This is a genomic window from Methanothermus sociabilis (genome assembly GCF_055392295.1).
Map to the genome: position 1 here is coordinate 920,220 of NZ_AP042467.1, position 57,671 is coordinate 977,890.

The following is a 57,671-nucleotide window of genomic DNA, read 5'->3' on the forward strand; positions in this document are numbered from 1 at the left end:
TGATGTAGCATTGATGGCAGATTCAACATCAAGATGGGCAGAGGCCATGAGGGAAATATCAGGCAGGCTAGAGGAAATGCCTGGTGAAGAAGGTTATCCTGCTTATTTAGCTTCAAGATTAGCACAATTTTATGAAAGGGCTGGTAGAGTTATCACACTTGGAAGTGAGGATAAAGTTGCATCAGTTTCTGTTATTGGTGCAGTGTCTCCACCTGGTGGAGATTTCTCAGAACCTGTGACACAGAATACTTTGAGAATATGTAAAGTATTTTGGGCATTAGATTCTTCATTAGCTGATAGAAGACATTTCCCAGCTATAGATTGGCTACAAAGTTATTCATTATATGTGGATAGTGTAAAAGATTGGTGGAAAAAGAAAATTGGAAAAGATTGGAAAGCTGTGAGAGATGAAGCGATGGCATTATTACAGAAAGAAGCAGAATTGCAAGAAATCGTACAACTAGTTGGTCCAGATGCATTGCCTGATATAGAAAGATTGACATTAGAGACAGCTAGAATGATACGAGAAGATTTCCTCCAACAAAATGCATACCATGAGATAGATACTTATTGTCCACCTGAAAAGCAATTTAAGATGTTAGAAACAATACTATTATTCCATAGAGAAACTAAGAAGGCATTGAAAAAAGGAGCACCTATTGATAAATTAACACAACTCCCTGTCAAAGAAGATATTGCAAGAATGAAATACATACCTCCAGATGAATTTGAAGAAAAAGTCAAAGAAATACAAGATAAAATTATTAAACAATGCGAAGAGGTGCTAAAATGAGTGCTGATATTAAAACTCGGGAATATACTAGTGTAAGTGAAGTATCTGGTCCTCTTCTAATAGTTGAAGGAGTAGAAGATGCAGCATATGGTGAAATAGTAGAGATAGAGACTCCTGGTGGAGAAACTAGGAAGGGCCAGGTATTGGAGATTTATAGGAATAGAGCAGTAGTGCAAGTATTTGAGGGAACTGGGGATTTAAATACACAAACAACCAAGGTCAGATTCACTGGTGAGACTGCAAAATTGGGCGTATCTATGGACATGATGGGACGTATTTTTGATGGAACAGGGAAACCAATAGATGGTGGTCCTGAAGTAATTCCTGAGGAAGAATTAGATATTACTGGAAGTCCTATGAACCCTTCTGCAAGAAAATATCCAGCAGAATTTATACAAACGGGAATATCTACAATTGATGGAATGAATACATTAGTTAGAGGTCAAAAGCTACCAATTTTTTCAGGATCTGGTCTTCCACACAACGAGTTGGCAGCACAGATTGCAAGACAGGCAAAAGTTTTAACAGAGGAAAGTGAGTTTGCAGTTATATTTACAGCTATGGGAATTACACATGAAGAAGCAAACTTCTTTATGAAAGAATTTGAAAGAACTGGGGCATTAGAACGTGTTACAGTATTTATGAATCTTGCAGATGATCCAGCGATAGAAAGAATAATGACTCCTAGAATGGCTTTAACAACAGCAGAATATTTTGCATTTGAATATGATATGCATGTATTAGTAATACTAACAGACATGACTAATTATTGTGAAGCATTAAGAGAGATTTCAGCTGCAAGAGAAGAAGTGCCAGGTAGAAGAGGTTATCCTGGTTACATGTACACAGATTTAGCTAGTATATATGAAAGAGCTGGACGTGTCCATGGAAAAAAAGGATCTATTACTCAAATGCCAATATTGGTGATGCCTCAGGATGATATAACACATCCAATTCCAGACCTCACAGGTTATATAACAGAAGGCCAAATAGTTTTAAGTCGAGAACTCCATCGTAAAGGAATTTATCCTCCAGTAGACGTGTTACCATCACTATCAAGATTAATGAGTGGTGGAATTGGACCAGGTAGAACAAGAGAAGACCATGCCGATGTTTCTGACCAATTATATTCTGCTTATGCTGAAGGTCGTGATTTAAGAGACTTAGTTGCAGTAGTTGGTGAAGAAGCTTTAACAGACCGTGACAGGAAATTCTTAGAATTTGCAGATGAATTTGAGAAGAGATTTGTGTCACAAGGTAGAGACGAAGATAGATCAATTGATGAAACACTTGACCTAGCATGGGACTTACTAAGTATATTACCTACTTCAGAACTTAAGAGAGTGTCAGACGAATACATCGAAAAATACCTGCCTAAATAATATTTTTTATTTTTTTAGGGGGATAAAATGCCACAGGAAATTATGGAAGGTATTAATCCAACCAGAATGGAACTCCTAAAACTTAAACAAAGAGAAAAACTAGCTGTTAAGGGTCACAATCTTTTAAAAGAGAAAAGAAATGCATTAATAATGGAATTCTTCAATTTACTTGACAGAATAAAAGGGATGAGGAAAGAAATTGAAGAAGAATTGCAAGATGCATTTAAGGATTTAATGGAGGCATATATTCATACTGGAGATGCAAAAGTAAAAAAAGCAGCGATGGCTGTACAAGAATCAGTTAGTGTTGATATAGATTCACGTAGTATTATGGGTGTTGTAGTACCTTTAGTGGATGCTGAATCAAAAGAAAGAAGCATGGTTGAGAGAGGTTATGGTTTGTTTGATACCTCAGCAAAAATAGATGAGGTTGCAAAAAAATTTGAAAAATTGATTCCTAAGATAATTGAGTTAGGGGAAGTTGAAAAATCTATTAGACTTTTAGCTGGTGAAATAGAATCAACAAAAAGAAGAGTAAATGCATTGGAACATATAATAATACCTAAACTTAAAAACACAATAAAATATATTGAAATGCGGTTAGAAGAAATGGAAAGAGAGAATTTTGTAAGATTAAAAATGATTAAGAGGTCTATGGAGAGTGAATAATGGTCAAATTAATGACACGTTTTCGTGAAATAGTGAAGGAATTTGAGAAGAAAGTACATGCTGACAAAGATTTTAGAATTGACAGTCATTATGGTTTAATGAGGGCAATAGTTGCCAATGAAAACATAGAAGTTAAAAGTGGAGATGTAAAGTCTTTAAAAATTAAAAAAATTACAATTCCAAAGAACCATATTATATGGATTTGTGGATATGGTGTCCATCCATTAGGGCATATTATTGCCGTGGGTGAGGAAGTTCCACTTCCAATCACTATGGAACGTTCTGCAGACCATGCAACCTTTGTAGCAGCGAAAAGTGGTGAGATAAGAAAAAACGATTTTCTAGGTGTTTCAATACTACTACCTGTCAAGTTATTGAAATAATTACTTAGTATTTTTATTTTTTTATGATAATTTAATTCCCTTTACAAGAGGATTTTTCCTTAGCCATTCTATATTGCTTCTATATAACATTCTGATATCATCTATACCTAATTTTATCATTGCTAATCTTTCAATTCCCAATCCAAATGCAGCCACTGGTGTCTTAATACCTAATGGTTCAAGAACTTCTGGACGAAACATGCCTGCTCCACCAAGTTCTATCCAAGAGCCTTTCTCTGGTAAATAAATTTCACATTCAGTTGAAAGATAAGTGTATGGGAAATAAGCAGGTCTAAATCTCACTTCAAAACCTAATTTTTTATAAAATTCCCTTAATGTTCCAAGGAGATCTCTAAATGTAACATCCTTTGATGCTATAATCCCTTCCACCTGATGAAATTCTGGCAAATGCTTATAAGTTATAGTTTCTCTTCTAAAAACTCTACCAATTGAAAACATTTTTACTGGAGGTTTGTTCTCAAATAAAAATCTTGCAGATATACATGTTGTATGTGTTCTTAAAACAGGTTTTTTTGCTATAGATATGTCCCATTTATAGCCCCAACCTTCAGAACCTGTTGATCCACCATGCTCATGAACATCTTTAACCTTTTTAACCAATTTTTCATCTGGGAGATCACATATTTTAGGATTTTTTAAATAAAATGTATCCTGCATCTCTCTTGCAGCATGGTCTTGAGGTTGGAATAAACTATCAAAATTCCAAAAAGCTGATTCAACGATAGGACCTCTTGATTCTTTAAATCCCATGCTAATAAATATTTTTCTTATCTCTTCTATTATGTCACGTAGTGGATGTGTTTTACCCGGATAAATTTTTGGATATTCAACGAAAATGTCATAAGGTCTATACTTAAGTCTTTTCCACCTGCCACTTTTCAAATCTTCGTGTGTTACTTGTGTAGCTTCTTCAATTATTTCTAATCCTTCGTCCAATAATTTTTTACCTTCTTCTGTTATTTCTAAAACATGTGTTGTTTTTTCTTTTATATCGAGAAGTCCTCTATTTTTTAACAATTCATACCCTTTTTTGAGGTCTTTGGTAAGTGAAGAATACCATATTTCCTCCTTTTTCAATAACTCTTTTAACAATTTTTCATCTTCAAAATCTTTATCTATAAATTTTTCACATTTTTTTGTTACTTCAAGTACGCCTTTTTTTATTTTAATACAATTTTTCTTTTTTAACCATCCAATACCTATATTTATATCTTTTTTTTCGAAAGGAGATTCTCTAAAAAGATCTTTCATTTTTATACTTTTTTTTTCCAATAAATAATTGAGCAGGCGTCTTTCAGGTAAGCCTTCTTTAGCATATTTTAATCCTTCATCATTTAATCTTATTAAATAATCAGTTTTTCTATGTATTTTTACAAGATTTTTTGATTCTAAAGATCCAGCAGCACTCATTACAGCCTTTATATTCATTTTTTGTTTTTTTGCAATTTTTTCTGGCTTTAATGAAAAACCTAATGATTCAAATGCCTTTAATACTTTTTTTTCATAAATGTGCAATTCATCTGTTTTGTAAACCATTTGCGCCCTCCTTCAATATACATTTTGGAGAATTAGAAGTTTTGTCATACATATCTAGTAGTGTGACCATTATAGATGCAGCTGTTAAATCTGCAGTAGTGCCTGGGTTTAGATTTTTTTCTCTTAATTTCTTATCCAAATGTTTTATTTTTTTGTATCCCTCATTGCTTAACATGCCACCAACATCTAATATATCTTTAGCAGCTTCAGATACTTTTACAGCAGTTTTATGTCCATATTTTCTTCTAATTAAAGTATCTGGAAATTTAGATAAAATAACTAAAAATGTTTGGACAGTGGCAATATTTATTCCATATTTTAAATTTTTTTTAAAAGTTGGGAAACCTATATCAAATGTTATTGGCATTGCATTAGTTAATTCATTCGCTATATTATCCCAAGATGAGGAAATTTTTAAAACATCAAACATATTCAAATTATTTTTCAATAATTTACTTTCAGATGATTTATCGGTTACATCAATTTCATGATTTCCCATACCACCTGCGTTTGCCATACGTATTGCTCTATATAAATATACAGAATCTTTAGGTGTTGTATTACGCATAATTTTATCAACATTTTCCCTAATTTCACCAAATCTTTTTGACATTCCAGCAGCAGCTGATAGAGGTGTTAATAACATTATTATTCCTAAATTTGTATTGTTATTTACCCATTTTTTTGTTTCTTTGACAGCTTTATATATTAAATATCCAAGCTCTATAGATTTTAAATCCCTACATTTTTTACTTCTTTTGGCAGCTTCATACATTACATCCCCAATTACAATACCACTTATAAGAAAATCTTCAAAACACATGTCATCAAAATCTTTAGTTCTATGAACATTTCCAGGCTTTGGATATCCACTAACTTCTAATATTGATGCTATTTGCGCTGATTTTGAAACATAATTAGCATTCATAGCTTATATTTCCTCCACAATTTCAGGAGCAAAATGTGTGATTATTAAATCTGCACCTGCACGTTTTATGGAAAGCAATGTTTCTATTATAACTTTATTAGAAAGATAATTTGCATCTATAGCGGCTTTTATCATTGAATATTCACCACTTACATTATATGCGGCAGTAGGTACTCCAAAAGTATCTTTAACAAGTCTAATAATATCAAGATAAGGTAAAGCAGGTTTTACCATTACGATGTCGGCGCCTTCATCAATATCTAATTTGACTTCCCTTAGAGCTTCTAAAGAGTTCGGTGGATCCATTTGGTAAGTACTTCTATCTCCAAATGCTGGAGATGAATATACTGCTGATCTGAATGGTTCATAAAAAGATGACGCGTATTTTGCTGAATATGACATTATTATTACATCATCAAAACCATTTTTTTCTAATTCTTCCCTTATAGCCTTTACACGACCATCCATCATGTCTGATGGTGCAACAACATCTGCACCAGCTTCAGCATGTGATAAAGCTACTTTAGATAAATATTTGAGAGTTTCATCGTTTACTATTTTTTTGTTTTTAACTATTCCGCAATGTCCATGTTCAGTATATTGACAAAGACATACATCGGTTATTACTACTAAGTCTGTCTCTTCTTTTAATAATTTTACAGATTTTTGGACAATGCCATTTGGGTCATAAGCGCTGGATCCATATTTATCTTTTTTTTTCGGAATTCCAAAAACTAATATAGCTTTTAATCCTTTTTCTTCTAGCTTTTTAGCCTCATCTATTAATTCATCGACAGAGTACCTATATTGTCCTGGCATTTTAGGAATTTTTTCCTTGGTTTTTATACCTTCTTTTACAAAAACAGGATATATCAAATCATCTTTGGATAAAGTAGTCTCTTTCACTAGAGACCTTATTTTAGAATTTTTTCTTAACCTTCTCATCCGAGTGTATGGAAATTTCATTTTAATACACCTGATGAAGTCGTAGAAATATCACCAAACATCAGCATATCCTTCTTCTTTCCCTGTATATCTAGCTATATACCTAAATTCTCCCCTTGGAGCCATGTATTTACTTATCTCCCTCATCTGTGGATTCAATCCCTCAATTTCATATTTTATTCTTAGATTTAATGGAATTCTATATCTTGATGGATTTTTGACAATCATTGTTCCAGATACTGCATATTTAAATGGATATTTACCTAACTCTATTGTTTTTGTTTCATTTGGCTTTAGAGTTATTGTTAATTCTCTATAGCTGACTTTAGTTCCATTAACTGGATTTGTGTAGATTGAGATGTAATATTTTATGGTTATTGTTGATTTTCCTAAGTTTGTTAGGGTTATTGTGAAGGTTTTGTTTTGGATTGATGCTTGACTTACATTCACTGTAACTGGTGTTAAGTTTCCTATTGTAACGTTGTAGGTTCCTGGTTGTGTTAAGGTGTAAGTGAAGTTTATGTTTATAGTAGTATGTGCTGGCACGAAAACAATTTTATTTGCCACAGCTTGTTTATTTATATATAAAATTGCTGTATAGTTACTATCTACGTTAGAAGGATTATTCACTGCTGCATTCACAAATATTGTCAGTGGTACAGTGCCATGTTCTGGAGTAACTGTCAAATTGCTTAGTTTAAATTCTAAGCCTACAATTTTTCTTACTATATTGTTATTTATATTTGCATCTTTAATGCTTGTACCTATTAAATATTGGTTTTGAGTAGGAATTTCTACAACTATCTCTGATCCAGGATTTACATCCCTTTGCCATATGATGGATTGAACTTCAGAAGGAGACAAAGGTCCTATTTCACCTACATATGTTTCATTGTTGTGTGTAATTTTAATCAAAACTTTGGCGTTAGGATCTATTTTTTTCATGTCGGCCTTTCCATTGTTTTTGACCATTGCCTTTATTTTTCCATCACATATTTCAATATCTTCAATTGTTAAATCAACAATTAATGGTTTGTAATCTAAATTAACTTTATTATATGTGTAGGGGATATCTCCAATTCCATCTCCATCGCTATCGTTCCCAAAATAATCTAACCAGTAATTACCTTCGTTAGTAGTGTTCCAATAGTTATTTAATAACTCACCATCTACAGCAATCGAATTATTTAAGAAATAATTTTTGTATACATAATTTTTTATTCCCTGGATGGAGAGCCCATATTCACAATTTGTAATAGTATTTAAGCAAATTATATTGTTTGTACAGCCGGTTTTGAGTGATATTCCTTTATTGCACCCAGCTATATAATTATCAGAAATAGTACAGTTTCTTGCCCCTCCTGTTGCACCGAGATATATACCATTGAAGCTACATAAGAGAACAACATTTTTTTGGATAATACAGTTATTTGCACAATCAAGGGCAATTCCACATTTACATGATCTAATTATATTTTCAGATATTTCACAAGAATCAGTGGATCCACCTAATGTTCCTAAATGTATTCCCGCATATTTACATTTCATAATATTATTTCCAATTATCTTGTAATTTTTTGAAAATCCATAAGTAAATATTCCTCCAATGATGGTATTATTTTCTATTTTCCAATCCCTTGTGGTTCCATTGATACATATACCATTTCCTGGTTCCTCAGCAGATGTATAAATTATGTTGTTCCGTATTACACAATTACTTGCATTTAACGCCATTATGGCATAAATACCATTCGTATTAATAATGAAACCTTCTATTGTTATATTATCTGTATTTATGTAAATAGTGGGAATTGATGGATCCTTAGATATTATTTTTGCTTTCCCATCGCCTTCCAATGTTATAGATTTGTTAATAACAATGTTTTCACAATATTCTCCAGGCTTAACAAAAATAATATGCCCATCTTTTGTATCATAATCATCTATTGCAGACTGAATTGACGTAAATGTTTTGTTGTTATTTAGATTTACAACTTCTGCATGAGCTATAGAAGTTCCTAAAAAACAGATTAAAGCAATAATTAACATTATTTTTTTAATAGTTTCACCTCCAAATAAGTTTTGTTTAAATTTATACAAGAAAACTTTATATATAACTTTCTTAAGATATATTCAAATAGTTTTGAAAATAGATAAATGGTGAGAAAATGAAGGCAAAATCATTTTTAATAATACTTACATTGATTATAGCTTTCATCATTAATATTTCACCAGTTTTAGGAATAGAAGTCAAAGGATCTGTGAAGGAAATTTATAATGAAACATCGGACACATACGTAACTTTAGAAAATGCAATACCTGTCAAAGATGCTAATATAACTTTAATAAAAGACAATGTTGTCCTAAATAAAACTACAACTGATAACAATGGGAAATATTTAATAACAGCAAATGCTACTCCGCCCTTAATACTAAAAATAGAATATTCAACATATAAACCAGCGATATTTACTGTAAATAAAGATTGTGAAATAAATCATGTTTTTATTCCAGATATTGTAATAATAGGTTGTCCAAAACCATTTGGAGTAGAATTAAGTAAGAGATTAATGTTTTATGATCCTTGGATGCCTGGAGCTGAAAAAGATTGTTGGATTTTAGAACATGCAAATTTTGCTTTTTTATACATGCAAACACCAGGTACCGGTCAGAAAGACTTTTGGATTCAATATCTTGGTAATAGTCCTGCTAATAAAACAGGACATATAGCTGCATATGCTGGAATGGGAGAAGAAAGGTATTTCAACATAATTGGGGGTAGTAAAAATTCACTAGAAAATACATATCTTGCCAGTTATTATGTTTTGGCATCTGGAAATGCTACAAAGATTAATTATGATAGAATGGTCAAATACATAAGTTATTTATTAAATGAAACAACTTACAATCCAATAGAGCACGATGAAGTTCCCATATTTGCTGGTGGAGGTACAGCAGGCAGTTGGGGATTATATCATCCTGATCTTGGAACAAGAACAGTGTTAGGATATAATTTAACACAACCTAGCCCTAAACAAATAAAACAATGGATAGAGGAGAATCCTGGGTTAGCAATTTCTGGTAACTTAAAATGGCTAGCAAAATTAAATATGTATCTTGTTTCATCTGGTTTTGCAAAACTTTGTGAAGATTTTGAGAACTGGTATAATAATAATAAACCAAATCTTAAAGGGCCTTTTATAGTGGTTGTAAGTTATTGGCCAGGTGGTCAAAAAGACCCTACTATAGACATGCTGATTAGAGAATTGGAAAAAAGAGGTAGGCCTGCATTTGATTTATATCAGATTGAAACACAGCCACCAGCTAGTAAACTACTGGAATTGATGGTTAAAGGCATTAATGGAACTGGTTTCATAAAAAGAGGAATATCTGCTGTTATATCTTTAGTAAGCTGGTCTTTAAACTATGATAATTTACCAGAAGGTGCTGTAAAGGAATATTTAAACATGAATATTCCTATAATTAAAGGAATGGAGTTGTGGACAAATAATGGTTTAGAAAATCCATTAGGAACGCAGTTTGAATTAACATGGCAAATGGGACTACCATATCGTGAAGGTGTATTTGGTCCTACGCCAGTGAGTTATAGAGATGAAAGAAGTGGAAGATATATACCAATTGAGACTGGCATTAAGAAAATTGTTGACAATGCAATAAAATGGGCAAAACTAAGAGAAATTCCAAATAAAGACAAAAGAATAGCTATAATTATTTACAATTATCCTCCAGGAAAAGATAATTTTGTTGCTTCTTACTTAGACGTGTTCAAAAGTATCCATGATCTACTCACAAGACTAAAGGAACTTGGTTATAGTGTTAGTGAAATACCTACACCTGAAGAATTATACAATATGGTGGCTGAAGGTGGAAACAAAGGTACATGGGCTCAACCTGCACTTGAGAAGTATGTAGATAAAAATTGGAAAAGATTAATGGAAAATAATCAATTAATACCCTTGAATAAATATTTAGAATGGTTTAATCAATTACCAGATCCAATGAAAAGGAATATAACAGGAAAATGGGGAGAACCTCCTGGAAATATAATGACTGTCACAAGAAATGGCACTAAATACATAGTAATTCCAGGCGTAAAACTTGGAAATATATTCATTGCAATACAACCAAGTAGAGGTTGGGAAGAAGTTAAAGATTATCATGATCCTTATTTACCACCACATCATCAATATGTTGCATTCTACAAATGGTTGGAAGAAAACTTCGATGCAATGATACATCTTGGTACTCATGGAACATTAGAGTGGCTACCTGGAAGAACAACAGGAGTTATAGATTCTGATTATCCATTCCAACTTACATGCTTACCAAACATTTATCCATACATAGTTTCAAATCCAGGAGAAGGTCTTGTTGCTAAAGATAGAAGTTTTGCAGTAATAATTGATCACATGACGCCTGCTATGGTAGAAAGTGGTTTATATGGAAATCTTTCTGAATTACATGATCTAATACATAGATATAATGCAGCATTAGAAGCAGGTGCTTCACAACTATTACCAGAATTAGAAAAAGAAATAATAGAGAAGGCTGCTTCATTAGGATTCAAAAAAGAAGGTAATTTCACAGATTGGCTTAGAGAATTACATATTCAACTGCATGAAATAGAGAATGATGTTATACCTTTAGGATTACATAGCCTAGGAAAAATACTGGAAGGAGATGAACTTGTTGAAGAACTATATACAATAGCATCTTCAAGAAGCGACTTAATGGAAAATATAAAGAGAATGATGTATCCAGAAATAAAAGAGAGCTACTACGACATAATGTATGATCCAAAATATGAAGACAAAGTCGAAAAAATTAAAGAAAAAGCGAAAGAATGGATAAGAAATATCATAAATGGCAATATACCTCCAGAAATTAAACCTGATGATTTAAAATTCATAAATGAAACTTTAACAAAAATTAGAGCCAATGAAGAATGGCAAAACCTACTAAATGCATTATCAGGTGGTTATGTACCTCCCGGACTTGCAGGAGATCCTGCAAGGAGCGATGTTTTACCAACTGGAAGAAACTTTTATCCTTATGATGTTAAAAAAATGCCAACAAAAGCTGCATGGGAGTCTGCAAAAAAAATTGTTGATGACATGTTAAGAAAATATTATAAAGAACATGGAAAATTCCCAGAATTAGTTGGAATGGTAATGTGGGGTACAGAATTACTAAGAACTGAAGCACTTGCAATAGCTGAATTTATGTATCTTTTAGGTGTAAAACCAGATTGGGCACCAAATGGAGACGTTAAAGGTGTAGTTTTAATGGATCCATCAGAATTTGCAATTGAAATTGATGGTAAAAAAATAATTAGGCCAAGAATAGATGTTTTTACAACTGCTGTGACATATAATCAAGCATGGATTGATCTGATGAATAAAGCTGTTGAACTAGCTAGCGAAGCTAAAGATGTTGAAAATTATGTTGCTAAACATTATAAAGAATGTAATTCTCTTGATAGAGTTTTCGGTTTAAGAGGTTATGTATTAGAAGGAACTGGTGTTTGTGATTTGGTTCCACAAACAGGAAAATGGAACACAACTAAAGAGTTGGCAGATGTTTATCTTTCTAGAGTTTCTTATGCATGGAAATCTGTTAATGGCGTAATGCAAATGAAACAAAATAAGGACGTATTCCAATATCTATTAAAGAAAATGGATATCGCAACACAAACAATCGATAGTACTTGGAGACTTTTTGACACAGACGACTATTATGACTGGTATGGTGGATTAATATTGGCATCAAAGACTTTAGGTGGAAATCCAGAAACCATGCTCCAAGACATTAGGAATTTAAAATTTACTCAAATAAGATCTCTAAAGGAAGAAGTAGAATTAGAAATAAGATCACAGGTGTTAAATCCAAAATACATGGAATCATTGCTTAAAACTCCTAGTGGTTGGATGGAATATGCAAAAAGATATGAATACACGGTTGGTATCCATGTAACAACAAATTCAGTAAGCAATGAATTATGGAACAAACTAGGAGAAAACTTAATAATGAATTTAAACCCTAAAACAAATTATGAAGCATTTGCAACACAATCAATGATTGCATGGGTTCTAGAAATGGAAAGAAGGTCATTAGCATCTCTAAGACCTGAATTAAAAGTTGCCCTTGCTAATAAATATATAACTTTAGCCGTTAAATATGGACCAGTATGTTGTCACCATACATGTGCAAATATAAACTTTAATCTTTGGGTAATTCAAACATCTAACTTACCTCTATCATACCTCCAAAAATTCGCAGCCGCATTTGCAGAAACTACTGGAGTTAAGTTATCAATTCCAGGAGCTCCAACAACACCACAACCTTCAGTACCTGGAATTCCAACATCCATTCCAGGAGCACCATCACAACTAGGAGCTCCAACTGCATTAGGAAGAGTAGGAATTGGAACTGCAACAACAAGGGGAGTTTCACCAGGAATTTCAGGTCCTTCAGGTAGAGTTGGTGGTGAAATTGGTACAAGAGGAGCAGCTCAAGCTGCTGGAGCAGCAGGTAAAGCAGGAATTACAGGTGCTGCAGCAGGAAAAGCATATGAGATTACACCAGTATCTAAAGGAATTGGAAGTCCATCATCAGTGCCATTCGCAGGAATAATCGGAGTTATAATATTGATTGCATTAATAGCAGCAGGATATCTATTGAGAAGGCCTAAATATTAGTTCATTTTTATTTTTATCTCCCTATTAATTCAAAAAGTTCCAAAAATTTTGTGATAATAATTTACAGCTTTCATTGGACAGGTTATCACACAACATCCACATCCAACACATTTTTCATCGTCTATTTCAACTGTCCAGTCATCTTTTATACTTATAGCTCCAACAGGACAAATTGAAACACATGCTCCACAATCAATACACTTTTCTTTGTCTTTCCTCACAACGTCCTTTGCAATCTCAACAATTATTCCCCTACTTTTTAGGTATTCTATACTTTCCTTTTTTCTTTTACCTAATATTTCAGCTAAAATTTTACCGCCACTTGATGTAATATGGGCATGCAAAATATTAAAATCTATGTCATATTTTTTTATTGCGTCGGATATAACAGGTTTTTTTATTATTTCTTTTGAAAAATATAACCATACTCTCATTTCTTTTCCCTACCAATTATACGTGATATATCTTCAGCAGTAACTATTCCTATTACTCTATTATCTTTATCGACAACTGGAAGTCCTGAAATGTTATATTTATCCATACGACGTGCAGCGACATCTATTGGCTCATTTTCTTTAGCAGTTATTACCCTTTTTGTCATGATTTCTTCTAATTTTTTAGTACCTTCAGCAACAGCATTTGCTATATCCCATGATGTAACTATTCCCCTAAGTTTATTATTTTTGTCAACTATTGGAACATGATTTATATTATTTTCCACAATTTTCTTTGCCACACTTTCCACACTTTCTGAAATACTAGCTACAATGGCAGGCTTGGTCTCAACATCTTTAACCAGTATTAATGGTTTTTTAATTTTCAGTGGTTTTAATTCCTTAGGTTTTTTAGGTAGAGGTTTTACATATTCTGACAGTGTAAATTCTCCTTTTTCTATCAATTTTTTTAATTCTTCAGCAACTTCCATCGCCATCTTATAAGATGATAAAGGTGATGTTGGTACTTCCTTATCATCTATAATTACTTTTCCAGATTTTAATTCCTCATAATTTGTTTCAGCAACTACAGGTCTATCTCTACTTGGCACGCCATAGTCAATTATCTTACACTTTATATCTTTATCACTTACTCCAGTTCTTAAGGCAATTTTTTCATTTAAGACAGGAATTGGTATTCCAACTCCTAAATAAATTGTTGGTCCATACTTATGTATAGTAGCTCCTCTTACAAACTTAGGATCCATGTCTTTCATGTCCGCTTTTAGCATTAATGTTCCTGCAGGAGAAACTGGGATATCTTTGTGTCTTTCTACGCCAACTCTATGTTGTGTTCCCTCTCCAACAACATATCCTTGAGCACCTGCAAGAAATACTTTTGTTCCTATTCCTATACATTCAAAATATGGATCATTGAGCAGTGGACTTAATTCACCTGCGCTTGAGTAGGTTACATTGCCGAAATTGGGAAGTAAGGTACCCATATAGGTATATAGTGTTTCATTGCTAGAATTAGTTGCGGCAGCATAATTTTGGTAACAATTTCTTGGGTTTACCATTATTGCTTGGTTTATTTCAGATAAAGAAATTGCAGTCTCTATTTTTTTTAATGGATAACAATCTGTTCCAAAACCTTCTGCCACAAGTTCAACTTCTTTGCCTTTTATAAGGTCCTCTATTACGTGGCCTCCACCATAATCAAATTTTTTTTCAGGATCAATATTAGGTTGTGCAGCACCTATATAAATATCTACAGCAGCTATACCAGCGTAAGCCTCTACTCCATTCAAATAAGCCCTTTTAATTTTTATTGGAGGTTCTGCATGGCCTAAATTTAAAAATGCTCCTGAAGAACACATTGCACCAAAAGTTCCAGTAGTAACTACATCAATTTCTTTAGCAGCTTTTTTTGCGCCATCATCTCTTACAATTTCAACCATTTCAGATGCTGTAACTACTACTGCATCTCCATTTTTTATTTTTTGGTTTATTTCTTCTAATGATTTCAAATGTAATCCCCTTCTATGTAATTATCCAGAAAATAAATTTGTTACTTCTTGTATTGCATCTGATTTTGCTAAAACCAATAATCTATCGTTTTCTTTAATTTTTGTATTAGGTTGAGGAATTTTTATTTCATCGTTACTATAAATTGCAGCTATGATGTAATCTTTTGTTGGCGATAACTCCTCTACATTTTTTCCTACAACTTCTTTGTTTTTTACAACTAGTTCTAATATTTCTGCTTCACCCCTACCTAATACAATGAGATCAACTACTTTTGGACGTGTTATATATTTTTCAAGATATCCTGCTGCACTTCTTTCAGGACTTATAACGTGATCTATACCTACATCTCGGAATGTATCTTCATTTTCTGGATTGTTTACTCGTGCAATAGTTTTTGGAACATTGTATTTTTTTGCAAGGATACATCCCATAAGATTTGCTTCATCACTACCAGTTGCTGCAACAAAAACATCAGCATTTTCAATGCCAGCACTTTCTAAAATATTTCTTTCTGTTCCTTTACCACAAATTACTGGAATGTTTAATTCAGATTCTAATTTCTTACATCTCTCTTTGTCTCTTTCTATAACAGTTACTTCATGTCCATCGGATGTTAAAAGGTCTGCAAGTGTTGAACCTACTCTACCTCCACCCATTATCACAACATACATTTTTTCACCTTTCTTTTTTACTAAAAAATCTGGTAAAATAAATTTATCAAAATGAAAAATCTTCTTTTTTAACTGTATTAGTGATTTTGAAGTGAAAAAATTATTTAAGTTTTTTCATTGAAAATAATAATTCTCTACACAAATAGACTAAAAAATCATTGACAAATAAATTACACATTGAGGGGTATGATGGACATTGGAAAATTAGAAAAATTAACTTTGGAGTTAGAGAAAAAAGTTGAATATGTTGATGTTAGTGCAACTCAAATATCTACAAATTCCATTGTTATGAAGGATGGAAACATTCAAGAAATAAAATCAGGGATTGAAAGTGGTATAAGAGTGAGAGTAATTAAAAATGGAATGTGGAAGATAGGATTTTTTAGGGGCACTGATGATATAGATTATATGTATAAAAGAATGGTTAAGGTAGTTGGTTCAGGCAGTGTTGCATTAGCAAAATGTGATCCAATAGTCGGCAATTTTAAATCACCAATGAAAATAAATCCTTCTGATGTACCGATAGATGAAAAAAAGGAAATGGTAGTGGAGGTTGAAAAAGCTGCAAATATTAAAAAGGTTGTAAGCACTGCAGTAAATTATGTAGATGTAAATGTAAAAAATGTATTCTTAAGTTCTGAAGGTGCAAACGCTAGTAAAAATGAATCTAAAGTTGCATTATTTATCAATGCAGTTGCATCTGATGGTAAAACCTTACAATTTAGCAGTGATAGAATTGGAAATGTTGGTGGATTTGAAATTATTAAACAAGCTGATTTAGAAAAACTTGGCAGAAAAGTTGGAAAAAATGCTGTAGAGCTGTTATCTGCTGAATCACCGCCTTCAGGTAGATTTACAATTGTAACAGATTGTGAACTCACAGGAGTTTTTATACATGAAGCTGTTGGACATGCATCAGAAGCAGACATTGTCCTTAAAAATGATTCTATTTTAAAAAACAAAATTGGGAAGAAAATAGGATCTGAATTAGTTACAATAATTGATGATCCAACTACTAATGGATTTGGATATTATGTATATGATTCTGAAGGTGTGAAGGCATCTCCAACAACAATTATGAAAAATGGTATTTTAAAATCCTTTATAAATTCCAGAGAGACTGCTTATCAATTAAATATGAATCCTACTGGAAATGCAAGAGCAGCTTTTGGCCACGAACCTCTTGTTAGAATGAGTAATACTTATTTGAAGCCCCGAGATCAAAGCTTCGATGAATTAATTGAAGATGTTAAAGAAGGAGTATATCTAAAAGGTTCAAGAGGAGGACAAGTAGATACTACTCGAGGTACATTCCAATTTAATGCTGAGAGATCATTTAAAATTGAAAATGGGAGGATAACTACTCCATTAAGAGATGTATCGATGTCTGGTAATATACTAGAAGTTCTTAAAAACGTCGATGCTGTTGGCTCAGATTTTAAAATTAATGCTGGTTTTTGTGGAAAATATGGACAGACAGTAGCCGTAGGTGATGGGGGCCCACACATAAGAATTAAAAATGTGTTGATAGGTGGAAAAAATGTTATCTGAAGAAGAAGGTGAATTTTTAATAAAATTAGCAAGAAAAAGTATAGAAGAATATGTAAAGAATGGTAAAAAAATAGATCCTCCAAAAGAACTTCCTAAATCACTAACAGAGAAGAGAGGAGTATTTGTAACATTGAAAAAAAATGGTGAGTTGAGAGGTTGTATTGGATATCCAGAGCCAATAAAACCTTTGGCAGAGGCAACAATTGATTCTGCAATATCTTCTGCGACATCTGACCCAAGATTTCCACCACTTAAGCCTGCAGAATTAAAAGAGATATCTATTGAGGTAAGTGTTTTAACAAAACCAAAACTTGTGGAAGTAGAAAATCCACAAGAATATCTCAAAAAAATAAAAATAGGTAAGGATGGTATAATTGTTGAAAAAGGCTTTAACAAGGGTTTATTACTACCACAAGTTCCAGTAGAACAGAATTGGGATGTAGAAGAATTTTTATGCAATGCATGCATGAAAGCAGGATTGCCACCTGATTGTTGGTTTGATTCTGAAACTCGGATATATAAGTTTCAAGCACAGATATTTGAGGAGAAATAAATGTGATAATACCGGACATACCTACCTACAAAGAAATTTTAGATAAAGCATTTAGTAGAGCTAGGAAATCTGGAGAAAAATTAAGGACGCTTAGAATACCAAGAAATGTGAAATATAGGCGTATAGAAGAGACTAAAATTCAAACTGCATGTGATGTAATGATTTCTACCCTTAAACGTATTTTGGATAAGACACCAATAATTGATGAACTTCCAGAATTTTATCAAGATTATATTGATGTTACTGTAGGCATTGATGAATTAAAGAAATCTCTAGGTGCTATAAATCGAGCAATTAAAATAATATCACAATTAAAAAGAGAATACACAAAGCGTATAAAATTTTCAAGTCCTAAAGAAGCATATAAATTAAGAAGGGAAATATATGGGAGAATATCTTCCGTTATAAAAGAAATAAAAGATGATCTTGATTTTTTAGATTTTGCAAAAAATAGGTTAAAAAACATGCCTACTATAGATTTTGATGCAGTAACTGTTGTAATTGCAGGTTATCCAAATGTAGGTAAATCAACTTTGTTAAGAAAACTTACTGGAGCAAATCCTGAAGTTGCTGAATATCCTTTCACAACGAAAGGTATACAGATAGGGTATAGAAAAATTGGGTGGGGAAAACTACAGGTTGTGGATACTCCAGGATTGTTGGATAGACCTGTAGATGAAATGAATGAAATAGAATTACAAGCGTTAGTAGCTCTTGAAAACCTTGCAGATCTTATGATTTTCATTTTTGATCCCTCTGAAACTTGTGGATACCCATTAGAAAAACAATTTGCATTATATAAAAATTTAAGGAAAGTTTTTAATGTTCCTATAATTTCTGTTTTTAATAAAATAGATTTGGTAGAAAATCTTAAATATTTGAAAAAATATATTAACAAAGTAGAAAATCCAATTTTAGTATCTGCTACAGAAGGAAAAGGACTAAAAAAATTAATAGCTAAGTTGGAGGAATTGTATGAAAGATTGGAAAGAAAAATTTGGAAAACCTGAAGAGTTCTTCAGGAGGAGAGGCTTTATGATAGATAAAATGATGGAAGACATGATAAACACAATGAAAAAGATGCATGAAGAGTTTGAAAGAAGATTGTCAGAATATACAGAATTTTTACCTGCTAAACCTTCTGTTGACGTTATTGACGCTGAAGACAAGATAATAGTTAAAACTGATCTTCCTGGTGTAAAAAAGGAAGATTTAGATGTAAAGGTTTCAGAAGATACTGTAACAATTAGTGCTAATGTTAGGGAAGAATTAGAAGTTGAAAAAGGAAACTACCTTAAAAAAGAGAGAAGATATGGAGAAGCTCACAGGGAAGTAAAATTACCAGCAAAAGTTAAACCAAAAGAAGCTAAAGCAAAATTTGAAAATGGAGTATTAACAATAGAAATTCCTAAAAAAGAAGTAAAGGAAAAAGTTAGTGTTAAAATCGAGTAACTTGCTGCATTATATACTTCATAACCTCTTTATCTTTTTTTGTTCCAACTTTTTTAACGAGTTTTTTCATTTCTTTTATACGTTCTATATACCTTTCTCTAGTCTTTTTATCAGCAATTTTAAACCTACTTGAATATATTAAAGATTCAATTATTGCATAAGTTGCGCGATTCAATGGTTTAATGCAATTTTTCATGATAATTTCTTTAACTTTTGCATTTACTAAGTATAGAGTAGATTTTCCCAATGAATCTTTTTTATTTATTTTTCTTGTTTTATAAACAACGTTTGTGAAAAATGCATCTGCATCTTTTAAAACGACGTATCCTTTATATTTTTTAAAATAATTAAGTTTTAAATCTGTAAATGTTGACAATGCAAAAATGCATGGATCATCTAAAATGTTAACTGCAAATTTTCCTTCTCTTAATATATTATTGAGAGTGTGTGTGCCTTCATAGAGGTATAAGGTTATTTCTTTTTCATTTCTACATAATACACCAATTGGCGCTGCATTACCACTTCCATCTTCATTTACTGTTGTAATTATTGTTTCATAAAGTGCTCCCCGCTCCATTTTTAATTTACTTAGTCCTAAATTTTGCATTATTTAAGCACCGAACCTTTAATTACAGCATCAATAATACAATCAAAATTTATTTCTTTATGCCAGCCAGCTTTTCTAAATACATCCATGAAACAAGCCCCTATAATTTTACCTTCCTCTGTCAAAACATTGTTTATTAACTTTTTAACTTCTTCAACATCTACACCAATTTTCGGCATTGCAAGACCGCCAAGCAACACTAAAGCATCTGCTTTTGCTTCAACCTTCTCACCTAATTCTACACCATAAGAAGTCAAAATTAATTTCCTTGCCTTTTTTACATCAGTATTGGGGATAAATATATTATCTTTATCCCTTAATGCATATGCAAACAATTGTGCAAATGGTGTACAAACTCCTGGAACACCAGCATAAGCAATTTTTTTACAACCCCCCACTGCCTCTTTCAATGCATTAAGATTTCCTTTTATGCCTTTAAATTCACTTATCTTCTTCAATTCTCTCACCAAAAAATATTTTTTATTATTTATAAAAAAACGGTATTGATAAATTTTAGGATTGGTTCATATGAAAGAAATTGTCATGCTTAAAAAAGCATTAAAAATATTAACATACTCTAAAGCTTTTGCTTTTCTTATACCTGAAACAGGGACAAATATTGTAATGTCAAAGAAAAATCCAAAAAATAAGGAAGATATAGCAGGGATTCCAGGAAGAATAAGAAAATTTAAGGATAAAGCTATAGTATGTGAAGATCCAAAATTTGGCGCCTCCTCACATCTCGCAAATTTGATTTTGACATTGCAAAAATACGATCCTGAAAAAAGAAGTGCTATAAACATTAAATATGATAAAAAAATTATTAAAATAGCTAAGGATATAAACTTAACAATATCAAGTTATGATAGAAGAGAGGAGCCAAAGAAAATTAAGGAAAAGGAAGGAAGTACGATATCTTGGGGTGCCAAAGCAGCTATAGACAAAATTGGCCAAATTCCAGATTTAATATATCACAAAGGAGATTGGGGAAAAGAACCAATGATAAATATTGTTGGGACTGATCCAATCAATTTAGCTAAGTTAACAGTAAAAATTGCCAAAATTTATGTTGGTGAAAAGATATGAAATATAAGATGTATAATGAACTTCAAGACCAACCAAAATCTATTGTAAATACTTTAAAACATGAAAAGTCCCATATGAAGGAAATTTCTGAAAAATTTAAAGATTTTGACAAAATATATCTTGTTGGATGTGGTAGTTCCTTGTCAACTTGTTATTCTGTCAGAGATGCATTGTCAATGCTCTATGACACAAATATCGAAGTATTTACAGGATATGAGTTTTTTTATCATAAAAAAATTTCAAATAAAAATGCAGGAGTAATTTTTACCTCACAATCTGGGGAAACTGTAGATACAATAGCTGCTCTCAGAAAATCACAAAAAATAGGAATTGAAAATGTGGTAATAACAAACGAAAAAAATAGTACGATGGCTAAAGAGTGCAATGATGTCATATTAACAAGATGTGGTCGTGAAAGTGCAATTGTGGCAACCAAAACATATGTAACACAACTTTTCTCACTTTATTATATATTGTTTGGAATGAAAGAAAATAAAAAAATAATAAAGGAGTTAGAAGCTCTGCCAAAAATTCTTAGGAAGATTATTGATGAGAGTGAGGAAAAAAACAAAATATTAGCTAAAAAATACAAAGATAAAGAAATATTTTATTGTATTGGCAGTGGACCAAATTATGGTCTTGCATATAAATTGGCAATGACAATGTTAATGGAAGGTGCCCACAAACATGCATGCCCTCTATATTCTGGTGAATTTAAACATAGCTTAGTTGAAAGAATTGAGAATGGAATTCCAGTAATAATATTAAATGCAGATTTTCCAGGCGATAAATTAACAATTCAGGCACTGGAATTCTGTAAAAAAGTAGGTGCTGACGTATTATTATATGATATGAAGGATTATTGCGACATAGATAAATTACTTTCGCCATTTGTTTTAGTTTGTCCTTTAGAGTGGTTTGTATATTATTTGGCACACTATAATGGTAAAGATCCAGGTAGTACGCGCCATATAGATAAAATAAGAAATAATGATGATTTATAAGGGGATGTGGAAATATGGGTAACCTTAGGTATTTAGTTATTTTAATTCTTTTTATAGCGGTTATTGCCTTTATTTGTGGTTCAGTAGTTGGAATTGTTATCGGAATTTCTGAAAACTTCAAAAATTATGGAACCATGAAAATAAACCAATACAATATAACATTTCCATTTCATCTAACTAAAGTTATGGAAAATCCTTTCTGCTTAGAAAAATAGGAAGGGATAAATTGCAAAGGGTAAATGGTGGGGTATGCACAGTCAAAAACATTGAAGCATCAGGATGTAAAAATGGAAAATATGGTGTTGGAATTTTATTAACAAAAAATTGTGAGGCTGCAGGGGTTTTTACAAAAAATAAAATAAAAGCAGCCCCTGTTAGATTAACAAAAAAAGTATTAAGGGATGGGAAACTTTCTGCAATAGTTGCCAATAGTGGCAATGCAAATTGTTTTACAGGTAAAAAAGGCATGGAAGATGCTATAAAAATGCAGGAAATAACTGCTGAGAAACTAAATTTAGATCCAAATGAGGTTGCAGTTGCATCAACAGGTATAATTGGTTTAAGAATGCCAATGGAAAAAATAATTCCTCTTATAAATAAAGCATCTTTAAAATTAAATAATTCTCCAAAAGCTTCAAGAAAATTTGCAAAAGCAATAATGACAACAGATACATTTCCAAAAGAGTTCGCTGTTGAATTCAGGCTTAAAAATGGTGAAAAATGTAGAATTGGTGGAGTAGCTAAAGGTGCTGGTATGATATCTCCAAATATGGCTACTATGTTATCCTTTATAACCACAGATATAGATGCTAGCGCAGATGAATTATATGAGTCTCTAAAGATTGCTGTAGATCGTAGTTTTAATATGGTGGTTGTTGATGGCGATCAAAGCACTAATGACATGGTATTAATTTCTTCAACTAGAGAATCTGGAGAAATTGATGAAAAGTTTCAAACAGCTTTAAATTTTCTTTGTGAAGAGTTAGCTAAGATGATAGCAAAGGATGGAGAAGGTGCAACAAAATTCATAGAAGTTATAGTTAAAAATGCAAAATCGTCTGAAGATGCAAAGAAAATTGCCAAATCCATTGTGTCTTCCCCACTTGTTAAGACAGCTGTTTTTGGATCTGATCCAAATATAGGTAGAATAATAGCGGCTATAGGATCAACAAATTGCGATGTTAAGGAAGAAAAAATAAATATAAGATTAAAATCTGTTACAGATGTTAACATTGTTAAAAATGGTGAAATAATAAAAAGTAAAATACCCTATGCAAGAAAAGTAATGAATGAAAAAGAAATTAAAATTATTGTGGATTTAAAGTTTGGAAATTCCTCAGCAAAGGCATATGGTTGTGATTTAACATATGATTATGTTAAAATAAATTCAGAATACAGTACGTGATAAAATGGCAAAAAAAATAGAAGTTCTTATTGAAGCATTGCCATACATCAAGAAATTTCATAAGAAAAAAATGCTAATAAAATACGGTGGACATGCAATGATAGATGAAGATATAATGAATTCAACTGCAAGAGACATTGTTTTACTTAAATATGTAGGAATAGAGCCTGTTGTTGTGCATGGTGGAGGTCCAGAGATATCTAGGGCTATGAAAAAAATGGGTAAAAAACCTAAATTTATAGACGGATTACGAATCACTGATGAAGAAACAATGGATATTGTTAAAATGGTCTTGGTTGGAAAAATAAATACTGCAATAGTTGGTACTATATGTTTCCATGGAGGCAAGGCCGTAGGATTATCAGGAAAAGATGGCCAATTGTTAATTGCAAGAAAAAAAGCTCCTCAAGTAATTACAGATAAGAGTGGTAAAAAAAGAAAAATAGACCTTGGCTTAGTTGGTGAAATCGAAGAAATAAGACCATCTATAATAAATTTACTTACAGAAAATGATTATATTCCTGTTATATCCCCCGTGGGCGTAGATAGAAATGCTAACACTTTAAATTTAAATGCAGATACAGTAGCTGGTGAAATTGCAAGTAAAATAAATGCAGAAAAATTGATAATTTTAACTGACGTGCCTGGGATATTGGAAGATCCTAAAGATCCAGAAACACTCATTAAAAAACTTACAGTAGAAGAATTACAAGAATTGATTAAAAATGGAACTATAAGAGGAGGAATGGTTCCAAAGGCGTTGACATGTATTGAAGCTTTGAATTCTGGAGTATCTTCAGCTCATATAATTGATGGACGCATTAAACATTCATTGTTGTTGGAGATATTTACTGATGAAGGAATTGGAACTATGATAGTTCCATAATTTTCTTTTTTATTTCCTCAGCCATCTCCATAGTCTTAAGATTTCCACCAAGATCAGGAGTTACCTTTCCCTCCCTAAGGACCTCAATCAAAGCATTCTCAACCAAATCACCTTCTCTCTCAAATCCAAGATGCCTCAACATCATAACTGAGGATAGGATCATTGCAGTTGGATTTGCAATCCCTTTACCTGCAATATCTGGAGCAGATCCATGTACAGGTTCGAAAAGCGAATTTTTTTCACCTATATTTGCAGATGGTGCCAATCCAAGACCACCAACTAAACCAGCAGCCTCATCAGAAAGTATGTCCCCATATAGATTTGTTGTGACCAAAACATCAAAATCTTGTGGTTTTGTTATTAGGTAGAGGGCCATTGCATCAACATAAACATCCTCAGCTTCAATCTCTGGATATCTTTCAGCAACCTCATAAAATACTTCCCTAAACAACCCATCTGTCTTCTTAAGGACATTTGCTTTATGTACAGCAGTAACTTTTTCATTTGCAATTTTGAATGCAAACTCACAAATCCTTTCACATGCTTTCCTAGTTATAACTCTAACAGCTTCAGCTCCTTCATCTGTATATCTCTCTATTCCAGAATATAGGCACTCTGTATTCTCTCTCACTATTGTTAAGTCTATATCTTTCCTAATACATTCTATTCCAGGATAGCATTTAACTGGTCTTACATTTGCGAAGAGGTCTAGTTCTTTTCTTAAAGTTATTATTGCACTTTTTTGTCCAGGAACTGTAGTGACAGCTCCAAATAAAATAGCATCGGATTTTTTTGCCTTTTTTAAGGTTTCATCAGGTAAAGTATCTCCATATTTTCTAAAACATTCATAACCAGCATATGCTTCTATAAATTTTATGTTGAGGTCTAGCATGGAAAGCACTGATAATGCGGCATCCATGACTTCCTTCCCTATTCCATCTCCTTTAATAACTACAACCTTTTTCTTTCCCATATTCTCAACCAAATTTTTTATTCATAACTAAATTTAAGGTCAGTTGTGAAAATAAGTATATAGTAACTTATGTGAAGTGGTAATGTAATGGATGGAAGTAGGTGAGTCACATGAAAGTTCATTTACAAATTTTTGTTGAGATAGAAAATTTGGGACGTGTAATAAATATACTTTCTAAGGAAGGAGTTACAGGATTTTATTTAATTGAATATAGGGGAGTATCTCCACAGGAATGGGAAGGTTTTACAATTCAAGAAGATCCAAAATCTGTTGTATCATTTATTAAAGATGTTGCACAAAATGCTATACTGGTATCTTGTGTAGTTGATAAAGAAAAGGCATATGATATTAGAAAAGAAATAAACAGGAAATTAAGCGATGTAAAATATACAATAATGGAAATTCCAATAAAAAGCATTGTTGTAAATTTTGCTGATTAGGTGATAAGTATGAAAGCTGTGATACCTGCGGCGGGATTAGGTACTAGACTTTTACCAATTACTAAAGCGCAGCCAAAGGAAATGTTACCTGTTTTTGATAAACCGGCTATTCAATATGTTGTAGAGGAGGCTGTGGCAGCAGGAATTGATGATATACTTATAATAACTGGTAAAGGTAAAAGATCAATAGAAGATCATTTTGATAGATCTTTTGAATTAGAATATTTTTTAAAAAAGAATAATAAAAATGAGATGCTTAATGAAATTGAAGAAATTTCAGAATTAGCTGATATTTATTATGTAAGACAAAGAGAACAAAAAGGATTAGGGGATGCTATATATTGTGCGCGTAAGCATGTTGATGGAGAAACATTTGCTGTATTGTTGGGAGATACAATAACATATTCTAAGACACCATGCATTAAAAAATTAATGGAGATGTATAAGATATACAAATCCAGTATTGTAGCTGTTGAAGAGGTTCCAAGAAAAAAAGTAAGTAGGTATGGAATAATAAAGGGAAAAGAATTGAAAAAAAATATTTATTTGGTTGAAGACATGGTTGAAAAACCTAAAATTGAGGAAGCACCGTCAAACCTGGCCATAATTGGTAGATATATCCTTGAACCAGAAATATTTGATTGTATAAAAGAAACAGGTCCAGGAGTTGGTGGTGAAATACAACTAACAGATGCAATGAGATTGCTAGATAGAGTATATGCTTACAAGTTTTCTGGGAAAACATATGATATTGGAAATAAAATAGATTGGCTAAAAACTTCTATAGAATTTGCACTTAGAGAAAAAGATATTAAAGAAAAACTAAAACCTTGGCTTTCAAAAATTATTAAACAAAACTAATAAAAATCCCGGCTGCCGGATTTGAACCGGCGACCCGCGGATCTACAGTCCGCCGCTCTACCAGACTGAGCTAAGCCGGGATATCTTTACTCACAAGATATTATAAAAAAGTTCTTATATATAAATTTTTCTGTTCATGTAATCAATGCATAAATCAATGACAATATTATTGCTATAACACCTAATTCCCATCTTCCAATTTGCCATCCAATAAAAGTCATTAAAAAGACAAAAATAAAAATCAAAATTCCTTCTCCCTTCCTATTCAATGCAAAATTTATTAAAGTTCTAGTGAAATCTGAAGGAATAAAATAAGCGTAAGTACCATTTGCAAGATTAAAAACTACTGTAGAGCTTGGATGCCAAAACTTTACATCATCAGATAAATATGCATTTTCACCAGCTTCTTTCCTAGTTTTACCTACTCCAGCCCTTATTTTAACATCGTTTGCTTGACTTTCCCAAATTGCTTCTAATATTGCTTGTAATGCTAAATCTTTTGTTGGCATACTTGCAACCAAATCATCGCCACCTTTACGATAACCTTCTATTTTTCCTTCTCGTTCTTCGATTCTTTTCTTTATTTTTTCCATCACTAAACTTAAAAAGTCTCTACCATATTTCTCAATAAATTTTGTGGAATTTATTACATCAAGAAAAAGATAATTGCCATGAGTAGAATATGTTTCACCAATTTTTGAAATTTTTGATGGAAAGAGAAGTGCAAATTCCCCACCAAATTTTGTAAAAGCCACTCCTGGTATTTCACCGACTTCATTAGTTAACTTTATAGCTCTTTCTACAGCTGCTGCAGCGGTCATTCCTACGGCAGCCCGCACATTTAAATTTTTCTCACCGCCCAATGCTATAAGCTTTATTGCTATTTTTATTGCTTCATTTTTTGATATTAATCTTGCTAATATTTCATTAGGACCTTTTTCTACAATTTCTCCTCCTTCATTTTTGATTGTATCAATAAATTCATTCACATCAGCTTTTTCTGGAAGTTCAACATATAGATATCTATCACTGCCAACAATTATATCACTTAAAAGTGCACGTTCATTTATATCTTTCTCAGGTTTTTTTAATTCAACAAATCTACCATTTTGAGGCAAAGCAAAATTTAGTTCTTCAACTAAACTTTCAAATATGCTATTAGAATCAATTTTTGCCTTTTTAAGTTCTATCAACATAGTTTTTGTATCGTTCATCATTTTAACATATTTTTCTTCGTCTTCTGTAGTTGGACGATAATCAGTCCCAATACTAATAATCCTTTTTCCAATAAAAAAACTTAAAATAAAGCGTAGGATCCTACCCATCTACTTTTGTCCTCCTTTTTCCAATGTAACCTCAAATTCACCAGGATTTTCAAGTAATACACTAGGTCTCACAGCAACTATTGGAAATCTCCAACTACCAATTCTTGCGGCAATTGTACTTGCTATATTCCTGGAATTCCTTTTTACCAAAGCATAATCATGATTATTAACTGTTATATTGACATTGTATGGTGATTCTTCCATTACATCTTCTGAAGGCAACACATTTAATTCAAAATGGTTTTTCCGCATGAAAATATCATTTCTAACAGCTACAAGTGGACTATATTCTAATTCTAAATTATCTCTGACAGTTACAGCTATGTTGCCAGCATATTTAACAACTTTTTTATAATCTTGTGGATTAACAAGAACAAATATTATATAGTTTCCTTCTTCAATATTTTCAACCATCTCTAGAACATTTTTTAAGACAGGAATTTTCATGAACACTTCTTCAACTTTTGACTCTAATCCTTCCTCATAAACCTTAATTCTACTTATAGCTTCTTTAGCTACTGCTATGCCACTAAGCTTTTTCCCATGTCTTACATTATAGTAATCAAAACCTTTGTCTTTAAATTTGTTTAAAGCATCTAAAGTGATTTCTTTTATTATGTCTTTGACCTTCCTTACTTTTGGAATCTTTCCAATTACTATTTTATTATTTTCAAATGTGTAGGGAACTCTTCTACTATCAATATTTTTAAATTCATCTCTAAACTCTCTAAAATTGTCATTTGACAATATTTTTGCATCTTCTTCTTCTGCCAACTTTAAAATATAATGATCTGCATTTGTACCTGCAGGTACTTCCTTAATTACCCCTCTTTTTATGTATTCCTTATATTTCTCTTCATCATCAATCTTATGTTTCAAAGAAGCGTCAGCAACGACTATCGGTTTAAAACCAAGTTTTTTTACAGCCTTTATAGCTTCGATAATTCTTTTCATTATCGCCTTATTCTGATGGTGGGCAATATTTGATGCATCTATAATCATTTTCAATGGATCACCCATTTTTTCTTTTATATTTACCTAATATTTTCATTTTTCCTTCTACTTCACATAATTTTACTTTTATTTCTTTCTCATTCACCAAATACACATTATAACTATTTGGATTTTTTGCTCTAAGTGATGGAGATGAAACTGTACCTGCAGTTGCAAAAACACAACCTTCTAAATTCCATGAATATGGTACATGTCTATGTCCACAAACAACAAGATCCACATCGTATTTAACTAAAGATTCTAGAATATCACCAGCGTCAAGAAGTACATTTCTTTCTCGTCCTGTTTTTGGAACGGGGATGATATGATGATGCAAGGCTACAATTTTGAATTTATTTTTTGCTTTTTTCAATTCTTTTTCAAGCCATTTTTGCTGTTCTCTTCCTATCTTTCCACAATCTAAATCAGGTTCACTACTGTCAAGTCCAATAACAACAAACTTTTTATTCTTATTTTTAAGAACACCTGATCTTGGACCAATAACTTCTTCAAATACTTCATAACCTACGTGTCTAGCATCATGATTTCCTGGTACAGTTATAGTAGGTATAATCTCTGAAATTTCATCTAAATATTTTTTTGCTTCTATAAATTCCTGATAATAACCATTGTTTGTTATATCTCCACTTACAATAACTACATCAGGGCGGATGTTTTTAACCTGGTTCAGAGCTTTTTTTAATAATTTTTCCTTAAATTTGAATTCACCCACATGAAAATCTGAAAGGTGGGCAATTATCAATTAACTCAGCCTCATAATTGCTTCTGCGATGTCACCATTACTTTCTTTTAAGGCTTTTTCAGCCTCATCCCTACTAACTCCTGTTTGTTCCATAACAAGCTTAATATCTTCTTCAGGTATTTTTTCCTCAACTTTTCTTTCTTCAACTTTACCAGTCACTTGATATGTCTTTTGACCCATTAGATCCATCAAAGTTACACTGGGATTCTTTATAACAAGCTCTTTGTCATTCATTTTAATAATAACTTCATTAACACCTTTTAATTCTTCCATTTTCATTCCCATTTGCTTCATAACTTTTTGCATACGTCTCAACTGTCTTGGATCCATACCAGGTATCATTCACTCCACTCCTTTCTATTTTTTACAGCCACTCCTCTCTCAAACTCCATCATTTCATAGCTAGATAATACAGCTTTACCAAATGCGATTAATTCATCATCCTTATTAACAACTAAAACTTCGTCATTTGCTCTTATCTTTTTATCACAATCTATAATAAATTTGGCAAATACATTTCTACCAGCTTTTACGAATGGTTCTGCTTCCTCATTAACAACGACTCTATTTAATGGATATTCTCTATTTTCATGTAATTTTTTTGCTCCATCCCAAGTTAGTATTATAAACCCATCTGGTGGTCGTATAGTAGCTAAAAGAACATCGTCTTCATAAATATACCTTATTCTCCCAGTTTTTCTACTTCTCAACACTCTAATATTTCCATTAAATAAGGCTTCTCCACTTCCTTCACCAAATTGATAATCAGCCATTAATTTTACTATTTCTAGATCTTCAATTTTTGTTTCTATTTCTATATCATCTCTGTATTTATTTGATAAACCAAGATCAAATCTTTCATTTACAAGTTCATTGACAAGAACTTCTTCATATTCTTCAAACAAATCCTCAATTTTTTTAATTAAAAATTCTTTCATCTCTAAATCATAATTTTTTGGAACTTCGCATTGAGCAAGAGGATATAATTCATCTACGCCTAGAGGAATTATACAAAATGGAACATCCACAACAAAAAATTGGGATTCTTCTATAGGTTTACTAGAATTTCCTATACGATAGAATCCTTTAATTTTCTTAGGAATATTTCTATTGTATGGTTTACCATAAGAAGGTAACAATATTGCCCTACTCCTTTTTGGTAATTGTTTAATTTTTTTAAAATGACGATATATTTCCACACGTCTTAAACTTTCAGGGCCTAAGTAAAAGAATGCTGAAGGTTTTGTTACAGGATCATATTTTTCTATAAATTTTTTATATTTAAGAAGTTCTCTATAAGCATCTAAAAGTGTTGGATGAGATCTACATCTTTTTTCAACAAGTTCCATCAATGATCCATCATATATTGCCTGCCTAACTCTTCTCATCTCACTAAAACTTACATAAAGATTATGTTGAGATATCAATTTATATCTTTCATCTTTTTCCATTCTCCTCAATTCCTCAGGCGTATATTCTAGACATATTGGACATGTGCATGGCATTTCTTGTAAATCTTGGAGTTTATAAGTTCCATGTGGACTTAAAAATCTATCATCTTGTGCATATAACATATAAGCGGCTGAATCAAATAAATCACAGCCCATAGCTACCATCAATGCAAATAACATTGGATGCCCAGCACCCATAAGATGTATAGGACGAGAACGTGGTAAATGTTGAACTGAAGACATGACTATATTTACTATTGTTCTGTAATCATAAGATTCAAGTAGTGGAACAACAGCGCCTATTGGATGCACATCAAAAGAATATTTACTTAATTCCTTTGCACAACGGGCTCTAAGGTCAGGATATGTTGATCCTTGTACTACAGCATTAAGTAGCATATCTTTCCTATAATCTAAAGATTCTATAGCTCTTTTAATTGTTATGTCTAATTCTTCTTCTGCCCTTTTTCTACTAACATATGGTGGTGTGGGTATATCTAATGAAGTTCCAATATCTGAACCTATTTTTTCTTGGAACTCAATTATTTCTTTATTACTAACATCAATATCTCCATATTTAGAAAGTTGGAAAGAACCTGAATCAGTCATTACAACTCCATCAAAATCTATTAATTTATGTACACCTTTTTTAATTGCTTCTTCTCTAAGTTCTTCATCTCTGTAGATTATATATGCGTTAGTAATGACTATCTCTTTGTTAAATTTTTTTATGTCAAATTCTTGTTTTTTTGGATGAATAACTGGCATTAAGGTAGGGGTTTGAACTTTTTTATTTTTCACTGTAAATATGCCAATTCTTCCAAGTCCATCTTTTCTTTTTATTTCAAACATATAAATGTCACCTATTGAATGGTTTCTTTAATTTTTTTCAAGCGCTTACGCATCATCAATATTCTTTCCCTAGAATTCTTTGGACGTGGTTCATTACAACCACAGATACATTTATCAAACTGTGGACATACAATATACTTGGCCTCATAACTATTTATCTCAATCCCAAATTTCTGTGCATTTTTAATAGCCCTTGTATTTGCCTCAGCTTTCCCTAAATACAATGGAGTTCTAGCTGAGGAGGATAAATATTCCTTATGTCTTGCCTTCTTTCTTTCAATTTTTCTTCTCTTTAAAATTTTTTCTGCAGGATCATTTAAATTTGGATCTCTAAATGGTATTCCCACATCACTTAAGGCTATCATTCTTTCATCATCAACATTAAGTTGTTTTTTTATGAGGGAAGGATTTGGGGATGCTATAGTCCCTCCACGTTTTCTACCAAATATAGGACCTTCCCCTATATAAAATCCCACTTCAATCATCCCAGATCTTACTGGAGCAGCAGATGTATAAGTTGTTAAAATACTATTTTTATTCATAACCCTAATAACTTCATTGAAAAATTCAACAGTGTATAATTCTGGAGATCTTAAAGGACTATAAGCATCTAAAAATACCACATCATAATAATCAGATTTTAAATTTCTTATAACATCTCTTGCATCATTACAGAATACATTAATTTTTATGTTTTTTCTCTTGTCTTTTGTTTTGTTGTCAATTTTTTTCAATACTCCCTCTTCATAAAGTTTCTCTTTATATACAGTTTTAATAAGCTTGTGAGAATCTATGGGACTTGGTATTAACGTTGCTAACAATAATACTTCTTTTGATATTTCAATCATGTCTATTTTTAAATTATTTTTCTTTTTATGAATTAATGCAGCAGAATTATAACCCAATCCTGAACATATGTCCAAAACTTTGAGTTTTTCTTTTTTTAATACTTCAATAGGTTTAACAAATTTTTCAAATGATTCTGTAATTGCACCATGGATTGTATGCATCGTTTCATTAAAATTAGATTTAACTGTATATGAACCATCTTTAGTCTTAATTAAATATTTCATTAATTTACCTTTGACGTTGTAACCTTCTAGATACTTCTTCAGTAATTTGGAGACTCTACTGTCTAATTTCATATTTGTACCATAATTTTGTTAAAATTAGAGATTAATCAGTATTTCTTTTTCATCATCAAAATTCAGATAGCGAAATGTTCATCATGCTATTATAGTTTATATTAGTGAATTAATAATATTTTTTCAAATAAAACTTTTTTGGGGATTATAGTGATAATTTCTCATTTTTCAGTAAGTGACAAGATAACAATTTTAGTTGCTAGATGTAATTTTAAATGTAAATATTGTTTTTTCAAACCTTTTAGAGAGATAGATATAGATGTAGAAAAATTAATAAAAATCACTAAAAAATTAAGAAAGCAATTTAAATTAAATAAAATCATGATTGCAGGTGGAGAACCTACTTTGGAAAAGGACCTGCCCGAATTTGTAAAATTATTAAAAGAGAATAATTTTTATGTTATAATTTCAACTAACGGATATTATTTATGTGAAATGTTGCATAAACTAGAGGCAGATGAAATTCATATTGATTTAAAAGCATTGGATAACAAGATTCATAAAAAGTTAACAGGCTCATCAAACAAAAAAATTTTGAAATGCATTGAATACATAGGACTAAGAAAAAATAGGCTACCTTTTAGAGTAGAAGTATGTACTGTGTATATTCCTGGAATTGTTGAAATCAATGAAATAAGAAATATAGCTAAATTTCTTAGTAAGTGGGATTTACACTATAGGATAACTGGTCATGTGCCAGTTACTTTAAATGTTCGTAGGCCTACTAGAGATGAATTATTATTTGCTAAAAAGGAAGCTTGTAAATACCTATCTAATGTTACGTCTTCACTAGATTTTAAAAGACATAAACCTTCACAAATCAAGATTAATCCTGAGGAGTTGTGACTCTTTCAATAATTCTTTTACCTGCCACTACTTCGTCTACACTTTGAATTGATGCACCATATTCACTTATTGCATTTGTTATTTTTTTGTAGTTTAAATCATTTCCCTGTATTGTTACTTTTATTGTTTCTGTGTCTTTATCAACTTCCATAAGGCTTATATTTACGCCTTCTACTCCTTCAACCTTACTGAGATGTTTTGCAAAAACAGGGAGGGCTGGTTCATGGGGCTTAAGAACATCTAAAACTATCCGTATTAGACCTTTACTCACTTTCGGATTACCTCCCATAGAAGATTCTTTTTGGATATTATACTTTGTAACTATTGTCTATTATCGTTTTCCAATATATAAATATTTTTTGTTTTTAGATTTGTTAGTGAGGAAATTTATGATCTCAAAAATTCAATTAATGAATTTTACATATTTAAGAAGATCAATTGCATTTTTAACCTCAGATTCTAAATTTAAAGATAGATATGCTTTTTTACCCAATGAAAAACTTGAGGATAATATCATTTGTTTTTTGCCAATTAATTCAACCCCATTGACTGGTGTATGACCTACAACCATTGCATTACATCCAACTTTCTCTAGAAATCTATCTATATCAGAAAGTGAGTAATCACCATATCTATTCCAAATTAATTCATATAAGATGGGATCATCATAATCTTTAACTTTCATAATATCTTCAATACTTTCTATATATCTAGAAGGACCTGCATGGGAAATAAATACTTTGTTAGAGGTCCTAACAGCTAAATGAAATTTCTTAAAAAATGTTTTAAACTCATCTAATATTTCTTTCCATCCATCTCCAAATTTACTTTTCAATAATCTTTCAAACATTATTGTGAGATTTATACCACCTTTGTAGATGGGAATTCCTGTAATCACAGACCATTCATGATTACCAAGTAGAAGATATATATTTTTTTCGCTCTTAAGTAAGTCTCGAACTTTGTATATAATTTCGACAGATCCATCTTCCTTTAAATCCATTGCATGGATTAGATCACCTGTAAATACAAAATATTCGTGCTCACCACTTTCCCAAATTTTAATATATTTATTAAAATCTTTTAAATTTCCATGAATATCAGTAACTACTAAAAGCTTACCATTATTTGATAATTCAATTAGAGGATCTTTCATCAATACACCTTACTTCAGTTTTTGAAATTTCATCTAAAATTCTTATTGATTTTGATTTAACAATCCAAGCAATAATAACGTCAAAAATTACTGGAAACCACAAAATCTTTGAAATGTTTCGCAACAATGTTTGTTTGTAAGTTAAATCTTTTTCTTTAGATACAACCTCTAAATTTTGTAAATTTTTTCCAATAGTTTTGCCAAAATTTTTTTCAAAATATGTAAAGTATGCTAGCGTTATCGCTATCAATACTACAATCCAATAGTTATATATGGGATAAAGTTTGGATGCTACAATCAATGGGTAAAATATTAGAGCTAGTAGCCATACTATTATTGTAACAAATACTGCATCAATTACAAATGCAATAAATCTTTTTTTATACATTTTTGAACCTCAACAAACTCTTGGTACTGGATCAGCAACAGGAGTTTCCAATATTCTTTTTCCACCCACAGAAGTCTTAAGTATTACATGTTTGTCGTCTGTTACTTCTCCTATTATTTCAGCGTCCTTACCATGTTTTGTTTTTTTCACAGCTTCCAAAACATCCTCTGCTAAATCTGATTCAACTCCTATAATTACTTTTCCTTCATTTGCTACTTCATATGGATCTATACCTAACATTTCTGAGGCTGCAACAACTTCTTCTTTTATAGGTATTTTGTTTTCATATATTAACATTCCAACTCCAGATTTGGATGCCATTTCATTCAATGCATTAGCTAATCCACCACGAGTTGGATCTTTCATGGCTTTGACTCCACCAACATTTAAAGCAGCTTCAACCACATCCCATACAGGTGCTACATCAGATTTTAAATTTGTTTCAAATCCAAATCCTTCACGATGAGCCATTATTGCCATGCCATGATCGCCAACAGTTCCACTTAATATAATCTTATCCCCTACTTCTAATCCAGAATCTGGTTTTATTTCACCATTTTTTGCAATTCCGATGCCGGTTGTCGTTATTATTATATCATCAAATTTATTTTTCTCAATAACTTTAGTGTCTCCTGTGATTATTGAAATTCCTACTTCCTTACAAGTTTTATTCATTGATTTTATTATTCTCTTAAGATCTTTTTTTGGAAATCCTTCAGATATAACTAGAGCACTAGCTATGGCAAGAGGTTTTGCACCCATCACAGCAAGATCATTCACAGTACCTGAAACAGCTAATTTACCTATATCACCACCTGGAAAAAATATTGGATCTATTGTATGGCTGTCAGTAGTTACAACTATCTCACTTTTTCCTAATGGAATAGTGGCACCGTCATCTAACTCATCGAGCCCTATACCACCATTAACATTTTTATTTTCTAAATTAGATAGTATTATCTCAGATATCATTTTTTGCATCATTTCTCCGCCTGCGCCCTCTGATAATTTTATTTTTTCCATTTTACATCACCATTTTATTGTAAATAACCTGTTATTATGGAAATTGGATTATTGGCTAACATCATGGTTCCCCTATCTAAAATACGACCTTTGGAAATATTAACTTCGATTATCTCTGTTTTAAAGCCTAAATTTTGTAAGGTGTGCACAGCTTCAACTTTAGTCTCCAAAAGAATCGCAGTTATAACTATCCTACCATTTTCTGTAAGTTTTTTACTGCCAATATTCAAAATTTCCTGTAATTTACCTCCACTTCCGCCTACTATCATTACATCAAAATTTTTTAAATTTTTTAAGACTTCTGTTGCTTCACCATGTATTATGTTTACTCTATCTAATAAACCTTGTTTTTTGAGGTTTTTACGAGTTAGATTTATAGCTTTAATATTTTTGTCTATGGCATCAATTCTACCAGCCTTTTTTGCTAATTCTATGGTTATGGCTCCAGTACCACATCCAACTTCCACAACATAATCATTTTTCTTAATTCGAGCCTTACATAAAACCAAACATCTGATTTCTTCTTTTGTTGGGCCTGGTACATCCTTACTCTTCAATATCTCTTCATCACTTATCAAGCATTACACCTTCCCAACGTTTAAACAAATCATGTTTTATTTCCAAAATATCTAAAATTTTCCCAACAATGAAATTGATAAGCTCATCAATGGTTTTTGGATTATGATAAAATGCTGGGGCTGCTGGAAGAATTATACCTCCTTCCTTACAAATTTTTAACATATTCTCAAGATGAACAAGTCGTAATGGTGTTTCACGAGGTACAAGAATTAGTTTACGCTTTTCTTTCAATGCTACGTCTGCGGCACGTGTTAATGCATTGTCTGTATATCCATGTGCAATGGCTGATAAAGTTTTCATTGTACATGGGATTATTACCATTGATTCAAATAAAAAAGATCCACTGTTTATTGGAGCTGTTAAATCTCTATATTCAAAATAATAATCACTTTTTTCTTTTAAATCATTTACAGACAATCCAAGTTCATATTTCAAAATTTTTTCTCCTATTTCACTTACTATTAAACCTGTTTCTTTACCAACCTTATTAAGCACTTCTAAAAGTTTTACAGCATATATGACCCCACTGGCACCTGTAATACCTACAATTATCATTCAAATCACTCTAAATTGAAATAATCGTTTAATTCAAATTTTTTAAATTTACTAAGCTCTTCCTTAGGAACATATAAACATATTTCTGCATGATCAAATTTGGCGTTTTCTAATGCTTTCACTAATGTAGAAACATCTGATAAATATGCTATGTTATTATACTCATCTACAACTTGTATTTTTGTTTCATCAAGACGTGGATATTCTGGCATGCTTACTATCACATAATCTCTATTTTCAACCTTCATATCCTCTGCAATCTCTTCTTCAATTTTTCTAATCTTTCTATCATCTATTTCAAAAACCTTCTCTGGTTTTGATAAATTTGCTAATTTTATAGAAGATGCAATTTTTAAAAGATTTCTACGATCTAATCTATCTATAATATCTTCTGCTATTCCATTCTTTTGTTTTCTGCAAATTGCAACAATATCAATATCATCATACCTGTATATTTTCTTAGGATCAATAATACCATCAGATACTAACTTTTTTAAAGCTTTACCAAACATCGCATTTGCAATTCTTGTTGTATGATGTTGGTAAACAGTAGGATACATGAAATATCGTGCTAACAATGTTGATTCTGCAGCCTGAACTCCTTTTTTATCAAGAACTATATTTTTTTCAATCCTCATACTCGAAATAAGTCTTTCAATGTCAATTATTCCATATGCAACGCCCGTGTAATAGGAATCTCTAAGAAGATAATCCATTTTATCAACATCTAATTCACTGGATAGCATCTGCCCAAGAATGCCCTTACCTTTAATTACATCGGTTATTTCTTTTACTTGGAATTTTTCACGTAAAATGTCTGCTATAACTGATTTTTTAATTACTTTCACTGTTAAATCCTCATGAGAATATCCTAATATATTTTCTGAAACATGAGAAAATGGACCATGGCCTATATCATGAAGTAAGGCAGCTATACGAACAATTTCTTTTTCTTCTTTACTTAAATTAAGACTTTCAGCTAATGAAGATGCAAGATACAAAGTTCCTATTGAATGTTCAAAACGGGAATGATTTGCTCCAGGATATACTAAGTAAGAAAAACCAAGTTGTTTCACTCTTCTAAGTCTTTGAACAGGGTATGTATCAATTATCTTAATTTCAAAATCATCTAATTTTAAATTTCCATGGATAGAATCTCTAATAAATTTCATTTTATTTATATATCTCTTTTTTTGTAAGGCCTATTTTATTTTTAACGACGTCAATAAGTTCTTTGATCGCATCAAATGCTTCATACCTATGTTTGCTTGCTACAGTAGCCATAAATATACTGTCACTAACTCTTAGTTTGCCAACATGTAATATTGCATTTATCTCTACATTATATTTTTCTTCGATTTCTTCAATGGCTTTAATCAATAATTCTTCACTTTTTTCATTAGTTTCCACAATAAGCTCCTTAACACCATTTCCTCTAACTATTCCATCATAATAGATAAGACAGCCATATTTTTCTATATTAGGACTATTCTTAGCAATTTTTATTAAATCATTTATAGAATAAGTATTTTTTTCAGCTTCAGAAATCTTTACAAACATCGCATTTAGCCCCCTCTTTCTTTGATAGGTGTTTTAACCTTTCAACACCTTTTATTTCTTTTATAACCTTTACAACTGACTTAGGAACTAACGATTCCCAATCTTTTCCCTCTAACATCCTTCTTCTAACCTCTGTACCTGAATATACGTCTCTATAGTAAAGAGGAGGAGAAGAAACTTCATATCCTTCCTCCAAAAATAATCTTTGTACTAGTGGATTTCCACTATATACTTTGTCAAAGGGAGGTGTCAACATTTTTACATAAGATACCCATATAGAATTACATGCAATATCTGGAACTGGAATAATGTAATATTTAGATGCAGGAATATTATTTTCATTCAAGGCTTTGGTAAGCATCATAATCCTTTCACCAGCTGTGAATGGGTTCTTTAAAGTATGACTTAGCTGTGCACTACCAATACAAATGATAATTTCTTCAACTTCCTCTAAAATCTTTTTTATTACTTGTATATGACCTTTGTGCACAGGCTGCAATCTTCCTACCATTAATCCTCGCATACTTAACACCTCATGTAAATTTTTGGAGGGTTGGAATTGATAAAAATAGTGAATCTTTCAAAGACATATCCAAATGGAATAACAGCGTTAAAAAATATTAACTTAGAAGTAAAAAAAGGTGAAATTTTGGGTATAATTGGAAAAAGTGGAGCAGGTAAAACAACACTCTTACGAATTCTTCGTGGCGTTGAACCATTTGATAGTGGAAAAGTCAAAATTGATGATGTTGAAGTCTCACATGATTCTAATGTTCATGAACGTACAAAACTTAAGAGAATTACAGCCATACATTTGCAAAGAACATTCGGATTATGGTCAGAAACTGCAATAGAGAATGTTATTAGGAAGTTATATGCAGCTAAATTTGGTGATGAAACTACAGTTAATATGGATGAAGTATATGATGAATTTAAGGATGAAGCTTTAGAATTGTTAGATGCTGTGGGATTAAAACACAAGGCTGAACATTTTGCTCCAGTTTTAAGTGGTGGAGAAAAACAACGGCTCATAATTGCAAGGCAGTTGGCAAAAAAACCTAAAGTATTACTTCTCGATGAACCAGCTACTATGGCATGTCCAAAAACAAAACAGGAAGTATTAGATGCTATTAAGAGAGTAAATGAAAAATTAGGAATAACAGTTGTTTTAGTTTCTCATTTACCTGAGGTTCATTATTATCTTGCAGATAGGGTTGTGTGGCTTGAAAATGGAAAAATAAAAGATGAGGGAGACCCTGAAACGATAATAAAAAAATTTATGCAAGGTATGGAACCTGCAATTCATATTACACCTAAAATTGGTAAAAAAATCATTGAAGTTAAGGACATTAAGAAAAGATATTTCCTTGTTAGAGGCGGTCTAACTTTACAGATGAAAGACATAAATTTGGACATTAAAAAAGGTGAAATAGTGTCAATTATAGGTCCAAGTGGAGCTGGAAAAACAGTTCTTCTGAGAATTATAGGTGGTTTAGAATTTCCAGATAGTGGACATGTTAAATTTAGATTAAACGATGAATGGGTAGACATGCATAAACTAGGAATTAAAAGGATGGGAATAAGAAGAAAAATGGGATTCATGCATCAAGAATTTGCATTGATACATCATGCAACTATTCGAGATCAAATTGCTGCAAGGTTGGGTGTTAAGGGAGAACATGTAGTTGCAGAAGCAAAAGAAAGAGCAGAAAAACTAGGTATAAGTGATAAGGTACTTGACATGATATATCAGCTAACAGACATGCCAGAAGATGAAGCTAAATATCTCCTTGAAAAAATAGGTCTAAGTCCAGATATTCTTGAGAAACTTTTCCCAAAATTTCCATATAAGGAAGTTTTAAAATATGCAAAACCTGTGTTTAAGGCATTGAAATTACCTTTAGATATTTTAGATATGAAATCTTATGAGTTGTCAGGAGGTCAACAGGTTAGGGCAGCATTAGCTTTAGTTTTAGCATCAAAACCAGATGTTGTAATTTTAGATGAACCTTTTGGAGATTTAGATCCCATAACTTTAAGGTCTGTTTCAAACTCCCTAAAAAGAATCAACAAAAAATTTAATACTACGATTTTGATGGTAAGTCATCATATGGACTTTGTTAAGGAATTAAGTACTCGGGCCATTATGATGGAAGATGGTAGAATAGTGATGGATGATGATCCTGAAGTAGTTTGTGATGAATTAATAAAGAGAAGTCATGCAAAATATTTGGAGAAAGTTAAGGCTTTGGAGGTTTAGTTGTGAAAGAAATAAGTTTAAATCTTGCATATAAACTTTTAGCACCACGACCTACAGTTATTGTTACAACAATAAGTAAAGATGGGATTGTCAATGCAGCACCATTCTCATTTACAATGCCTATATCGATGGATCCACCTATTGTTGCATTCGCTTCAGTTCCAGAGCATGACACAACAAAAAATATAAAGGAAACTAAAGAATTTGTAATGAATCTTGTACATGAAGATATAATTGAGATGATGTGGATCACAGCTAAAAAATTTCCTAGAGATGTAAATGAGTTAGAGAAGACTAATTTGACAGAAATAAAATCAAAAGTCGTCAGTCCTCCAAAAATAAAGGAATCGTTTGGGCATCTGGAATGTAAAGCTATTAAAATTGAAGAAATAGGAGATCATTGTTTAATAGTTGGAAAAGTAGTAAATGCGACTGTCAAGAAAAACTGCATTAAAGATGAATTGCTAAATGTTGAGAAAATTAAACCCGTACTTCATGTTGGTGGTAAGAAGTTTGTAATTGGAGACCATGTGAGGTTTATTCATGACATTTAAAAAAATAATGATTGCAACTGATGGGTCAGAGAATGCTGAAAAAGCTGCAAAAGTAGGTATAGATTTAGCTAAGTCTGTAGGTGGAAAGGTAATAGCAGTATATGTGATGGATGAAAGACTCATGCAACCTTATGATGTGATGGAGGATGAAGGAAAAAATGCACTAAAGAGAATTCAGAAGATTGGTCGTAAGAAAAATGTAGTTGTGGATGAAATACTAATTTTAGGCAATCCTATTGAAGATTTACCTAAGATTGCCAATAAAGTAAATGCTGACATTGTAGTATTGGCATCGCAAAGTAAAGGCAAATTTGAGAGAATAATACTTGGAAGTACAACAAAAAGCATGTTAGAAAATTGTAATGTTCCTCTATTGATCACGCCGCAAAAATATTAACGACTTTTCCTTACGTCCTCTACAGTATATGGAATGTTTTCTTTTTCAAGTTTTTCTAATACTCTTTCGCTCATCCTGCCAACTGCTAATATTAGACTACTTAAACCTCTGTTTGCAGCATGTATCGCACATTCTGGTGCCGCAAACTCAAAATCATATTTTATTCCTAATTTGTTTGCAACTGCCCTTGCTATCGTCCCCATGATTCCAACTCTATCAAAAGATTTTTCCTCAATAATTTTTTTTATTTTTTCAAAATCACAAGCTTTTGATCCACCTTCAAACATAGTGGGAAGAACAAGTATTGTTACTTCTCCTTTTGGAACATTAATTGTACCTTTTATATCCATAACAGCTACATCTTCTCCATCATTAGCATTTGTTATAGCTTTAGCATATGCACCAGCCGCATTTGCTGGAGAATCTATCTTTTTTGCATACAAAACACCATTTTCTAGAAATAATTCAACATAATCTCCTTTTTTTATTTTTCCTTTTGCAATTGCTGGCCATATGGTTTTATATTTTCTCATTACATCAAGTATATCATTTATATATTCTTTCATAGACATTGCATATTTTCTTAATTTTTCAAGTCCTTTTTTTGTGAGTCTATATTCAGATCTTCTATGGCCATATTCTACATATCCTTCTTTAACCAAACTTTTAATATTTTCAGACACTGCTTGTACGGTTATTCCAATCTTTTTTGCTATGTCGCGTTGTCTCAAATGTGGTTGGCTTCTCGCTATTTCAGCAAGTATTTGAAAACGTGTTAATTCTCCTTTTCCTTTAAAAATTTTCATATAGGCACTCCTAATTTGTTATCTAAAATTTGATCAAACAAATCTATGAAATCTGCTTCCCTATCTTGAGGTATATATGCACCACAAGCTACGGCATGTCCTCCTCCATTTCCTCCAACTTTTTCAGATATTTTCTTTATGAGTTTACCAAAATGTATATTTTTAAAGTAAAATAATCTAGAGCAACGTAAAGACACTTTTACATAATTTTCATCTACATATGTAAGACCAAGTATTGGTTTCCTCCAATCACCATAAGACAATGCCAAATTAGCAACCGAACCAATTGCCTCAGGTTTTATATCATCTATGAAATATTGTAAATTTTTTTCTTGTGATATAGCATATCTCACAGATTTAACACTCTTTGCTAAATACCTTCTATGTTCTCTTAATATCTTTTCCAATTTCTTTAAAGTGTTCCCTCTTTCACCTTTTAAAATTTTAAGCGCTATATCAAACTTTTTATTTCTACTACATGCATTTATGGCAGTTGAAAATTCTGTTAGATCTCTTAACAATGAATATCTTTCTTCAGGTAAAAAATCATATACTTCTCCACTAATAAGTTTTGGAAGATATTTTGAATATTTTCGTGGAACCTCTTTATTAAGCATTTTTATTAGTTCTATAAAAAGTTTTTTCTTTTCTTCTCCATTAAGATCAGATAGAGTCCTCCACTTTTCACCATCTTTACGAGGTATTTTCAATTTTTTAAGTAATAAAATACATTCTGTCTTATTATTAGTTATTGGCAGCTTAACATCATTAAAATAAGATAATGCAATATGTATAGGCCTAGTTTGCCTACCATATATTGTAAGATCTTTAGAAACTTTTAATAACTTTAAACTGATACTATCATTCAATATGTACCTATTTAATCCTCTAAGCTGACCAATGCTATTTTGCATATCTCCAATTGCAGATAATACCCCAATCCAGCTCAATTCCTTTAAATTAAAAGTTTTAGATAATAGATATGCTAAACCTCCCCCAGAAATTTCTGTTGACCCATCTATTCCATAAAACATGGGGTTTATTTCTATAAAATTTTTATCATCTTTTGGCTTACGAATCGGCGGATGATGATCTAGAATTAATATTTTACCTTTTTCTTCTAATTCTTGCCCAGAGCCCAAATCAGAAAAAATCGTGAGATCAGAATCCATGTCCACTCCATCAATTTCATCAATGTTAATAAATTCTATTTCATAATCTTTGCCTAATTCTTCCATTAAATAAGATAATATTGCACCTGCGCATATTCCATCACAATCTATATGTGTGTATATGTTTACATTTTCTGCTTCTTCAATAACTTTTTTTGCATGTAGAAATTTATGAAGTAACTCAGATTTCATCTCATCGCCTTAATCAACCTACTAATTTTTTTCATTATTTCTATTTTACTTTTAGTTTTTTTAATGCGCAACCTACCTTTTCTTTCCCACCAGCTTCTTGGATAATATTTATTTTTTTCTATTTCTGGTTCAAGACCAAGTTTTTTGGCAGCTTCATACATTTCCTTAATTGTTGGATCCTTTACTGCGTCTTTTTTTGGAATTTTACGACCTTCTTTACGTGTCTTCTTAGAATCTATGTTTGCTGGCCATATGACGGCTTCAATCTTCCATCCTCCTGAATTCCCTAAATATTTCTAATATCATTTCACGCACTGTATATTTATGAGGAATTATAGGTACTATCCCATATTCAAATAATGTATTAGCTGTTATGGGTCCTATTGCAGCAGCTAAAACCTTTTTACTAGATAAAACTTTTATGACTTCATCTTTTTTATTTCCTGCAACTTTAAATAAGTTTTTAACTGTTAATGGACTTGTAAAAGTTATTGCATCTATTTCATTGTTTATTATTTTATTTATTAACTTTTTTATCTTGGAAACATCTTTAGGTAGAGTTGATTTATAAGCTTCTGCAACATAAACATTTGCTCCCATTTCTTCCAATGATTTAATCAATGTTTTTCTTGCTGCTTTAGTGCGCGGTATAGCAACGTTTTTATCTTTCATATCATAATTTTTGAGAGTTTCTATAAGACTTTCAGTAACATATTCTGGTGGTTCAACATCTACTTTTAAGCCTTTTTCAATAACTGTTTTTTTTGTTTTTGGACCTATAACCGCTATTTTTGCATTTTTATTTAATTTTTTAGGGAATTGAGGACAACATTCCAGAAGTGCATCCACTGCAAAAGGAGAAGTGAAAATTACCCAATCAAGTTTATCAGCAATTTTACAAATTTTCATGAGTGATTCTGTACAAAGCTTTTTTAATTCTAAAGTAGGCACAACTAATGCCTTGCCACCATGCTTTTCAATAATATCAACAGCTTCCTGAGCTCTATCTTTAGGTCTAGTGACGGCAATAATTTTATTCTTCATCTCCATCCCATTCCTCCAAAATTATGTCCTCAAACATTTTAATAACTTCACCTACTATTATTATTGCGGGAGGTTTAATATTATCTTTTTTGTAGATATTATCTATTGTACCTAGGATTATTCTTTGTTTAGGAGTTAATCCTTTCTCTATTACACAAACTGGAGTCTTTGGATCTCTATATTTCATTAATTTTTTCATGTTTTCTTTTAATTTTCCAACACCCATAAGTATAACTAATGTATCTGCTTTATAATCCCATTTAACATGTTTTTCATCTTTTTTAGGGTCTTCATGGCCTGTTACAACCGTAAAAGAACTTGAAACTTTACGATGTGTCAATGGTAATCCTATGGATGTAGGTACTCCTATGGCAGAGGTTATGCCAGGTATGATTTTAAAAGGAATATTTTCTTTCTTTAATTCAAGTATTTCTTCACCGCCTCTACCAAATACGAAAGGATCACCGCCTTTAAGCCTTACAACAACCTTTTTTTTCTTACCTTCTTCCACTAATATCCTATTTATCTCTTCTTGTGTTTTATAGTGTTTCCCAGATTTTTTACCCACGTAAATTAGTTTTGCATCTTTTTTTGCATAATTAAGTATTTTTTTATTGACTAAACGGTCATAGATGATAACATCTGCCTTTTTTAGAATTTCCAATGCTTTTAATGTTATAAGTTTTGGATCTCCAGGACCAGCTCCAACTAAATAAACAACCATGAAATCACCATAATTTTTAAGTTAATAAATTTAGCTATATTAAAAAACTTTAAATCTTTAGTAAACTTTAATTTAGAGAATTATTTAATGATTCAAGAGTAAAACTTATATATCAGAAAAAAAACAAATTATCACAGTTATATTTTTCATTTGGTGGTATAATGCATTGGAAAAAATTATTATTGATTATCGCGGTTTTTTCATTATTAATATCAATAAAAGGTACACATGCTCAAAATGTTACATTGTCACATGTAGTCATTGAAGGCGAAGTTAGGGATTGTAAAAATTCAAGTTATTTATTGAAAGATGTGAATATAAGTGCAAAATATCTAAATGGTTTGGTTATTAATTCTACAGTTACAAATGACCAAGGTAAATATAAATTAGAATTAAAAAATTTAAATACAAGTACTATCAGGTTAGAAGCTTGGAAATTAGGCCATGCTACAACATGGAAAATCATAAATATTACAAATAATTGGATGAAAATAGATTTTTCATTAGGTTCAGCATGGCCTAACATGACTGTTATTACTCCTGGAGATGTTTTCATAGGTGAAAATTTCCAAATTCATTTATTATTTAAAAATACTGGAAATAACACAGGTTTTCAACCATGTGTTGGAATTCTTTTGCCTCCGGAAATAGAATTTATTAATGCAACTTTTTTAGGTTATCCAGTACATTATGATACAACCTGGGAAAGGCCTTATTGGGCACCTCAAGATTATAAATGGATAGTATTATATTATCCTTTAGGTAGCTTTACTCCAAATCAGCCAGTTGCAGATATGACTGTAAATTTAAAATTGTCATCAAATGCAGCGCTTGGCTCACTTTTTAACATTACAGCCCAGCCTTTCTTCTATTACGGCAATGATCCACTTTGGAATCCATCTATTGATCCTATAATTTGGGGTGATTTGTCAGTAGGAACTATAAAGGCAGTTGCATTAAAAATTAATAAAACTGTTGAGTTACATGAAAACGAAACTGCAACTGGGCCTAATTATCATTTTAATTTTAAAATTTCAGTTGATGTTGCAAATGGAATTACTTTAAATAATGTAACAATCCAGGATGAATTACCTGGCAACTTACAGTTTGTCAAGGTTTTAGATGCTGGTGGAGGAGTAATTGTAAGTCAACCATCAAATTCTACACCAGGAGGTATTTTAACAATTCATTTTGATTCAATAACAGGACAACAAGGAATTGACAAAATAATAGAATATGAAGTTTATGCTCCAAAATTTGATAATAATTCAAATTATGTACTTGATCCAACAACAGGTTCGCCAGTATTATCTCAAAACAATTGCACTGCCACAGCATTATATGGAAATTATGTGGTGACGTCTACATCCAGCTCATTGGTTTACCTAAAATCATTGGCAATACAAAAAATTGTACAAGATTTAAATGGTACCAACCCAAAACCAGGTGATACTTTAGAATATTACATTAATTTTCAGATCTCTGATTTCTTTAGAATTTCTAATTTTACAGTAAATGATACAATTAGCGATGGTCAGTCATTTGACGACAGTTTTACACCTCTTCTAAACCTAACCATAGGTAATATAACCATAACTAATCAGCAATTTTCACCAGGAACTTACAACGTAACTCATAATAATGATGGTACTTGGACTGTTATATTTAATGTTACACAACTCTTAATATCTTTAGGATTTTCCGGGGTTTTAGTGGGAGGTTTAAATGAAACTAGTAATAATGCTGGACCTACATATGGAAGTATAACATTTAGAACAAAAATTGATACTTATTGGGAAAATCCAGCGAATTATGTAAATACTTCTAATTTAAAATCTGGTGATATCATACATAATTATGCTGTAGGTAGTGGTGTATTAGATAGTGGTAATTTAGTTAAGGATGATACAAAAACAGATTTATTAATTCAAGGTCCAGTAGTTGAAAAAAGTGTATATGCAATAAATGGAAATACATCTGTATCATTTCCATATCCTGTAAGACCCGGCGATAATGTAACCTATTCATTAAAGTTGATAGTACCAACGTCAAATGTTGAAAATTTAACAATTTATGATTATCTTCCAATACCATTTTTCAATGCAACACAAATTACTTCTTATCAAAATAAGACACTTCCTGACCCAGGTTATTGGACCTTAGGACCTGAAGATAATATGACAGCATTTATTGGTAGATTGCCTACATTAGAAGTTCTTAGCAGTGACAATGCATTGAAGTTTAGCTATGGTACTATTAACAGCACAGATCAACTGTTAAGAGTTATACATATTCTTTTTACAGTTACAGCAACAAATGAATCTTTTGGAGATAAGTTATATCTTAGTAATTTAGCTTATATACAATTTTCAAATTCTACTCTTTATACTTCATCATTAAATGCTATTACTCAAGTTCTCACCCAGGAGCCATATTTAATTTTAGCTAAAGGAATATTTGATATTGCACATAACTGGCAATGGTTAGAAAATACAACCGCTGATGCAAATGATACTATTGATTTTGCAATAGTGATAAAAAATTATGGACATGCTGATGCATATAATGTCACTATAAAGGATATCATTCCATCAGTTTTTACTAATGTAACGATAGTGGAAGTATATAATTGGTGTAGCCAAAATAATACTTTAATTTATGGTCAAAACTACACAGGTAATTTAACAGATGGTTTAGTAATATTTAAAATACCTACAGCTTTCCCTATCTGGAATGATACTGTGTTTAATCCTGAAGGTGTTGTCACAATTCACTACAGAGCTACATTAATACAAAATGTTACACCTTCTGCTGAATATAATAATACTGCAAAAATTATTTATTATTCATCAATACCAGATGGGCCTAATTATATCGGTGATCCAATAATTGACAATGCAACAGTAGATATACCACCAGTGTCAATATCAAAAGAGATAATAAATAGCAGTGATTTTGGTACAAATGCTAGTAATTTAACAATTGGAGAAAATGCTACGTTTTGTATCAATGTCACTTTACCTGAAAGTTATGTAGATAACCTTACAATAACAGATGTTTTACCTCCTGGAATTTCTTATGCAAATTATTATTACATAGATACAACAGGATTTAATGGAGTTCTTGCAAATTGTACATTCTATCAGCAAGGAAACAATATTACATTTCTATTTAACGGTACTAGTGTATGTTATGCTGACAATGATCCTAGCAACAATACATTCAAGATTCTTTTAAATGTAACAGTAACCAATGATTATAGTGCAAATCCTCACAGCATAAGTTTAAATAAAACAAATCATGTAGAGGCAAATTGGTCAAACAACATAAGAGGGCCTACAACGTTTGATTATAATTTTACGGTAGTACAGCCACTTCTCAATGTAACTAAGGTTATATCCCCTCCAGTTGTTTTTCCTGGACAAGAAGTTACGATTACAATAAAAGTTAGAAATGATGGTTTGTCACCAGCATATTGGACTTATATTTCTGATGTATTGGACCCAGTTGTTTTTAACACGCTAACTGTTAAGGAAATATCTACACCTCCTGGTTTTACTTTCCGTTATAATTTATTGAATGGCACTGTTGAATATATTCCAAATCCTGGAGAGATTGACCCGGGTGTTTCTTTGGATTTTGTTTTCAATGTTACCACCTTGACATCGACATTATTAAAATCCGTCAATAACACAGCGAATGTTACGTATAATTCCTTGAATAATACGAATGTTAGCGATAACAGAGTTTACAAGACTTCTGCATCTGCTGTGTTATCTCTTAGTGCAGCAGATCTCTCAATAGAGAAGAATGCAAGCGCAACAACTGCAAGACTTGGAGACATGGTTACATTCACAATAACAGTCAAGAACAATGGACCAGACAATGCAACAGATGTGAATGTAACAGATATGCTACCTTCTGGACTTGAGTTTGTAAGAAGTGAACCAGCAGGAATTTATGATCCTAATACCAGGACATTGACATGGAAATTAGATCATATTGGTGTAAATGAAACTGTAGTTATCAAAGTTTGGGTACGAGTAGTTACCACAGGTACAATAATAAACATTGTCAATGTGACATGTGGAATTGATTACAATGTAAAGAATAACAAGGCAAAATCTAGCTTAAAAGTGATTATGCCCACAAAACCACTTAAACCTGGAAAACCACATGTTCTAAAACCACCAAAACCAACAAAGATCAAATTCTTAAAGAGAGGAAAAGAAAAGATAGGTAAAAAGAAAATTAAGATACCAGTTACTGGAGTGCCTCTAACTTATCTATTACTTGGATTAATCCTGATAATCCTTGGACTATCAGATAGAAGAAAAACATAACGCCTACTTTTTATTTTTTTTACCACTCTACAATACCCCTAAAAAATTTAATCCCATCTTCTGAACCTAAAATAGATTCCGATGCTCTTTCAGGATGAGGCATTATTGCACAAACTAACCCACTTTTATCACATACACCAGTTATTGAATCTATAGAGCCATTCAAATTTTCTTTATGAAATTTTAAAACTACTTGGTCATTTTTATAAAGCTCATCAACATCTTTAACGTAATATCTACCCTCAGCATGTGCAATTGGCATTTTAATTATTTCATTTTTAGAATAAAGGTGTGTAAAAGGAGTTCTTGTTGTCTTAACCTTAAGTTCTGTCCATCTGCAAATAAATTTAACATTTTTATTGATTGTAAAAACTCCCGGTACCAGTGATGCTTCTGCAAGTATTTGAGCACCATTACAAATTCCTAAAACTGGTTTTTCATCTTTTACCAATTCTTTAATACCATCTATTACAGGAGTTACGGATGCTATAGCACCTGCCCTTAAATAATCACCATATGAAAAACCACCAGGTATTATAGCAGCATCTAAATGAGATATATCTCTTTGGTCCCATCGTATATACTCTGGCTTTCCACCAGCAAGTTTTACTGCATGATAAACATCTCTATCACAATTAGATCCTGGGAATCTAATTATTCCAATCCTCATGATATCCGCTTCACATCTATTTTATAATCATGAATAACTGGATTACATAACAATCTTTTGCACATATCTTCCACACTATCTACTACACTTTTCTTATCTTTTCCATTCATTTCGAAATATATTAGATTTGCAGTCCTTGTATTTTCCACATCGTAACCTAGGAGGGACAATCCTTTTTTTATTGCCAAAGCTTCAGGATCTAACATTCCCTTCTTTAGCTTTATTTTAATTTTTACCCTATATTTCATATTTTGTCACCTATTATCTCTGCAACTCTTTTGTATGCTTTTCCAACTCCTGATCTACCCTTCCTAAATATGTCTTTGTCAAAAGATTCTTTAGTTTTCTTTTCCCATAACCTACAAGTGTCAGGACTAATTTCATCGCCTAGTACTAATTTTCCATTTTCATCTATTCCAAATTCAAATTTAATATCAGGAAGTATGAAACCCTTTTTATCTAAAAATTTTTTCAAAATTTCGTTTGCTTTAAGTGCTATACGTTTAATTTCTTTAAGTTCTTTTTTATTTGCTATACCTAAAGCTTCAGCTATATCATCATTTAACATAGGATCTCCATATTCATCACTTTTATAATCCAGTTGTACTATGGGTTTTTTAAATTTTTCCCCTTCTTTAAATGGATAACGCTTTACAATGCTCCCCGTAGCTATATTTCTAACTATAACTTCTAAGGGTATCATTTTAAGTTTTGAAACAAGCATATATCTTGGTTTTAATAACTTAATAAAATGAGTATCTATTCCATTCTCCTCTAAAACCTTAAAAAGTTTTGCAGATATTATAGAACAATAATATCCTTTTTTATGTATTTTATCTTTTTTTGCACCATCTCCAGCAGTTATGTCATCTCTAAATTTAATTATTAAATGGGAAGGATTATCAGTTTCATATACATCTTTTACTTTGCCTCTATGCAACAATTTCCCAAGTTTCATTTATTTACACCTCAAAAACTATTTGCGAAAAATTTTTAAGAGAATATATTAAAAATTGTTTATGTCTGGTCTCAACTATTAAGTTTATTTCTTCACTTTAAAAGAATTTACAGGTGATCAAATGTGTGGTATTGCAGGCTGTATACTAAAAGACAGTGAAGCTGCTCCAGTACTTCTAAATTGTTTAAAAAGATTGGAATACAGAGGCTATGACTCAGTGGGCATGGCAACGCTCAATGGTAGCAAAATATACATTAAAAAAGACAGTGGCAAAATTGATGAAGTAAGTAAAAGATTAAACTTTTTAGAATTACCTGGAAAAATGGGCATTGGGCATGTTAGATGGGCTACACATGGTCCTCCCACACAGTTTAATGCACATCCTCACTCAGATTGTAATAATGAAATAGTTGTTGTACATAATGGTATTATAGAAAATTTTAATGAACTAAAGAAAGAATTAAAAAAAGAAGGTCATAAATTTAGATCAGAAACTGATACAGAAGTTATTGCACATCTTATAGAAAAATATTTAAAAGAAAGTAAAAATTTAGAAGAAGCTGCCCGAAAAACTGCAAAACGTCTTAAAGGTTCATATGCTTTATTAATAATGTCTGTACATGAACCTGATAAAATAATAGGCATGCGAAATGAAAGTCCTTTAGTTGTTGGAATAAGTGATCATGGACTTTTTTTAGCATCAGACATGCCAGCAGTCCTTGAATATACAAATAAATTCATCTATTTGGATGAAAGAGAAATGGCAATTATAACAAATGATGATGTGGTCATTAAAAATTTTGATGGAGAAATTATTAATAAAGAAATTAAAGAGGTTGACTGGACACCAGAAATGGCAGAAAAATCTGGATATGATCACTTTACAATAAAAGAAATTCATGAAGGACCTAATGCAATCAGAGAAACACTTAGAGAACTCAATGAAGTCAAAAAAGTTGCTAAAAAACTAAAAAATATAAAGAGAATATGTTTTGTTGCATGTGGAACTTCATACCATGCATCTTTAGTAGGTAAATATGTATTTGAAAAATTGTTAGGTATTCCAACAGACGTAATTTTAGCTTCAGAATTTAAATATTCTGTCAAGACCCTAGATAAAAATACATTGGTGATTTTCATAACTCAGTCAGGAGAAACTGCAGACACGATCAGTGCTATAAGGATGGCTAAAAATAAATCTAAAACATTAGCTATTGTTAACGTTGTTGGAAGCACGGCTACAAGGGAAGCTGAATATGTTATCTATACACGTGCAGGACCTGAAATAGGCGTCGCTGCCACAAAAACATATTTAACTCAATTGACATGCATCTACATGCTTGCAGCCTCACTATCAGGTAAAGATGAAATAATTGATTCCCTCAAAAAAATTCCTGAAATTGTGAAAAATACAATAAAATTAGAAAATAAAATAAAGAAAATTTCTGAGAAATACAAAGATGCTCATGATGTGTTTTTCATAGGAAGAGGTTTTTCATACCCAACAGCACTTGAAGGAGCACTTAAACTTAAAGAAATAAGTTATATTCATGCTGAAGGATATGCAGCAGGAGAACTAAAGCATGGTCCATTGGCATTAATAGAAGAAAATGTTCCTGTAGTTTCAATAGCACCTCCAGGAGAAAGTTATGATAAAACATTGGGAAATATAGAAGAAGTAAAAGCAAGAGGATCAAAAGTTATAGCACTTGGATCTAAAAATAACAAAGATTTAAAAGAAATTTCAGATGAATTCATACCAATTGATCCTAGTGTAGATGAATTTCTTTCACCATTAGTATACATAGTTCCTCTACAACTTTTTGCATATTACACTAGTGTTGGAAGAGGTATAGATCCTGATAAACCTAGAAATCTTGCGAAATCTGTTACTGTAGAGTAGTTTCTATTAGGTTGGGTTCTGATGAATATTTTTGATGATTTAAGTGGCGGAAAAAGTGTATTTAAAAACAAAAAATATTTAGATCATCGTTTTTTACCTGATAAGCTCCCACATAGAGAAAAACAAATAAAATCAATAGCAAAATATTGGAAAGAAGCTTTAGATGGAGTTACACCACCTAACATAACAATCTATGGTAAAACAGGCACTGGAAAAACCGCTGTAGCAAAATTTGTCATGAAACAATTGAAAGAAATAGCTGAACCTAACGTTAGAGTTGAATATATCAGATGTACAGATTATAGTACAGAATACCAAGTTCTTGCAAGACTTTGCCAACTAATGGGTAAAGATGTACCATTTAGGGGATGGACAAAGGCAGAAGTTATAAATGTTTTTAAAGATACATTGCGTAGAAATGTTTATGATGAGAAACCTATTTTGATTGTGATACTTGATGAAATTGATATATTACTTAGAAAAGATGGGGACGGACTTCTATACACACTAACAAGAACTGATAACGTATCTATTTTATCTATCAGTAACTACGTTGATTTTAAACGATTCATTAAACCTAGAGTAAAAAGTAGTTTACGCGACAGAGAGATCGTTTTTCCACCATATGGTGCAAATCAATTAGTTGATATTTTAGAAGAAAGGGCTGACATGGCTTTCAAAAAAAATGTATTAGAGGATGATGTAATACCTTTATGTGCAGCACTAGCAGCTAAAGAAGAAGGTGATGCAAGATATGCCCTAGATCTTTTAAGAACTGCAGGTGAAATAGCAGATGAAAGAGGCTCTGACATTGTTAAAGGTGAATTTGTAAGAGAAGCAAAAGAATACATCGAACATAATAAAATTGTAGAAATTGTTTCAACGCTCCCAGCTCAACAGCAACGTGTTTTAGAGGCAATACTTTATTTAACAAAAAGAAATGAAGAAATAACTTCAGGAAAATTATATGAAACTTATAAAAAACTTTCAAGAGGTAAAGATATTGTATCATACAGAAGAATATTTGACTTTATAAATGAATTGGAATTATTAGGTATAATTTCTACAAACACGGTTTCTAGAGGTAGAGGAAGAGGCAGAACCAATATAATAAAACTACAGTGTGATGTTTCACTTTTAGAAGATGCTTTATGGGTTATTTAATTAATAATTTTAATATAGCCATCCTAACAGGTACACCATAGAAGGCTTGTTTAAAATATTTTGCGCAAGGTAGATTATCTACTTCATAAGAAATTTCATCTACCCTTGGAAGAGGATGCATAACAATTAAATCTTTTCCTTCCAAAGTTTTTGCATCTATGTTATAGGCACCTTTAATTCTTGAATATTCTTGTGGATCTGGAAATCTTTCTTTTTGAATACGTGTAACATATAATACATCTATATCATCAATAACCTCATTCAAATTTGAAGTTTCGTTTATTTCAACTTCAAAATTTTTAAGATCTTCTATGATATCTTCTGGCATCTTAAGTTCAGGTGGAGAAACAAAGCTCATTTTAACATTAAACATTGCTAAGGCATGTGCCAATGAATGCACAGTTCTTCCATATTTTAAATCACCAAGAATTGCAACATGTAACCCATTTATTTTTCCAAATGTTCTTTTTATTGTATATAAATCAAGGAGAGTCTGAGTGGGATGTTGACCAGCTCCATCACCAGCATTTATCACAGGAACTTCAACAAGATCTGCTACATAGCGTGCTGAACCTTCTAATTCATGTCTTATCACTATAGCATCTGAATATTGTGCCACTGTCCTGGCAGTATCTGCCAAATTTTCACCTTTCATCGTTGAACTTGTCCTTACTTCAGAAAATCCGATTACTTTACCTCCTAATCTCTTCATAGCAGCTTCAAATGAAAGACGAGTTCTAGTCGATGGTTCATAGAACATCATGCCCAAAACTTTACCTTCAAGAACGTTTGAAGTCTTCTCTCCACGTGCTATACTTTCCATTTTTCTGGCGACCTTAAGTATAAGTTTAATATCTTTTTTTTCTAAATCTCTAATAGAGATAATGTCTTTTAATTTTAACATCTATAACACCCTAAATTCTAACGTTATTCCAAAAAAATATATAAAATTACTTTTAAAAATAGATTTATAAATTAAGAAGGAGAAGAAAAATATGGTTATGATCAAACTTGACCAATGTGGACAGAGCAGTGCGGAAATATTACTTATTGTTGCTGCAGCATTAGCTTTAGTATTAATTGCTGGTTATGTTGCAGTTACAGTTTCAAAAACCGTTGGTGGGAATGTTTCAGACGTTGTCGACGCTGCAAGAAACTCTACATTATTAAAACTTGGTAGTAGTCCATAAATTTATTTTAAAACTTTAATTCCATTTTTAGTACCTACTAACACCTCATCAACATTCTTAGAAAATATTCCATTTTCAACCACACCAGGAATATTATTTAATTCTTTCTCCAATCTTGATGGATCTCCAATAGAATCAAATTTAACATCTATTATAAAATTACCATTGTCTGAGATCCAAGGAGTATATTTATAAAATCTTAACGATGGTTTTCCACCTAATTTCTTTATATTTTCACAGACCATACGTAGTGAAGATGGAATTACTTCAACAGGAACAGGTGATTTACCAAGCTCATCAACAATTTTTGATTCATCTACAATGACAATAAATTTTTTGGCAGAATAATCTACTATTTTTTCTTGTGTATGAGCACCTCCTTTTCCTTTAATTAAATTAAGCTTTTTGTCTACTTCATCAGCACCATCAATAGCAATGTCTACATCATGTTCTTCCAATGTTGTTAAAGGTATACCACAATTTTTTGCCAATAAAAATGATTGATAAGAAGTTGGAATTCCAAGTATATCTAACTCCCTTTCCTTTATCTTTTCCCCTAATTTTTCAATAAAATATTTAACTGTTGTGCCAGTTCCAAGACCAACTACTTGGCCATCTTTAATTCTTTTTGCAGCTTCATACCCAACTAATTTCTTTTGCAATGTTCGTGAGTCCATGGAATCCAACCTTTAATCTATTTTTAATAATACCTTAGTAAGATCGTAATTTTCTTGGCACTCATGAACTTTTCCTAGAACTTTTACTATGGTGCATCTATCTCCAGGAAACAATCCTTCTGGAAAACAAAATTTTCTTAATTTACAATGTT

At 31.7% G+C, this 57,671-nt stretch carries 60 protein-coding genes and 1 tRNA gene (2 of these 61 cut by a window edge); 24 read left to right on the forward strand and 37 right to left on the reverse strand.

Annotated features, from left to right (window positions below):
- The 4 genes in view from ACZ5LY_RS05035 to ACZ5LY_RS05050 are tightly spaced (at most 27 nt apart) and all read left to right on the forward strand, a layout consistent with a single transcriptional unit that may run on beyond the window.
- Positions 1-793, forward strand: the 3' portion of a protein-coding gene (locus tag ACZ5LY_RS05035) for a V-type ATP synthase subunit A (protein ID WP_464577216.1). 2,033 nt of this gene lie to the left of the window's left edge; only the last 793 of its 2,826 coding nucleotides appear in the window; its start codon lies off the left edge, out of view; its stop codon occupies positions 791-793.
- A complete protein-coding gene (locus ACZ5LY_RS05040; protein ID WP_013414315.1) occupies positions 790-2,175 on the forward strand; it encodes an ATP synthase subunit B in 1,386 nt (461 codons plus the stop codon). Before ACZ5LY_RS05035 ends, ACZ5LY_RS05040 begins: the two co-directional genes overlap by 4 nt.
- Positions 2,176-2,202: 27 nt before the next feature.
- The gene (locus ACZ5LY_RS05045) at positions 2,203-2,844 is read left to right on the forward strand and encodes a V-type ATP synthase subunit D (protein ID WP_464577219.1); all 642 of its coding nucleotides are present in this window, start codon (positions 2,203-2,205) and stop codon (positions 2,842-2,844) included.
- Positions 2,844-3,227, forward strand: coding sequence for a DUF22 domain-containing protein (locus tag ACZ5LY_RS05050; protein ID WP_013414317.1), 384 nt, complete (start codon positions 2,844-2,846; stop codon positions 3,225-3,227). The genes ACZ5LY_RS05045 and ACZ5LY_RS05050 overlap by 1 nt, the downstream gene beginning before the upstream one ends.
- Before the next feature lie 21 nt (positions 3,228-3,248).
- On the opposite strand, the gene pheS is transcribed toward ACZ5LY_RS05050, so the two are convergent.
- Genes pheS through ACZ5LY_RS05070 form a run of 4 tightly spaced genes read right to left on the reverse strand, consistent with a single transcriptional unit; the run spans position 3,249 to position 8,757 of the window.
- Positions 3,249-4,784, reverse strand: a complete 1,536-nt coding sequence (gene pheS, locus ACZ5LY_RS05055) for a phenylalanine--tRNA ligase subunit alpha (RefSeq protein ID WP_464577221.1) — start codon at positions 4,782-4,784, stop codon at positions 3,249-3,251.
- Positions 4,765-5,712: a triphosphoribosyl-dephospho-CoA synthase gene (locus tag ACZ5LY_RS05060; protein ID WP_013414319.1), complete on the reverse strand. Its 948-nt coding sequence runs from the start codon at positions 5,710-5,712 to the stop codon at positions 4,765-4,767. The genes pheS and ACZ5LY_RS05060 overlap by 20 nt, the downstream gene beginning before the upstream one ends.
- A gap of 3 nt (positions 5,713-5,715) precedes the next feature.
- Entirely contained in the window at positions 5,716-6,678 is a 963-nt protein-coding gene (hemB, locus tag ACZ5LY_RS05065; protein ID WP_013414320.1) for a porphobilinogen synthase, read from the reverse strand.
- A 30-nt stretch (positions 6,679-6,708) separates the two neighbouring features.
- The gene (locus ACZ5LY_RS05070) at positions 6,709-8,757 is read right to left on the reverse strand and encodes a NosD domain-containing protein (protein WP_464577223.1); all 2,049 of its coding nucleotides are present in this window, start codon (positions 8,755-8,757) and stop codon (positions 6,709-6,711) included.
- Between the two features lie 68 nt (positions 8,758-8,825).
- Here ACZ5LY_RS05070 and ACZ5LY_RS05075 point away from each other — a divergent pair, with 68 nt between their 5' ends.
- The gene (locus tag ACZ5LY_RS05075; protein WP_464577225.1) at positions 8,826-13,376 is read left to right on the forward strand and encodes a cobaltochelatase subunit CobN; all 4,551 of its coding nucleotides are present in this window, start codon (positions 8,826-8,828) and stop codon (positions 13,374-13,376) included.
- Positions 13,377-13,405: 29 nt separating this feature from the next.
- Here ACZ5LY_RS05075 and ACZ5LY_RS05080 read toward each other — a convergent pair whose 3' ends face one another.
- Genes ACZ5LY_RS05080 through ACZ5LY_RS05090 form a run of 3 tightly spaced genes read right to left on the reverse strand, consistent with a single transcriptional unit; the run spans position 13,406 to position 16,011 of the window.
- Complete coding sequence (locus tag ACZ5LY_RS05080; protein ID WP_464577227.1) at positions 13,406-13,810, reverse strand: 4Fe-4S binding protein; 405 nt, start codon at positions 13,808-13,810, stop codon at positions 13,406-13,408.
- Complete coding sequence (locus ACZ5LY_RS05085) at positions 13,807-15,339, reverse strand: homocysteine biosynthesis protein (RefSeq protein WP_013414324.1); 1,533 nt, start codon at positions 15,337-15,339, stop codon at positions 13,807-13,809. Before ACZ5LY_RS05085 ends, ACZ5LY_RS05080 begins: the two co-directional genes overlap by 4 nt.
- A 21-nt stretch (positions 15,340-15,360) precedes the next feature.
- Positions 15,361-16,011: a potassium channel family protein gene (locus ACZ5LY_RS05090; protein WP_013414325.1), complete on the reverse strand. Its 651-nt coding sequence runs from the start codon at positions 16,009-16,011 to the stop codon at positions 15,361-15,363.
- A gap of 189 nt (positions 16,012-16,200) precedes the next feature.
- On the opposite strand from ACZ5LY_RS05090, the gene ACZ5LY_RS05095 reads away from it, so the two are divergent.
- From ACZ5LY_RS05095 to ACZ5LY_RS05110, 4 genes are read left to right on the forward strand one after another with little or no spacing between them, the layout of a single operon-like run.
- On the forward strand, positions 16,201-17,562 hold the full coding sequence (locus tag ACZ5LY_RS05095; protein ID WP_013414326.1) for a TldD/PmbA family protein: 1,362 nt from the start codon (positions 16,201-16,203) through the stop codon (positions 17,560-17,562).
- Positions 17,552-18,115 carry a TIGR00296 family protein gene (locus ACZ5LY_RS05100; protein WP_013414327.1) on the forward strand — a complete coding sequence of 188 codons (564 nt, stop codon included), beginning with the start codon at positions 17,552-17,554 and terminating at the stop codon, positions 18,113-18,115. The genes ACZ5LY_RS05095 and ACZ5LY_RS05100 overlap by 11 nt, the downstream gene beginning before the upstream one ends.
- 2 nt (positions 18,116-18,117) lie before the next feature.
- Entirely contained in the window at positions 18,118-19,125 is a 1,008-nt protein-coding gene (locus tag ACZ5LY_RS05105; protein ID WP_464577230.1) for an NOG1 family protein, read from the forward strand.
- On the forward strand, positions 19,091-19,567 hold the full coding sequence (locus ACZ5LY_RS05110) for an Hsp20/alpha crystallin family protein (protein ID WP_464577232.1): 477 nt from the start codon (positions 19,091-19,093) through the stop codon (positions 19,565-19,567). Before ACZ5LY_RS05105 ends, ACZ5LY_RS05110 begins: the two co-directional genes overlap by 35 nt.
- Here ACZ5LY_RS05110 and ACZ5LY_RS05115 read toward each other — a convergent pair.
- A complete protein-coding gene (locus ACZ5LY_RS05115; RefSeq protein ID WP_464577234.1) occupies positions 19,554-20,174 on the reverse strand; it encodes a DUF447 domain-containing protein in 621 nt (206 codons plus the stop codon). The two genes, ACZ5LY_RS05110 and ACZ5LY_RS05115, sit on opposite strands and share 14 nt — an antisense overlap.
- Positions 20,174-20,641 (reverse strand): DUF2124 domain-containing protein, encoded by a 468-nt coding sequence (locus ACZ5LY_RS05120; protein ID WP_245526735.1) that lies wholly within the window; start codon positions 20,639-20,641, stop codon positions 20,174-20,176. Before ACZ5LY_RS05120 ends, ACZ5LY_RS05115 begins: the two co-directional genes overlap by 1 nt.
- Before the next feature lie 61 nt (positions 20,642-20,702).
- Here ACZ5LY_RS05120 and ACZ5LY_RS05125 point away from each other — a divergent pair, with 61 nt between their 5' ends.
- From ACZ5LY_RS05125 to argB, 5 genes are read left to right on the forward strand one after another with little or no spacing between them, the layout of a single operon-like run.
- Positions 20,703-21,260, forward strand: a complete 558-nt coding sequence (locus ACZ5LY_RS05125; protein WP_048060613.1) for a thiamine-phosphate synthase family protein — start codon at positions 20,703-20,705, stop codon at positions 21,258-21,260.
- On the forward strand, positions 21,257-22,264 hold the full coding sequence (locus ACZ5LY_RS05130) for an SIS domain-containing protein (protein WP_464577237.1): 1,008 nt from the start codon (positions 21,257-21,259) through the stop codon (positions 22,262-22,264). Before ACZ5LY_RS05125 ends, ACZ5LY_RS05130 begins: the two co-directional genes overlap by 4 nt.
- Positions 22,265-22,278: 14 nt before the next feature.
- Complete coding sequence (locus ACZ5LY_RS05135; protein ID WP_464577239.1) at positions 22,279-22,479, forward strand: hypothetical protein; 201 nt, start codon at positions 22,279-22,281, stop codon at positions 22,477-22,479.
- Positions 22,480-22,490: 11 nt separating this feature from the next.
- The gene (argJ, locus tag ACZ5LY_RS05140; protein WP_464577241.1) at positions 22,491-23,669 is read left to right on the forward strand and encodes a bifunctional ornithine acetyltransferase/N-acetylglutamate synthase; all 1,179 of its coding nucleotides are present in this window, start codon (positions 22,491-22,493) and stop codon (positions 23,667-23,669) included.
- Positions 23,670-23,673: 4 nt separating this feature from the next.
- Entirely contained in the window at positions 23,674-24,555 is an 882-nt protein-coding gene (gene argB, locus ACZ5LY_RS05145; protein WP_013414336.1) for an acetylglutamate kinase, read from the forward strand.
- Here argB and aksF read toward each other — a convergent pair.
- A complete protein-coding gene (aksF, locus tag ACZ5LY_RS05150; RefSeq protein ID WP_464577243.1) occupies positions 24,539-25,528 on the reverse strand; it encodes a homoisocitrate dehydrogenase in 990 nt (329 codons plus the stop codon). The genes argB and aksF overlap by 17 nt on opposite strands.
- Before the next feature lie 110 nt (positions 25,529-25,638).
- On the opposite strand from aksF, the gene ACZ5LY_RS05155 reads away from it, so the two are divergent.
- Entirely contained in the window at positions 25,639-25,968 is a 330-nt protein-coding gene (locus tag ACZ5LY_RS05155) for an MJ1244 family protein (RefSeq protein WP_013414338.1), read from the forward strand.
- 9 nt (positions 25,969-25,977) lie between these two features.
- Positions 25,978-26,829, forward strand: coding sequence for a UTP--glucose-1-phosphate uridylyltransferase GalU (galU, locus tag ACZ5LY_RS05160; RefSeq protein ID WP_013414339.1), 852 nt, complete (start codon positions 25,978-25,980; stop codon positions 26,827-26,829).
- 6 nt (positions 26,830-26,835) lie between these two features.
- Here galU and ACZ5LY_RS05165 read toward each other — a convergent pair.
- From ACZ5LY_RS05165 to ACZ5LY_RS05195, 7 genes are all read right to left on the reverse strand, one after another.
- Positions 26,836-26,909 (reverse strand) — tRNA-Tyr (locus tag ACZ5LY_RS05165).
- Positions 26,910-26,963: 54 nt separating this feature from the next.
- Positions 26,964-28,154, reverse strand: a complete 1,191-nt coding sequence (locus ACZ5LY_RS05170) for a hypothetical protein (protein ID WP_464577245.1) — start codon at positions 28,152-28,154, stop codon at positions 26,964-26,966.
- Positions 28,155-29,156, reverse strand: a complete 1,002-nt coding sequence (locus ACZ5LY_RS05175; RefSeq protein WP_464578001.1) for an NYN domain-containing protein — start codon at positions 29,154-29,156, stop codon at positions 28,155-28,157. It lies immediately after the preceding gene.
- Between the two features lie 10 nt (positions 29,157-29,166).
- Positions 29,167-29,910, reverse strand: coding sequence for a metallophosphoesterase family protein (locus tag ACZ5LY_RS05180; protein ID WP_013414342.1), 744 nt, complete (start codon positions 29,908-29,910; stop codon positions 29,167-29,169).
- Positions 29,911-30,252 carry a nascent polypeptide-associated complex protein gene (locus ACZ5LY_RS05185; protein WP_013414343.1) on the reverse strand — a complete coding sequence of 114 codons (342 nt, stop codon included), beginning with the start codon at positions 30,250-30,252 and terminating at the stop codon, positions 29,911-29,913. It lies immediately after the preceding gene.
- Positions 30,249-32,213 carry a tRNA guanosine(15) transglycosylase TgtA gene (tgtA, locus tag ACZ5LY_RS05190; protein WP_013414344.1) on the reverse strand — a complete coding sequence of 655 codons (1,965 nt, stop codon included), beginning with the start codon at positions 32,211-32,213 and terminating at the stop codon, positions 30,249-30,251. Before tgtA ends, ACZ5LY_RS05185 begins: the two co-directional genes overlap by 4 nt.
- An 11-nt stretch (positions 32,214-32,224) precedes the next feature.
- Positions 32,225-33,358, reverse strand: coding sequence for an MnmC family methyltransferase (locus ACZ5LY_RS05195; protein ID WP_464577248.1), 1,134 nt, complete (start codon positions 33,356-33,358; stop codon positions 32,225-32,227).
- Positions 33,359-33,508: 150 nt separating this feature from the next.
- Between ACZ5LY_RS05195 and ACZ5LY_RS05200 the strand changes: the two genes are divergently transcribed.
- Complete coding sequence (locus tag ACZ5LY_RS05200; protein WP_013414346.1) at positions 33,509-34,204, forward strand: radical SAM protein; 696 nt, start codon at positions 33,509-33,511, stop codon at positions 34,202-34,204.
- Here the strand turns inward: ACZ5LY_RS05200 and ACZ5LY_RS05205 are convergent.
- The 9 genes from ACZ5LY_RS05205 to ACZ5LY_RS05245 all read right to left on the reverse strand — a co-directional run bounded on the left by ACZ5LY_RS05205 (position 34,185) and on the right by ACZ5LY_RS05245 (position 39,988).
- On the reverse strand, positions 34,185-34,475 hold the full coding sequence (locus ACZ5LY_RS05205; RefSeq protein ID WP_013414347.1) for a DUF211 domain-containing protein: 291 nt from the start codon (positions 34,473-34,475) through the stop codon (positions 34,185-34,187). The genes ACZ5LY_RS05200 and ACZ5LY_RS05205 overlap by 20 nt on opposite strands.
- Before the next feature lie 132 nt (positions 34,476-34,607).
- Positions 34,608-35,360 (reverse strand): metallophosphoesterase, encoded by a 753-nt coding sequence (locus tag ACZ5LY_RS05210; RefSeq protein ID WP_013414348.1) that lies wholly within the window; start codon positions 35,358-35,360, stop codon positions 34,608-34,610.
- Positions 35,341-35,748: an RDD family protein gene (locus ACZ5LY_RS05215; protein WP_013414349.1), complete on the reverse strand. Its 408-nt coding sequence runs from the start codon at positions 35,746-35,748 to the stop codon at positions 35,341-35,343. The genes ACZ5LY_RS05210 and ACZ5LY_RS05215 overlap by 20 nt, the downstream gene beginning before the upstream one ends.
- A gap of 9 nt (positions 35,749-35,757) precedes the next feature.
- Positions 35,758-36,771, reverse strand: coding sequence for a hydrogenase expression/formation protein HypE (hypE, locus tag ACZ5LY_RS05220; RefSeq protein WP_464577251.1), 1,014 nt, complete (start codon positions 36,769-36,771; stop codon positions 35,758-35,760).
- 14 nt (positions 36,772-36,785) lie between these two features.
- Positions 36,786-37,349: a precorrin-6Y C5,15-methyltransferase (decarboxylating) subunit CbiT gene (cbiT, locus tag ACZ5LY_RS05225; protein ID WP_013414351.1), complete on the reverse strand. Its 564-nt coding sequence runs from the start codon at positions 37,347-37,349 to the stop codon at positions 36,786-36,788.
- The gene (locus ACZ5LY_RS05230) at positions 37,339-37,905 is read right to left on the reverse strand and encodes a UbiX family flavin prenyltransferase (protein ID WP_013414352.1); all 567 of its coding nucleotides are present in this window, start codon (positions 37,903-37,905) and stop codon (positions 37,339-37,341) included. The genes cbiT and ACZ5LY_RS05230 overlap by 11 nt, the downstream gene beginning before the upstream one ends.
- Before the next feature lie 5 nt (positions 37,906-37,910).
- Positions 37,911-39,077, reverse strand: a complete 1,167-nt coding sequence (locus tag ACZ5LY_RS05235; RefSeq protein ID WP_464577254.1) for an HD domain-containing protein — start codon at positions 39,075-39,077, stop codon at positions 37,911-37,913.
- Position 39,078: 1 nt separating this feature from the next.
- Positions 39,079-39,465 (reverse strand): molybdenum cofactor biosynthesis protein MoaE, encoded by a 387-nt coding sequence (locus ACZ5LY_RS05240; protein WP_013414354.1) that lies wholly within the window; start codon positions 39,463-39,465, stop codon positions 39,079-39,081.
- Positions 39,446-39,988 (reverse strand): nicotinamide-nucleotide adenylyltransferase, encoded by a 543-nt coding sequence (locus ACZ5LY_RS05245; protein ID WP_013414355.1) that lies wholly within the window; start codon positions 39,986-39,988, stop codon positions 39,446-39,448. Before ACZ5LY_RS05245 ends, ACZ5LY_RS05240 begins: the two co-directional genes overlap by 20 nt.
- A 36-nt stretch (positions 39,989-40,024) precedes the next feature.
- Between ACZ5LY_RS05245 and ACZ5LY_RS05250 the strand changes: the two genes are divergently transcribed.
- Genes ACZ5LY_RS05250 through ACZ5LY_RS05260 form a run of 3 tightly spaced genes read left to right on the forward strand, consistent with a single transcriptional unit; the run spans position 40,025 to position 42,676 of the window.
- Entirely contained in the window at positions 40,025-41,725 is a 1,701-nt protein-coding gene (locus ACZ5LY_RS05250) for an ATP-binding cassette domain-containing protein (RefSeq protein ID WP_464577257.1), read from the forward strand.
- Between the two features lie 2 nt (positions 41,726-41,727).
- Positions 41,728-42,279 carry a flavin reductase family protein gene (locus ACZ5LY_RS05255; protein WP_464577259.1) on the forward strand — a complete coding sequence of 184 codons (552 nt, stop codon included), beginning with the start codon at positions 41,728-41,730 and terminating at the stop codon, positions 42,277-42,279.
- Complete coding sequence (locus ACZ5LY_RS05260; protein ID WP_013414358.1) at positions 42,269-42,676, forward strand: universal stress protein; 408 nt, start codon at positions 42,269-42,271, stop codon at positions 42,674-42,676. The genes ACZ5LY_RS05255 and ACZ5LY_RS05260 overlap by 11 nt, the downstream gene beginning before the upstream one ends.
- Here ACZ5LY_RS05260 and ACZ5LY_RS05265 read toward each other — a convergent pair.
- The 5 genes from ACZ5LY_RS05265 to cobA are packed head-to-tail and all read right to left on the reverse strand — an operon-like array spanning position 42,673 to position 46,614.
- The gene (locus ACZ5LY_RS05265; protein ID WP_013414359.1) at positions 42,673-43,482 is read right to left on the reverse strand and encodes a DUF7839 domain-containing protein; all 810 of its coding nucleotides are present in this window, start codon (positions 43,480-43,482) and stop codon (positions 42,673-42,675) included. The genes ACZ5LY_RS05260 and ACZ5LY_RS05265 overlap by 4 nt on opposite strands.
- Positions 43,479-44,846: a single-stranded-DNA-specific exonuclease RecJ gene (recJ, locus tag ACZ5LY_RS05270; protein ID WP_464577262.1), complete on the reverse strand. Its 1,368-nt coding sequence runs from the start codon at positions 44,844-44,846 to the stop codon at positions 43,479-43,481. The genes ACZ5LY_RS05265 and recJ overlap by 4 nt, the downstream gene beginning before the upstream one ends.
- Positions 44,843-45,112 carry a signal recognition particle protein Srp19 gene (locus ACZ5LY_RS05275; protein ID WP_013414361.1) on the reverse strand — a complete coding sequence of 90 codons (270 nt, stop codon included), beginning with the start codon at positions 45,110-45,112 and terminating at the stop codon, positions 44,843-44,845. The genes recJ and ACZ5LY_RS05275 overlap by 4 nt, the downstream gene beginning before the upstream one ends.
- On the reverse strand, positions 45,108-45,890 hold the full coding sequence (locus ACZ5LY_RS05280) for a uroporphyrinogen-III synthase (protein ID WP_464577264.1): 783 nt from the start codon (positions 45,888-45,890) through the stop codon (positions 45,108-45,110). Before ACZ5LY_RS05280 ends, ACZ5LY_RS05275 begins: the two co-directional genes overlap by 5 nt.
- Positions 45,880-46,614, reverse strand: a complete 735-nt coding sequence (gene cobA, locus ACZ5LY_RS05285; RefSeq protein ID WP_013414363.1) for a uroporphyrinogen-III C-methyltransferase — start codon at positions 46,612-46,614, stop codon at positions 45,880-45,882. The genes ACZ5LY_RS05280 and cobA overlap by 11 nt, the downstream gene beginning before the upstream one ends.
- Positions 46,615-46,775: 161 nt before the next feature.
- Here cobA and ACZ5LY_RS05290 point away from each other — a divergent pair, with 161 nt between their 5' ends.
- Complete coding sequence (locus ACZ5LY_RS05290) at positions 46,776-50,957, forward strand: hypothetical protein (RefSeq protein ID WP_464577266.1); 4,182 nt, start codon at positions 46,776-46,778, stop codon at positions 50,955-50,957.
- A gap of 19 nt (positions 50,958-50,976) precedes the next feature.
- On the opposite strand, the gene purQ is transcribed toward ACZ5LY_RS05290, so the two are convergent.
- Genes purQ through purC form a run of 3 tightly spaced genes read right to left on the reverse strand, consistent with a single transcriptional unit; the run spans position 50,977 to position 52,585 of the window.
- Positions 50,977-51,627, reverse strand: coding sequence for a phosphoribosylformylglycinamidine synthase subunit PurQ (gene purQ / locus ACZ5LY_RS05295; protein WP_013414364.1), 651 nt, complete (start codon positions 51,625-51,627; stop codon positions 50,977-50,979).
- The gene (gene purS / locus ACZ5LY_RS05300; RefSeq protein ID WP_013414365.1) at positions 51,624-51,875 is read right to left on the reverse strand and encodes a phosphoribosylformylglycinamidine synthase subunit PurS; all 252 of its coding nucleotides are present in this window, start codon (positions 51,873-51,875) and stop codon (positions 51,624-51,626) included. Before purS ends, purQ begins: the two co-directional genes overlap by 4 nt.
- Complete coding sequence (gene purC, locus ACZ5LY_RS05305; protein ID WP_464577269.1) at positions 51,872-52,585, reverse strand: phosphoribosylaminoimidazolesuccinocarboxamide synthase; 714 nt, start codon at positions 52,583-52,585, stop codon at positions 51,872-51,874. Before purC ends, purS begins: the two co-directional genes overlap by 4 nt.
- A 121-nt stretch (positions 52,586-52,706) precedes the next feature.
- On the opposite strand from purC, the gene glmS reads away from it, so the two are divergent.
- Positions 52,707-54,488, forward strand: a complete 1,782-nt coding sequence (gene glmS, locus ACZ5LY_RS05310; RefSeq protein WP_464577271.1) for a glutamine--fructose-6-phosphate transaminase (isomerizing) — start codon at positions 52,707-52,709, stop codon at positions 54,486-54,488.
- An 18-nt stretch (positions 54,489-54,506) separates the two neighbouring features.
- Positions 54,507-55,652 (forward strand): Cdc6/Cdc18 family protein, encoded by a 1,146-nt coding sequence (locus tag ACZ5LY_RS05315; protein WP_464578003.1) that lies wholly within the window; start codon positions 54,507-54,509, stop codon positions 55,650-55,652.
- Here the strand turns inward: ACZ5LY_RS05315 and pyrB are convergent.
- Positions 55,645-56,556 carry an aspartate carbamoyltransferase gene (gene pyrB / locus ACZ5LY_RS05320; protein ID WP_013413086.1) on the reverse strand — a complete coding sequence of 304 codons (912 nt, stop codon included), beginning with the start codon at positions 56,554-56,556 and terminating at the stop codon, positions 55,645-55,647. The two genes, ACZ5LY_RS05315 and pyrB, sit on opposite strands and share 8 nt — an antisense overlap.
- A 91-nt stretch (positions 56,557-56,647) precedes the next feature.
- Here pyrB and ACZ5LY_RS05325 point away from each other — a divergent pair, with 91 nt between their 5' ends.
- Positions 56,648-56,842, forward strand: coding sequence for a hypothetical protein (locus ACZ5LY_RS05325; RefSeq protein WP_013413087.1), 195 nt, complete (start codon positions 56,648-56,650; stop codon positions 56,840-56,842).
- Between the two features lie 2 nt (positions 56,843-56,844).
- On the opposite strand, the gene rpiA is transcribed toward ACZ5LY_RS05325, so the two are convergent.
- Positions 56,845-57,519 carry a ribose-5-phosphate isomerase RpiA gene (gene rpiA, locus ACZ5LY_RS05330; protein ID WP_464577274.1) on the reverse strand — a complete coding sequence of 225 codons (675 nt, stop codon included), beginning with the start codon at positions 57,517-57,519 and terminating at the stop codon, positions 56,845-56,847.
- A gap of 12 nt (positions 57,520-57,531) precedes the next feature.
- Positions 57,532-57,671 carry the 3' end of a UPF0179 family protein gene (locus ACZ5LY_RS05335; protein WP_013413089.1) on the reverse strand. Its footprint extends 313 nt past the window's final position, so only the last 140 of its 453 coding nucleotides appear in the window; its start codon lies beyond the right edge, outside the window; the stop codon is at positions 57,532-57,534.

What these genes read in the sequence shown, in the direction of transcription:
- ACZ5LY_RS05175 (WP_464578001.1), bottom strand. Translation starts at nt 29,156, where the DNA reads ATGATTATAGATGCATCAAATATTGCCCACCATCAGAATAAGGCGATA.
- ACZ5LY_RS05235 (WP_464577254.1), bottom strand. Translation starts at nt 39,077, where the DNA reads ATGAAATTTATTAGAGATTCTATCCATGGAAATTTAAAATTAGATGAT.
- rpiA (WP_464577274.1), bottom strand. Translation starts at nt 57,519, where the DNA reads ATGGACTCACGAACATTGCAAAAGAAATTAGTTGGGTATGAAGCTGCA.
- pyrB (WP_013413086.1), bottom strand. Translation starts at nt 56,556, where the DNA reads ATGTTAAAATTAAAAGACATTATCTCTATTAGAGATTTAGAAAAAAAA.
- hypE (WP_464577251.1), bottom strand. Translation starts at nt 36,771, where the DNA reads ATGGAAAAAATAAAATTATCAGAGGGCGCAGGCGGAGAAATGATGCAA.
- cobA (WP_013414363.1), bottom strand. Translation starts at nt 46,614, where the DNA reads ATGGTTGTTTATTTAGTTGGAGCTGGTCCTGGAGATCCAAAACTTATA.
- ACZ5LY_RS05245 (WP_013414355.1), bottom strand. Translation starts at nt 39,988, where the DNA reads ATGCGAGGATTAATGGTAGGAAGATTGCAGCCTGTGCACAAAGGTCAT.
- ACZ5LY_RS05100 (WP_013414327.1), top strand. Translation starts at nt 17,552, where the DNA reads ATGTTATCTGAAGAAGAAGGTGAATTTTTAATAAAATTAGCAAGAAAA.
- recJ (WP_464577262.1), bottom strand. Translation starts at nt 44,846, where the DNA reads ATGAAATCTGAGTTACTTCATAAATTTCTACATGCAAAAAAAGTTATT.
- ACZ5LY_RS05090 (WP_013414325.1), bottom strand. Translation starts at nt 16,011, where the DNA reads ATGTATGTTGTGATAATGGGTGGAGGTAGAGTAGGTTCAACACTTGCA.
- ACZ5LY_RS05265 (WP_013414359.1), bottom strand. Translation starts at nt 43,482, where the DNA reads ATGAAAATTTTTAAAGGAAAAGGAGAATTAACACGTTTTCAAATACTT.
- ACZ5LY_RS05290 (WP_464577266.1), top strand. Translation starts at nt 46,776, where the DNA reads ATGCATTGGAAAAAATTATTATTGATTATCGCGGTTTTTTCATTATTA.
- aksF (WP_464577243.1), bottom strand. Translation starts at nt 25,528, where the DNA reads ATGGGAAAGAAAAAGGTTGTAGTTATTAAAGGAGATGGAATAGGGAAG.
- ACZ5LY_RS05280 (WP_464577264.1), bottom strand. Translation starts at nt 45,890, where the DNA reads ATGAAGAATAAAATTATTGCCGTCACTAGACCTAAAGATAGAGCTCAG.
- ACZ5LY_RS05045 (WP_464577219.1), top strand. Translation starts at nt 2,203, where the DNA reads ATGCCACAGGAAATTATGGAAGGTATTAATCCAACCAGAATGGAACTC.
- argB (WP_013414336.1), top strand. Translation starts at nt 23,674, where the DNA reads ATGGCAAAAAAAATAGAAGTTCTTATTGAAGCATTGCCATACATCAAG.
- ACZ5LY_RS05110 (WP_464577232.1), top strand. Translation starts at nt 19,091, where the DNA reads ATGAAAGATTGGAAAGAAAAATTTGGAAAACCTGAAGAGTTCTTCAGG.
- ACZ5LY_RS05050 (WP_013414317.1), top strand. Translation starts at nt 2,844, where the DNA reads ATGGTCAAATTAATGACACGTTTTCGTGAAATAGTGAAGGAATTTGAG.
- ACZ5LY_RS05125 (WP_048060613.1), top strand. Translation starts at nt 20,703, where the DNA reads ATGAAAGAAATTGTCATGCTTAAAAAAGCATTAAAAATATTAACATAC.
- purS (WP_013414365.1), bottom strand. Translation starts at nt 51,875, where the DNA reads ATGAAATATAGGGTAAAAATTAAAATAAAGCTAAAGAAGGGAATGTTA.
- ACZ5LY_RS05230 (WP_013414352.1), bottom strand. Translation starts at nt 37,905, where the DNA reads ATGATAATTGTAGGTATTACAGGTGCCAGTGGGGTCATATATGCTGTA.
- pheS (WP_464577221.1), bottom strand. Translation starts at nt 4,784, where the DNA reads ATGGTTTACAAAACAGATGAATTGCACATTTATGAAAAAAAAGTATTA.
- ACZ5LY_RS05115 (WP_464577234.1), bottom strand. Translation starts at nt 20,174, where the DNA reads ATGCAAAATTTAGGACTAAGTAAATTAAAAATGGAGCGGGGAGCACTT.
- ACZ5LY_RS05130 (WP_464577237.1), top strand. Translation starts at nt 21,257, where the DNA reads ATGAAATATAAGATGTATAATGAACTTCAAGACCAACCAAAATCTATT.
- ACZ5LY_RS05195 (WP_464577248.1), bottom strand. Translation starts at nt 33,358, where the DNA reads ATGAAATTAGACAGTAGAGTCTCCAAATTACTGAAGAAGTATCTAGAA.
- ACZ5LY_RS05185 (WP_013414343.1), bottom strand. Translation starts at nt 30,252, where the DNA reads ATGATACCTGGTATGGATCCAAGACAGTTGAGACGTATGCAAAAAGTT.
- ACZ5LY_RS05240 (WP_013414354.1), bottom strand. Translation starts at nt 39,465, where the DNA reads ATGTTTGTAAAGATTTCTGAAGCTGAAAAAAATACTTATTCTATAAAT.
- ACZ5LY_RS05135 (WP_464577239.1), top strand. Translation starts at nt 22,279, where the DNA reads ATGGGTAACCTTAGGTATTTAGTTATTTTAATTCTTTTTATAGCGGTT.
- ACZ5LY_RS05215 (WP_013414349.1), bottom strand. Translation starts at nt 35,748, where the DNA reads ATGTATAAAAAAAGATTTATTGCATTTGTAATTGATGCAGTATTTGTT.
- ACZ5LY_RS05155 (WP_013414338.1), top strand. Translation starts at nt 25,639, where the DNA reads ATGAAAGTTCATTTACAAATTTTTGTTGAGATAGAAAATTTGGGACGT.
- tgtA (WP_013414344.1), bottom strand. Translation starts at nt 32,213, where the DNA reads ATGTTTGAAATAAAAAGAAAAGATGGACTTGGAAGAATTGGCATATTT.
- ACZ5LY_RS05080 (WP_464577227.1), bottom strand. Translation starts at nt 13,810, where the DNA reads ATGAGAGTATGGTTATATTTTTCAAAAGAAATAATAAAAAAACCTGTT.
- purC (WP_464577269.1), bottom strand. Translation starts at nt 52,585, where the DNA reads ATGAAACTTGGGAAATTGTTGCATAGAGGCAAAGTAAAAGATGTATAT.
- glmS (WP_464577271.1), top strand. Translation starts at nt 52,707, where the DNA reads ATGTGTGGTATTGCAGGCTGTATACTAAAAGACAGTGAAGCTGCTCCA.
- ACZ5LY_RS05210 (WP_013414348.1), bottom strand. Translation starts at nt 35,360, where the DNA reads ATGAAAGATCCTCTAATTGAATTATCAAATAATGGTAAGCTTTTAGTA.
- ACZ5LY_RS05075 (WP_464577225.1), top strand. Translation starts at nt 8,826, where the DNA reads ATGAAGGCAAAATCATTTTTAATAATACTTACATTGATTATAGCTTTC.
- ACZ5LY_RS05260 (WP_013414358.1), top strand. Translation starts at nt 42,269, where the DNA reads ATGACATTTAAAAAAATAATGATTGCAACTGATGGGTCAGAGAATGCT.
- purQ (WP_013414364.1), bottom strand. Translation starts at nt 51,627, where the DNA reads ATGAGGATTGGAATAATTAGATTCCCAGGATCTAATTGTGATAGAGAT.
- ACZ5LY_RS05170 (WP_464577245.1), bottom strand. Translation starts at nt 28,154, where the DNA reads ATGGGTAGGATCCTACGCTTTATTTTAAGTTTTTTTATTGGAAAAAGG.
- hemB (WP_013414320.1), bottom strand. Translation starts at nt 6,678, where the DNA reads ATGAAATTTCCATACACTCGGATGAGAAGGTTAAGAAAAAATTCTAAA.
- ACZ5LY_RS05040 (WP_013414315.1), top strand. Translation starts at nt 790, where the DNA reads ATGAGTGCTGATATTAAAACTCGGGAATATACTAGTGTAAGTGAAGTA.
- ACZ5LY_RS05325 (WP_013413087.1), top strand. Translation starts at nt 56,648, where the DNA reads ATGGTTATGATCAAACTTGACCAATGTGGACAGAGCAGTGCGGAAATA.
- ACZ5LY_RS05060 (WP_013414319.1), bottom strand. Translation starts at nt 5,712, where the DNA reads ATGAATGCTAATTATGTTTCAAAATCAGCGCAAATAGCATCAATATTA.
- ACZ5LY_RS05095 (WP_013414326.1), top strand. Translation starts at nt 16,201, where the DNA reads ATGGACATTGGAAAATTAGAAAAATTAACTTTGGAGTTAGAGAAAAAA.
- galU (WP_013414339.1), top strand. Translation starts at nt 25,978, where the DNA reads ATGAAAGCTGTGATACCTGCGGCGGGATTAGGTACTAGACTTTTACCA.